We start from the raw sequence: 57671 nt of genomic DNA on the forward strand, positions 1-57671 counted from the left end.
AAAAAATATTCAAGAAAAATCCAATGTCCCAGTTTTATTTTCACCAGTTCGTGGCGTTCATAGAAGATTCTTAGATGACATCAAAAAATATACAAAATTCATTGCTTCAGATGATAATGAAATCAATCCTGAAATTAAGTCGGATTTAGAAAAGAGATTTCAAAAAGTTGATTGGATGTCAACTACAAAAACAGGTGAGCTTGCAAAGATTTTAGTTGACACATCATATTATGGATGGCTTATCAATTATGCACAAATAACAAAGATGATTTGTGAAAAAGAAGGCATAGATTTTGATGAAATGTGGAAATTTGCAGATGAGATACATGAAAACTTAGGAAACAGACCAAAAATGTATCCAGGGGTTATTGGAGGTCATTGTGTGATACCAAATTTGAGTTTAATTGAATATGAAAATCTAGATGTGATTAAAAAAATTAATGAAATGTACGAGAAATTTAAAAAATAATATTGATTTCTAAAAATCTAATTTAGTTAGAAGTTTTGATGCAATAACAAATAGTATTGAAGCAATTCCAACAAGTACAAACATTTCAATAATTACAAACTCAGTAATAGTTCCAAAAATTCCTGCTCTAATTACATCAACCAGATAAGTTAACGGATTTAGATAAAACGCAGTACGTAATGGTTCAGGGACGTTTTCTGCAGGATAAAATGCTGAACTAACAAATGCAAAAAATAGAAAAACAGTGTTAATTATTACATTGAATCCTTCACTAGAGCGTAATCTAGTTGAAATTATAGATGCTAGTGAACCAAATAAAACAGAGCCAGTAATGGCACCAAAAATAATCACAGGGATTGTAACTATTGAAAATTCTACAGACTCAAAAAAGACAGGATAGCCTACCAAAGCGATCAAAGAAGCACTAACTAAACCAATTATTCCTATAGTGCAAATATTACTAAGAATGTAATGACTTCTTGTAAATGGACCAGACATTATTTGTTCAAACATCCCATGTCTTCTATCATTCCAAATTATGATTCCTGAGACAAGCGTACTGTTCATTATGTTAAATCCAATCATACCAGATGCTAGAAATGCAGGATAATCAAGTTCCTTTGTACCAAAAGGTACATGTTGAATTAATGGAGCATAAGCAAAACCTGCAACAAAAATATAGATCAGAGGAAAAATTACTTGCCAAATTAAGAATCCCGGATTCAAAGAAATGGTAATGTTTCTATTTACAAGTCTAATTATTGGATGCATTTTCTCTCACCATTTTTAAGAATATTTCTTCAAGATTCGTAGGAACAGCAGATAAATCTTCTATCTCAATATTATTATCATTTAATATTTTCAAAACTTTTAACAAAACTAATTCAGATTGTTCAGAATGAATAACAATATTTGTACCAGATTCAAAATTTATTTTACAATCATCAATTCCATTGAGTAAATTAGAAATTTTAGAATTTTTTTCTAATAAATGAATTTTAATAGTTTTTTCTTTTCCAAATTTACTTTTTAATGCTTCAGGGGAATCAACAGTAACAATTTTCCCTTTATCAATAATTGCAATCTCATCACAAAGATATTCAGCTTCTGTTAAAATGTGAGTGGTGTAAAAAATTGTCAAACCTGTATTGACTTTATTTTTTAAATAATCTAACAGTTTTCTTCGAGCAGTAGGATCTAATCCTACTGTAGGTTCATCTAAAAATAGCAAGTCCATATCATGCATGAATTCTCGTGCAACTTGTACTCTTCTTCGTTGACCAATAGAAAGATCTTCATTTCTTTTTTTTCTAATTTCAACTAGATCAAAATCTTTCAAAAGTTGCTCCATTCTTTTTTTGCGTTCACTTTTTGTAACATTCCACATCATCCCGTACTTGTCAAGTGATTTTTCAACTGACAAAGTAGGTTCATAGCTTGGCTGTTGTAAAACTACCCCAATTTTGTGACGTACATCTAATGGGTTTTTGATTGCATCAATCCCCAATATTGTCAGAGAACCATTTGAAGGAGGAATGAGAGTGGTAAGTAATTTGATAGTAGTTGATTTTCCTGCTCCATTTGGGCCTAAAAATCCAAAAACCTGGCCAGGTTTTACGGATAAAACAATATCATCTACTGCTTTGATTGAACCATATGATTTTGATAAATGGCGAACCTCAATACAAGACATATTGAAACTGCGATCATACTACTAATTTAGTTAACCAGTTGTTTCATCAGAGACTTTGTTGTAGTTTAGCAAATTATGAAGCAATATCTTCAAAACAAGAAAAATTGAGAATTGATAATTTGAAATTGATAATAAAGCGATCTAAATTAGTGGAAAATGAATGTGATGACATAATGAAATTTTTATTAATAGAATAAAGGTAGCAATTATGAATTGTCTGAATTTGATAGTCTAATTGAAAAATTAATTGAACAAAAACCAGAACTAACTAGAGAAATCATTGAGGAGCAAATAAAACTAAAAAAAGAAAAAATTGGTGCAGGATATCTAACTGATCAAGGGGCATTATTCTTAATTGCATCAGATTATGGGGTAACATTATCAGGACCACTAAAAGTTGAAATGAGTCTAAAAGATCTCTATGCAGGAGCAAAAGAAATTTCATTAGAAACTAGAGTTTTGAATTTATCCCCTGCAAAACAATTTTCAAGAAAAGATGGTTCTCCATTTTATCTTAGAACAATGACAGTGTATGATGATGTAAACTCTACAGCAAGTGTAAAATTATGGGATGAAAAAGCAAACCTTCCAGGAATTGAAAATCTAAAACCAGGAGATTTGATTAAAATCATCAAGGCTTATGTTAAATCAGATCTTGATGGTTCACCAACAATCAATATCGGTTCAGGTTCTAATTTGGAAACTACTGATTCAGCAAGCGAGATTCCAACCATTGACACAATTACAAAAGATGTAAGTGAATTACAAGAAGGTCAAAAAGACCTGGTTGTTTTAGGAGAAATTGATGGTGTTATTAGCAGTATGGAATTTACAAACTCTAGAGGCATGCCTGGAAAAGCATTGAGAATGAGGCTAAAAGGCAAAGACGGAAGTGGAATGAGAGTGGTTCTATGGGGAAAAGATGAATCATCAATTCCAAATATGATCTCACAGTCAGCTAAAGTAAGATTACTTGGTGTCAAAGTCAAATCAGGAAATCAAGGATTAGAAATTCATGGAAATGATGCGACAATTATCGAGATTGAAGGCGGAAAAGAAGCAGAACCAGTAATTGCAAGAGTTCTATCAATATCACCAACAGAAAATGGAAGAAACATGATTTTAGCTGTAGATAACAAAAAAAATCTATACAACATTAGTGACTCATCAAACTCAACTAGCATTTGTGTAGAAGGAGATATCATAGAATGTATGCCATCAAAAGTTTACGGAAATTCAATTACGCTTGATGAAAATTCCTTTGTAAGGAAACTAGAAAATGATGAGAATATTCCTTCATTATCTCAAATTAGAACAAAAATCAATGATGTTAAAGTTGATGGAAATTACTGCATAGAAGCAATAATTTTAAAAGTTCCAGAACGACGTGAAGTTCAAACAAAAACTGGCGAATCAATTGCACTTTCAGAAATGTTTGTCGAAGATGATACTGGACAAATTTGGGTAAAAGGATGGAGAAATCAAGCTAGATTAATTGACAAATGTGAATTAGGAGAAATTGTTTCAATCACAGGTCTCAATGCAAAAGCTGGATTAGAAGGAAGGATAGAGATGTTCTTAACAGCATTTTCTAAAATTACAAAAAAGAATTAAGAATCCCAAAAACCTCTAGTAACTACATACTGCCTTTCTGCCTCATAGATCTGTTTGAATAAGTGTTCTTCATCAACCATATTCCGAAGAATTCTTGCAGCAGTGTCTGCACCCACACCATAACCGGACATGACAATAATAGCAGTTTTACCAAAATTCTCTACTAAAGAAGACACCTTCCAGGCACGATCTGCCTTATGTTTTTCCTCACTAGTCAATTTTTTACCCTCATGTTTTTTTCTAATAATTTTTGAGAGATCATAGTCAGAGTAAAATGTTGTAGTAATTTGTCGTCCTTTACAATATGGACAAATTAAGATATTCTTTACTTCGTTTGTTTCAACAACACGTTCCCATTTTCCACATCTAGCACAAATTAAACGATGTTTTGTTTTTTCGAGTCTAGCTTTTACAAGATCTAAAATTCCTTTATCAAGATTTGCAGGAGAAGAATAGTATTTTGACGTATGATCTAAGATAGGCTCTGCCAATTTTGAAAATTGATCAACTTCTAACCATTTTACATGAATTTGATCTTCACGAATTTCTTTTAAAATTTTATCAGTATTTTTGAGATCATATTTATCATGGAATAATTCACGTAATGCTTCTTGAACAAGTGCAGTTTTTGAATATCTTTCATACAAAAATCGTGCAGATTTTCTTTCATAAACTGCGCCACGTCCTACAATACCAAACTTTTTTGCAACACACCAAGTTCTCCAATTAACATTATGGGTACCGGCAAGAGATGCACTAACCATAGAAAATAAGTCATAATCATCTTTTAAAACTTCTAGAAATAATTTTTCAGATATTCTTGAACGTGAAGATAGCACTATACGATAACCATCAGAACGTGAATCTACAACAGAACCCAACATGGAAGACAACATAGAAGAGAGCAATGTAGAAAGTGTAGAATTAATTTTTGTACCAAAACAAGAGTGAAGCACAATTGATCCTTGAGATCTATTTGATTCAATCACTATGGTATTCTCATCAGAAATTTCATTAAAATTTAATTTTTCAATTGTTTTGTTTGTTAATTGAAGTAAGCCTGAACGCACTTTACTTCTAAAATTACCCACTTTTCTAGCAGTCTTATAATCAATAGGAATATTTTCACCTTCCCAATATGGAACAGTAATTCCTCCACCTCTAAACGGCTCAACATTTACAGTAAATGATTTCTCATCAACATTTAGAATTCTCCATTGTGAGCCTTTTAGAACAAAAATATTTCCAGAATCACCATAATCACCTACAAATCTCTGATCTAAACTTCCGATGATTTTTTTCCCTACACTATCAAACACTTTGAATTTGAGAATGTCGGGGATGGTAGAAAGATTTTCAAAATAATATTTGAAAGAACGACCTTTCTTCCAAAAAGTCATCTTTGTTCTATCAAAAAATATCAAATAATTTGAATCAAGTAAATCTAGAACACCTACAAGTTCTTCTAATTTTAGATTTCTAAATGGATAAGCTTGAGTAATCAAATCAAATGCTTTTTCAATTGAAATTTCTCCAATTTGCATTGCAAGCCCAACAAGATGATGAGCCAGAACGTCAAGTGAACCATCATGAATTTTTTGCTCCTCAATAGAACCCTCTTGAATTCTTTGAAGTATTGCTTGCGCTTCGTATTCATCATCAGAGTTATTTGTAATGATTAATCCTTTAGCAGAGGCATTACGATTATGTCTGCTTCTACCTATTCTTTGAACCAATTTAGACACTTGTCGAGGCGAGCCATAATGAATAACTAATTCAACAGAACCAATATCCAACCCTAATTCAAGAGAAGAAGTACAAACAACAATTCCTCGTTTTCCTTCACGTAAATTTTGTTCAGTCTCTTCTCTGACTTCTTTTGAAAGAGAACCATGATGCAACTCAATTGGAATAGTAGATTTTTCTTTAAGTATTGAGGCTAGAAACTCAGATTCTCCTCTGGTGTTTGTAAATAAGAGAATAGGAGAATCTAAATTTAATTCAGACACATGTTCAATGATTTTTTCTGCAACATCAGAAATTGTTCCATCTACATATTTTATGTCTACATCATATTTTCTTACAGAAGTATCTCTAATTATTTCACATTTTCTTTTGGTACCTACAACAAATTTTCCTGCTTCCTCAAAATTCCCAACAGTAGCAGATAAGCCTATTTTTGTAAGTGGGAATTTGGAATTATATTCCAATCGCTCAATACTTAGAGAGAGTTGAGTGCCTCGTTCACTAGACAATAATTCATGTACCTCATCAATTACAATCCATTCTAAATCAGATAGTGCCTCAAGATATTTGACTTGAGTTAAAAGAATAACCAAAGTTTCAGGAGTTGTAATTAGAACATCAGGAGGATTTTCAGTAATTTTTTTTCTATCTTTTTGTGTTGTGTCACCATGTCTGATTTCAATACTCAATTCACTTTGATGCGCATATTTTGTAATTCTTCGAAAAACATCTCGATTTAATGCACGCAAAGGAGTAATGTAGAGAGCTTTTATTTTTCCTGTTTTTTTGGAATTTTTTAATAAAGAGAAAATTGGAATGACAGAGCATTCTGTCTTTCCAGAACCAGTAGGGGCAATAACTAAGCAATCTTTTTTTTTCAGAATTATAGGAGAAGCCTTTTTTTGAATTTCAGTTAGATTGGAAAAACCAAAATTCTCAAACAGAGATTCAGGAATCAGATTCATCTGGTGTTTTAGATCGTGATCTTTCATAAACAATTACACCAACTAGTCCTATTGCAAACATCACTATAGTAATAGTTGGAAGATAATCAAAAATATCTGCCATTGTTTACCTTCTTACAGGAGTGTTAAATATCTTCAGGAACACATGATAATCCTGATTTGTTAATTGTATATGAAAATGAATTTTCTACAAAAGGTGAATAGATTTTTCCATTGAATTTTGAGGAATTTTTTGTAAGATGTATTTTGATATGAGTAAATGGATCGATTGCACTTTTCATATTTTCAATTTCTTTTCCATCCAAATTTCTTATCATATTAGTGATGACGACAGGGATTTTGTTAGATATTGCAAAATTAGACAAATCATGCATATATTTCATAAACAAAGAATTTTTTTCAAAAACAGCTTCATTTTTTTGATATTCATACGAAAACAAATCAGTTACATTATCAATTACAATTAATGAGAAATTTTTGTCAATATTTTTTATTGAGTTAATTTGTTCAGAGGTGTTAGTTAATCTGGAAACAGTAATTTTGTTAAGAAAATTAAATTGAGGTTCAGATGTTTTTTGGATATCCAATATTCTTTCAGGTCTAAAACCCCCTGTTGTATCAAAATACAGGACATGGCCCCCATTTTTGATAGAATTTATTGTCAATTGTAATAATAGTTGGGTTTTTCCCGTTCCATTTTTTCCAAAAATATCTACAATTATTCCATCTGGAATTCCTCCAGATAGAGATTTATCTAATTTTTGTAATCCAGTTGAGATCATTTGTGTTATTATTAGAAAAGGAAGAAAAAATTTAAGGAATTTCTGTTTTCTCAAAGGAGGTAAGGCTTTTATTCTAGAGAACAAAGTTGCAAAACAAGTGAACAATTAGTGTCTCAATCAAATAGCGCAAAAAGACCTCTAACAACTCTTCAAAAAAGCACAAAGAAGAAAGTTACTGTAAGACTGAAAAATGAAGTCGAATACAAAGGTAAAATGGATAATGTTGATTCATACATGAATTTGATAATGACAGATGCTGAAGAACTACATGAAGGCAAAACTATCGCAAACTATGGCAGAGTTATCGTAAGAGGTAACAATGTATTATTCATCAAACTAGAAAATGAACTCTAGTGGGTAGTGAGTTTTATGACAAATAATTTTCTATTTACGTCTGAATCAGTAACAGAAGGACATCCAGACAAAATTTGTGATAATATTTCTGATGCGTTTTTAGATGAATTTCTTAAGCAAGATCCAGAATCAAGAGTTGCAGTTGAAACAATGGTTACTACAGATTTTGTTGCGGTTGCAGGAGAAGTAACATCTAAAGCAAATTTTGATAAAAAAGCTCAAGAAGAACTTGTCAGAAAAACCATACGAGAAATTGGATATGATAATAAAGATTTGATGTTCGATACAGAATCTTGTGAAGTGACTTTACGTCTTCATTCACAAAGTCCAGATATCAGTCAAGGGGTTACAGCTACTGAAGAAAAGGAACAAGGTGCAGGAGATCAAGGATTGATGTTTGGGTATGCTACAAATGAAACAGAAGAACTTATGCCAATGCCCATATTGCTCTCACAAAAACTTGCACAAAAATTATCCGAAGTAAGAAAAAATAATACACTACCATGGGCAAGACCAGATGGAAAAACTCAAGTTTCTGTAAGATATGAAGATGACAAACCAACTAAAATTGAAACAGTAGTTGTTTCCACTCAACATGCACCAGAAATTTCCCAAGAAGAGATTTCAAAAGAAGTTATTGATAAGGTGATTAAACCAGTATTAGGAAATCTATGGAATGATGATATCAAAATTCACATCAATCCAACTGGAAAATTTGTAATTGGAGGACCACATGGAGATGCAGGTCTTACTGGAAGAAAGATTATTGTGGATACTTATGGGGGATTTGGAAGACATGGAGGAGGAGCTTTCTCTGGTAAAGATCCGTCAAAAGTTGACAGATCAGCTTGTTACATGTGTAGGTATATTGCAAAAAATTTGGTTGCAGCAGGTCTTGCAGATAGATGTGAAGTTCAACTTGCATACGCAATTGGAGTTGCAGAACCAGTATCATTATACGTCAACACATTTGGAACAAACAAGATTCCTGAAAATCAAATCGAAGATTTAGTTAGAAAGAATTTTGATATGAAACCATCTGGAATTATTTCACAATTAGACTTGAAAAGGCCAATTTACAAAAAAACAGCATCATATGGTCATTTTGGAAGAAACGAGCCAGAGTTTGGTTGGGAAAAAACAAACAAAGTTGATGTGCTAAAGCAAGGCGCCGGTCTTTAACAATTCTTTAACTGATTGAAAATTTATTTTTGATAAATTTCTGAGTTTTTCGTGATCTCCAACGAAATTTCCAACCAGAATATTGAGATCATCTACCCCATAATCAAATTTTGAGTCAGTTATTGCAAGATTGTATGCTTTTTCAATATCAACATAACATAGTTTGATTTTTTTCTTTTGTAGGAATAATTGAATGTATTTTTCAAATGAAATTATTTCAGGACCAACAAGATCTATTATTTTATTTTTAAATTTCTTATCAACAATAGATTGAAAAATTATTTTTGTAACATCATTTATTGAAATTGGTTGGATGGAATATTTTCCAGAACCAGGAATAATGATTTCATCTTTTTTAATAGATTTCTTCAAGTATTTAGTGAAAAGATCATCTTTGCCTACAATATATGAAGGTCGAAAAATTGTATAATCAATTTTTGAATTAATAATAGATTTTTCAGACTTGTATTTTGATATAAAATATCCAACACAGGTATCAGAAGATACACCTAATCCACTTGCATAAACAAATTTTTTGATTTTTGCTTTTTTAGATAAGCTAACAATTTTTCGTGTCAGTTGAAAATTAATTGATTCATAATCAGTGTTTACAGATTGCTTCCCAATTCCTATAAGATGAATTAAAGCATCAGATTTTTTTATTTTGGGAAGAAGTGATTTTTGATCATAGTTTTTAGAGACAATTTTTGTTTCATTTTTGAAGGATTTAAAATTTTTTCTAGATATTGAAATAAGATGAATGTTTTTTTCAGACAAATACTTTCTAAGATTTTTTGCCACAAACCCATTAGCACCAGTAATCACTATTTGAAGAGGTTTATCCATAAGAATTTCAAGTAGTTTTTATTTTAAATCTATTTGGAAAATAAAAAATGCTAAACAAGAGTTAATACAGCAAAATGAATACACCAGTTGTGGCAGAAGAAAAAAAGCTAAGAACAGGGTATACAACAGGAAGTTCTGCTACTGCAGCATCGAAAGCAGCATTGTTATCAATTATCAAACAACAAAATATTGAAGAAGTTGGAATTACCTTACCTAAAAAATCTACAATTAAGATTCCCGTTAATTCATGTAAATTTGAAAAAAATAAGGCAAAATGTTCTGTGATAAAGGATGGAGGAGATGATCCAGATGTCACACATGGTGCTGAAATCATAGTTGAAGTAACACTCAATGATAACAAAAATCAAATTGAAATCGATGGTGGAGAAGGAGTAGGCATAGTAACTAAACCAGGTTTAGGTTTAGAAATCAACAAACCGGCTATTAACCCAGTTCCAAAAAAAATGATTACAGAAAATCTTCAAGAAATAGGAGAAAACATCCTAAAAGAAAAAGGAATTAGAGTTGTAATATCAGTTCCAAAAGGTAAAGAATTAGGACCAAAAACAGACAATCCTAGATTAGGTATCAAAGATGGAATTTCGATTTTAGGTACAAGTGGTATAGTAATTCCATTTTCAACTGCATCATATGCTGCATCAATTAGACAAAATTTGGATGTTTCAATTGCTATGGGAAATGATACAGTAGTGTTAACAACTGGAGGACGAAGTGAAGATTTTGCAAAAAAGATCATAGATCTACCAGAACATTGTTTTGTACAGATGGGAGACTTTTCTGGATATACAATTCAACAATGTGGTAAAAAGAATATCAAAAAAGCATATGTTGTTGGATTTATTGGAAAACTTGCAAAGATGGCAGCAGGAGTTAAACAAACTCATGTCAAAGGTTCAAAAGTGGATATGAATTTTCTAGCAGAATTAGCAAAAAAAGTCAATGCAGATGAAAAAATTATTGATATTATTAAAAAAGCAAATACAGCAAGACATGTATCAGAAATTATTCAAGAAAATAACATAGAGGGATTTTTTGAATTAATATGTGCTGAAGTGTATAGGCATATGAGAAAACACAGTGAAGAAAAAGTTCCAATCGATGTAATATTGTTTGATTTTGAAGGAAATATCTTGGCAAGAGAACCAAGAGGGTAAGGTATTTTATTAAATCAACAAAGTTTTGAGTATGGAAAGAATTTCAGTTCTTGCAATTACCAAAAATGGCATAAATATTGGTCAAAACATCAAAAAATTTTTTCCAAAATGGACTATTTTTGCGCCATCTAAGTTTTCTAACCGAGATGATTCTATAACATGGTATTCAGAGCCTACATCAGAGAAAATTGTTGAACTTTTCAAGAAAAATGATGCCTTAATCTGTCTATTTTCTCTAGGAGCAGTAATTCGATTAATTGCACCTTATCTTAAAGACAAAAAGACAGATCCTGCAGTAATTGTAATTGATGATAAAACAAATTTTGTAATTAGTGTATTATCAGGACACATAGGTGGCGCAAATGAGCTTACTGAAAAAATTGCAGAAAAATTACAAGCGCAACCAGTAATCACTACAGCTGCAGATGTAAACAAGACTATTGCTGTAGATTTACTTGGAAAAAATTTTGGGTGGGAGATTGAAGATGATTCAAGTGTTACTAGAATTAGTGCACATATGGTAAATGAAGAACCAATAGGGGTTTTTCAAGATGCAGGAGAAAAAAATTGGTATAAACAATTACCAAAAAATGTTTCATTATACAATACGATAGAAGAATTAAAAAATTCAAAATCGAAATCAAATTTAATAATTTCAGATAAAATTATTGAAAATGATTTAGTATCTGAATCAATTATTTACAGGCCTCTTAGTTTAGTGATTGGGATTGGTCTACACTGGGATACTTCAAAAGAAACGATCATGGATGGCATCAATGATTGTCTGAAAAAATTCAAACTTAGTTCAAAATCAATAGCAAAACTGGTTTCTATAAAAAAACCTGAAGACGTACAAGGTTTGATAGACGCAGGAAAACAAATGGGAATTCCAGTTGAATATGTAGAAAGAGAAGATTTAGCTAAAGTTACAGCCCCCAATCCTTCGGATACTGTAAAAGCATTTGAGGGAACATCTAGTGTTTCAGAAGCAGCAGCAATTCTAGTATCAAAGGGTAAATTAATTGTAGAAAAGCAGAAATTCCCGCCAAATTTGACTATAGCCATAGCGAGGATTGAAAATTGAAACGAGGGTTATTGATTATCGATAGAGGAAGTAGAGAAAGAGAAGCTTCTGAGGAATTAGAGACTATTTGTGTAGGCATCAAGGCTAAAGGAGACTACGTTTTTACAGATTATTGCTTTTTAGAGGTAGAACCACCATTTATTGAAGATGGTATTTCAAAATGCCTCAAAGAGGATATTGATTCTTTAACAATAGTTCCATATTTTCTGTATCCAGGAAAAAAAGTAAAAATTGCAGTTACTGATGTAATGAAATTACAGAAAGATACTGAAGTAAAATTCTTAGTAACAAAACCAATGAGCATGCACAAAACTTTGGTAGATATTGTTGAGAGCAGAATTGCAACTACTCTTAAAGAAAATAATATTACATTACCTAACAAAGATGTTGATGTAATGATAATTGGTCATGGTAGTAAAGATCCAAATGCTCAAAGATCATTAAGTTACATTGTAGACGAGTTACAAAATTCTTACAGAAATGTAAGTCGTTGTTGGTTAGAGATTGAACAACCAGATATTTTTGAAGGAATTAAAAAATGCAAAAAAGATCAACCAAAGGTATTGATAATTGTATTTTATTTCTTACATGAAGGTGCACATGTTAAAACTGACATCAATAATGATTTAATTCCAGCACTAAAAGATTCAAATCTTAAAGATACTTTTATTACAAAACATATTGGAACTGATGAAAAAATTATTGATTTAATTATTGAGAGGGCAAAAGAGGTAGAAGATGCAAACTAAGAAAGGTCAATCAATTGAAGATGCAAGTATGCAAATGATTGAAGATGAAATTGGTTCTCATTCATATAATGAAAAAGAATGGCCTATTGTAAGAAGAATCATTCACTCTACAGCGGATTTTGATTTTGCAGATAAAAATAAAATAATTTTTCATAAAGATGCAATTGAAAGTGGAATGAAAGCTTTGAAGAATGGTTGCAGTATTGTTGTTGATGTTAATGGAGTAATTGGGGGCTAAACAAACAAAATCCTAAAGATTTTGGGAATGAAATTGTTTGTAATATATCAAAGCCTGAAATTATGGAATTGGCAAAGAGAGAGAGAGAAACACGATCTCAGGTATCAATGAGGGCTGCAAAATCAGAAATTGATGGAGGAATTGTAGCCATAGGAAATGCACCTACAGCCCTACAAGAGGTGATAAAAATGGTAAAAGAAGGGGTTGTCAAGCCTGCACTCATCATAGGGATTCCAGTAGGTTTCATTTGTGCTGCAGAATCAAAGGAAGAATTATCTAAATTAGAGGAAGTTCCATTTATCACAAATTTAGGAAGAAAAGGTGGTAGTTCTTCAGCTTCTGCAATAATTAATGCAATTTTCAAGTTAATTCGAGCAGAATCAGCTTCTTGAGTACTTTATACAGTTTTTAACAAAGTCTCTTGCATAATTAGAACTATCAAAATAAAGATGGCCATATGAGGCAAGAGAATTGTATTGAATTAATCCATCTTTGTGATTCTTTATTCCGTCACCAATTTCTAACTCATAAGCAAACTTTGAGTCAGAAGATACAGAATCTAATTTAGAATAATGAAATTCATGACCTTGAATACCATGTGGTTTTTCAGAAATTATTGAATGATTAATTTTTCCTTTAGTATAATTTAGTTTCATCCGTTTTGTCATAGAAGTTTCTGCATCAAAGATACCAACCATTTTATGTTTTTTATTTTCTGATGAAATGGATTTTGTAAGATACATTAATCCTCCACATTCTGCATAAATTGGATGATTGTCTTCAGCAAGATTTTTGATAAGTTTTTTCATAGTTTGATTTTTTGCTAATTTTGATCCTAAAATTTCTGGGAATCCACCACCAATGTATAATCCATCACATTTGGGAATTCTTTTGTCATTTACAGGACTAAAAAACTTCAAGGATGCGCCTTCTCTTCGAAGAGATTCTAAATTATCTTGATAATAGAAATTAAATGATGTATCTAATGCTACTGCAATTGTTGTTTTTTGTTTTTTGTAAGTAGGTTTTGAGATTCTTTGAAGTTCAGAAGTATTTTTTGAGATTTTTATAATTTGTTGAATGTCTAAATTTTTTGAAATTATTTTTGAGATTTTTTGAATTTTAGCATATAGTGTTTTGCTATCTAAAGTAGAGAACAATCCCAAATGTCTTGAGTCTAGGCTAAGAAGAGGGTCTTTTGGTATTATGCCTACTATTGGAAGTTTTGTTTTTAGTAGAGCTTGCCTACATAAATTTTCATGTTTTTTACTTCCTATTTTATTAAGAATAATGGCTGAAATTCTAGAATTTCTATGAAATTTTTGAAATCCTAATGCAGTTGCAGCAATAGAGCGAGCAGTTTTACTGGCATCAAGAATCAAAATTACAGGTGATTTTGTTATAGAAGATACATGATGTGTACTAGCATAGTTTGAGTCACCGCCAAACCCATCATAGAATCCCATTACACCTTCAATTACAGATACATTGGATTTTGAGTTTGAAATAAAACTAGACAACAAATGATTTTTTCCCATTAACCAAACATCCAAGTTGAATGTTTCATTTTTAGAAATACTTGAAAGATAACTTGGATCTATATAATCAGGACCTACTTTGAATGGTTGAACAGAAAGTCCTTGTTTTTGAAGTGCATGTATTATTGAACATGTTATGGATGTTTTTCCAACTCCACTACTGGCACCTGCTAAAACAATTCTTGGAATTTTCAATTGCATGAATACCATTATTTTTTTATTTAAATCGATGTATTTAGAAAATACTCAATGTTTTTAGTTAGATAATCAAATTGAATATCATGAGCGGGGGTTTAACAATTGTTTACACTGGAAAGGGTAAAGGTAAAACAACTGCAGCGTTGGGACTAGCATTAAGAGCATCAGGTTATGATAAAAAGATCTGCATGATCCAATTTATCAAAGGTTCATGGCATTATGGGGAAATGGATTCAACAAAAAAACTCGAACCAGGATTTGAGATGGTTGCAGTTGGAAAAGGATTTGTAGGAATTATTGATGACAAAAGCCCAAAAGAAGATCATGAAAAAGTTGCCAAAGAAGCAATTAAAATCAGTAATGAAAAAATTCAATCAGGAAAATATGATATTGTGATTTTAGATGAAATCAACTATGCAGTAAATTTGAACTTGATTGCTGTAGATGATGTGTTAAAATTGATAAAATCAAAGCCGGAGAACATAGATTTGGTTCTAACAGGAAATTATGCAAAAGAAGAAGTAATAGAAATTGCAGATCTAGTCACAGAAATGAAGGAGGTTAAGCATCCATTTCAGAAAGGAATCAAAGCAAAGAAAGGGATAGATTTCTAGCCAGCAACATTAATTTACACAGTTAGGAGTTTTAGAAGAAATGTCTACAGAAGTTCAAGAGATGCCTGAACAGGGAGAAATTGTTCTTGCCACAGTAACTAAAGTCATGGATCATGGCGCATATGTTACACTAGATGAATATGATAATTTACAAGGATTTTTACATATTTCAGAGATTGCTCCAGGTTGGATAAGATCAGTTAATAGATTTGTAAAAGATGGAGAGAAGAAAGTCCTTCTTGTAAAAAAAGTAAATCCACAAAGAGGTGATATTGATCTTTCATTGAAACAAGTTTCAAAAGATCAGAAAAAACAAAAACTAAAAGAAGTTAAAAAATTTGAGAAAGGAAAAACTCTATTACAGAATGTTCAAGAAAAAGCAAAATTATCCGATGAGGATGTTGAAAAACTAGAAGACAGTATTTATTCAAAATATGATTCAGTATATGATGCATTCATTGATATTGGAAGAAATGGAATTAATTCAGTCAAGGAGTTAAAGATTCCAAAGAAAACTGCAACTGTTATTGAAGAAATTTGTTCAAAAATCAAACTTCCATCTGTAGAAATTAGAGGAATTATGGAGATTACAAATTCAAAATCAGATGGGATTGAAATTATTAAGAAAACTCTTTTAGATGAATTAAAAAAAGACTCTACGATAGATATAACATATTTGGGTGCACCAAAATACAGGTTATCAATAACTTCAGAAGATTTTAAATCTGCAGAAAAGTCATTAAAACCAATAATTGCAGATATCCAATCTAACATAGAAAAGAAAAAAGGATCATTCAAATTCACTAGAGAAGAGTCAAAGAAAACTCGAGAGAATTAAAATGCGATTTCAATTAAGAAAATGTACCAAATGTTTTCAATATACACTTAAAGAAAAATGTCCCAAATGTAATGAACAAACAGTTTCTGCACATCCAGCAAAGTTTTCACCTGATGATAAATACATGAGATATAGATTAGCTGAAAGATACAATTAAAAAATTAATCTAATGGGACATAATCTTTGTTAATTTCATAAATGAAAATGCCTATAACAGCTTCACCCTTTGATGCATCGTAACTTGGTGAAGAGTAAACTAGTCTTAATGGACCATCACCATCCTGAGGAAATTTTATATCTTTTTCATAAATTGCAGTAAAACCAGGTTGATATGATAATGATTGTTGGTTTGTTTGGAAATTAACATAGCCTAGTAAATTAAATGGAATCATTTTTCCTAGTAAGGTGTTATTCCAAAAATGATCGGTTCCACTAATACCGTCATTCTGAAGGTGTTTATCCAAAGGTTCACCTGCTATTCTCATAAACCATTGTTTCTTTGATTCATCACCACCTCCATCCAAAATATAGAGGGGTTGATTTTCATTTCCATCAAGAGTCAACCTTTGTCCAGCTACAAAAATTACAAAATAATCTGCTTCCATCTCTTGTAACATTCTCCAACTCTCATTAGGGGAAGAAAGGAAAATCTTTGCAATTTTCTCAATTATCCAAGTATGAATTGTTGAATTATCAGCCAAAGTAGCTCTGTCAGATTTTGTTTGAATCCAATATCCATAATCCCACCACGATGCAACAACAGAATTTGTAGGAGTATTATTTTTGATCCAGTCTAAAGAATCATTCCAGTCATTAGTAGTTACAGCATAAGTTGTTCCACCATTAAGCATGGTGAATGGATTATCACCAACTTGAAATACATTTAGAGGTGAGGCAGAAGTTAGTGGAAGAATTAATAATATTATGACTCCAATTCCAAAAGATAGTTGTAAAACTATATTTTTTAAATTATTAAATTTAGTTGTATTTGAAAAGAATAATTTACATAGAATTGATATTCCTAATGAAGCCAATATTATAACAGATAATGAAGCAAATACTTCTAATCTAAGAAATGCAGATGCAATATAAACACCAGTAATTCCTAGAATTAATGAAAAAGATTTCATGTCATTTTGAATAGTCAAGTATTTAGAATTTTTTAACAACATCCAAATTCCAATAGCAGAAAAAATCATCAGAACTGAATGGAATAAGAAGGAATTTTGAAGCGTAGTAGTGGCATGTTCAGAAACTGAATCGACTAATGCATCATCTGTTGTCAAAAATGGATTTATTGCATTAAGATATCTATGAGATGGTAGTTGAATGAATTCTTCTGATGAGTTCATCACAAGAAAAGTTGAGGCAACGATTAGAAAAGATGCAAGAAAGATCAAGCCATTCCGCATTTTATGTTTTTCATTACTTTTAATTTGAATAATTATGCACAATACAAGAAAAATTGTTGGTAGAAGTAATGCAAATCCACCCAACCCCACTAAGAAATTAGATGTAATTCTTTCAAAGCCTAGAGAGGTAGCAGTTGCAGATAAACTGAAAATTGGAATAGCCCATATCAAAAATTTATGATCTTTTCGTAAGAAAGGTAAAGTTAGGAAAAAAATACCCAGAGGAATTATGAAAAATTGGTTTCCACCCCATGCAGATAAACTCAATATTATAAAAAATCCACTAGAAATAAGTTTAGGTATAGCAATCTTTTGATTTTTTGAATTAATTCCACTTAAGAGAAGGTACAGAGATAAAATAGCAAAAAACAAACCAAGTGGTTCAGATTTAAACCATCCAATAGCACCCCTTGTTAAAATCGGAATAGATATTGAGAATAATAATGCAGATAATAATCCAGCAGAAGTTCCAGCGATTACTCTAACTAATGCAAAAATGACTATAGTTGTCAAAGAACCAAAAATTGCAGGAAAAATGATTGTGAAATCATATAGATTTCCTCCACCGCCAAAAATCCAATAAGTTATAGCAGCAGTAAGATGTAATGCTACTTGTGAAGTTTCAGATACATCTCTACCAATTGGATGCCAACTTAATTCATCATTCCATTCAAAATATGCATCAATTCCATTGTTAACTAAATATTCAGTAGATCTATAATTGAAAAAAGGATCAAATTCATGCAGTTCCCAACCCCATTCTGCAGGTTGAGAACGTACCAAAAAAGAGATTGAAAAAGATAATGAAAGAATGCCAATTACTAATAGATGATTCAATTTAAAATCAAAATTTCCAATCGATATTAAAGTAGAATTAGAATTCAACATTTTTCAACATAAAACTAGGCTTATTACTCTTTATATGAAAATATTATTTATTAGAAATTTTTCTTATTGAGGAGAATATCTTCCCGTTAATTTTGTTTCAGCAATAATATGATCTTTTATAGAATTTTCAAGATCTGATTTGGTTGAACCTTTACTTAGTTCAAGCATAATATCAAGTGCATATAATTTGAAGACGTAAGTATGTTCTTTGTCAGGAGGAGCTGGACCACCATAACCAATTTCTCCAAAGTCAGTTTTTCCTTCAATGGAATTTTCAGGTATAGAGTTTTCGTCAATTTTTTTGATATCGCTAGGAATATTCCATAAGACCCAGTGTACCCAAACTTTTCCAACTGCTCCCATCGCATCAGGATCATCCATAATTAAAGCCAGAGATTTAGTTGATTCTGGAACGTCACTAATAATTAAGGAGGGGCTAACATTTCCATTTTTGTAACCAAATTTTTTTGGTATTGTTTCACCATTTTTAAAAGATGAGCTTTCTAATTTCATATTTTTAATGAGTTTAAAGCTTCAAGTTAAATTTTTCTAAGATTCTAAAATTATTTTATCGTTAGAAAAAGACAGTATTGAACCTCCAACATGTTTAATTTGCTTTTTTAGTTCTTTATCCATTGTACCAATAATAGATTTTTTGGATTTTGTAAATTCTATTAATTCTTTATCTGCAAAGGAACCTGATAGTGGAATTGTTTTAAAATTTTTGATAAAATCTAATGTTTTTTCAATATCATATTTTTTTTCAGGAATTTTTTGTAATTTCAATAGTTCCGTTTTTACAACTTCAGGAACAACAAAAGAAATAATACCTATTTCCACATCAAGGTTATCAATATTTTTTATTCTTCTAGTAGCAAGATTAATGAGAAAACTAGTATCACAGATAACTTCAACCAACTATTCCTGCACCAATTAGTCTCCATCGTTCATCAATTCTTCTACTTAGTGCAACATTTCCACCTTCAAAAATGCATGCAGGTCTTCTTAATTCAATCTCTACATTTTTTGATTTCACTTTAGATACTTTACCTAATAATGGAGCAGTACCAATGTTTACTCTTAGTAGCTCACCTGGTTGTATTGGTTGAACTTTAATATCTTCAGTAGTTCCTACTGCTGAATCAAACAATGTCACATCTAGTTTCAACTGTGTAGAATTTTCAGGTAGTGTTCCGGGTTTTCCAATAACTGAGCCAATGAATGAATCACTACGAGTCATTGAAGGATCTAGTTTAGTACCAATAGCAACCAATCCACCAGGTTTTACTGATTCAACAATTCCTGCAGCAGTTCCCAAAGAAGTAATTTCTGTAATTAATGGTTCATAGATTTTTTTCTTTTCATTTAAGATTCCAGGCTTGATTTCAATTTCATCACCTATGTTAAAAACACCTTGAGTTAAGCTGCCGCCAATAACACCTCCTTTGATATTTTTTAATTTAGTTCCTGGTTTGTTAACATCAAATGAACGTAAAACATGCATGACTGTATCTTGTTTCTCATCTCTTTCAGGAGTTTTGATATTAGATTCTATTGAACCAATTAATGCATCAATGTTTAAGCCAGATTGAGCGGAGATTGGAATGATTGGTGCTTTTGCAGCATGAGTTCCTTTGACAAATTTTGTAATATCTTGATAATTTGTAAGTGCTTCTTTGTAAGACAACAGATCAACTTTATTTTGAACAACTACAATTTGTTGAATTCCAAGTGTTTGTAATGCTAGAAGATGTTCTTTTGTTTGGGGTTTTGGAACTTTTTCGTTTGCTGCAACCAATAATAATGCACCATCCATTAATGCAGAACCAGATAACATGTTTGCCATCAAACTTTCGTGTCCTGGACTATCAACAAAGCTAACAACTCGAGATAATTCACTTTCTCCTCCACAATTGTTACATTTTGGTGTTGTAGAATATCCTAATGGTTCTTCACAGTTTTTACATTTGTAAAATGCTGCATCAGAATAACCAACTCTAATTGTAATTCCACGTTTTAGTTCTTGACTATGAACACTTGTCCACGAACCAGTTAATGCTTGGATGAGAGTAGTTTTTCCATGATCTACATGACCTGCGGTTCCAATGTTAACACATGGTTGATATCCATATTTTTCAATATACCAATCAGGAAGTGTATCTCTCCAATGCATGAGTCAAAATGTAGAATCGGTATATGTTAAGTTATTCTTTTTTATCTTCAGATTTTTCTTCTGTAGACTCTGCTGCATCTTCTGCAGGAGTTTCAACAGGTAATTCACCATCAAATTTACAATTAATTTGATAAATTTCTTCAGAGATAGTATTTCCGCGCATTAATTTTCTTACTCTTTGTCCTTTCTCTGCATCTTGCAAACCTACACCTTTAGAAAGTAGAACATATTTTCTTGCAGCCCCATGAATGTCGTTTCTCATTGGAACACCAGATTTGTCACTGCCTCCAGTAAGTTTTAGTTTTCCATTTAGACCAACAACAGAAGCATCAGTTTCATGTCCTAATTCAAGACCCAAAAGTGGATTGGCATCGCTATCTTTGAGTTCTTTTGACATTGATTTTCCTTTAATGTCGGAAATGGTTATCTTGAAGTTTGCCAAGTATTCGAAAAAAATCTAAAACGACTAATTAACCTTTGGACATTATTTTTAAATTAATAATAACAAAGATGTGCATGGCTGAAGATATACGATGTCCTAAATGCGATAATAAGATGGTGGACATGCAAGCCTGTCACATGTTTTGCCCAAATTGTGGATCACATCTAGATTGCTCAGATAAAGGAAATTTTTGGTAGATTACAGTCCAGGTCTATCAGGAATATATTCAGAAGACATGTTAATTGCTTGATCTTTCATGATTTCAAGATATGTATCATAATCTGCTTCAAAATTACAATGAGGGCATTTTACATTTGTTACATTATCATCCAAAACTGCAACTTTTTCACATTCAGGACATCTTGCATCCATATACCAACTTGTGAATCAAGATATTTAATTATAATTAATGAAGATGGTTCAAGCGGAGTTAGTTTAGTCCGGTATGACGTCAGCTTCCCAAGCTGAAGGCCGCGGGTTCAAATCCCGCACTCCGCATCATAATTCACGAATTGCTTGTTCGATAATTCCTCTATCAGGAGCCTTTGGAAAATATTTCAGATAATTTTTGAGATCATCTTTTGCATCATTGTTCTTGTTTTGTTGTTCTCTAAGATAAGCACGATTTTTGTAAATTTTTGCAGAACGTTTGGGATTAATTTCAATTGCTTTTGTGTAACAATCTTCTGCCTTTTCAAAATCATTTGTTTTAAGATAAAAATTCCCAAGGCCATTATAGGTCAAATAAGAACGATTATTGAGTTCTAAACATTGTTCATAAAAATTAATGCATTCAGAAGATTTTTGTTCATTCATCACAGTACCTAAAAGATGAAGTGCAGTTGAATTTTTTGGATTCAATTCTATTGCTTGCTTCAATAAATTAACTGCTTCAGAGTGATTTTTAAGAATACTTTGTCTTTCAGATTCAAAGCATAGTCGATTTGATTTGTTAAAAGAATCATTTTCAAGTGTGATAGAAGATGCAACATCTTCAGGTGCAAGTATTATCAGTAATTTGCCTTCTTCAGACCACTCTTTTTCAAATATTTCTTCAGGAATTGCACCTTCTTGCATTTCACCTTCTTTATTTCCTGTTTGAATATAATGCAGAATTGTTTTTTCTTCATCATTGTAACCTGTAATAATTGAGGCATGTTGAGTAACTTCAGGGATTCCTGGAAGAATTACTATTGGAGGAATTCCTGAATCAATAATTTTTTTTAATTCATTCAAAGAGGAATGTACGATTTTGCACACTAATCCATGTCTTTCTGCAGATTCGATACCTTCAATGAGTATACTTCCGTTAAATCCTGCATATTTTTTTGCAGTTTCCACAGCTTCAGCCATAGGTAAATCAATATTCCAATATTTTGAAACCACATTAACGGGTAATGGAAGACAAATATTTTCTTCCTCAACTAATGGTAAAAGTAATTCATGATCCTCTTGTTCCATGATTTAAGTAATTTTTCCAGAGTAATTAAAATGATTCAGAGCATACAGAATTTTTCAATCATATTGTTTCCATCCAAACTCATTTCTGGATGAAATTGGGTTCCAAAAATGGGCTTGTTCACATGCTTAACAATTTCATATTTGCAATTAACAGATTCACCAATAGAGATCAAATCAGAGGGCAATTTAGATATCTCAAAATTATGACTTTCAAAAACCAATAAAAAATTATTTTTAATTAGATTATTTTCAAAAACCTTTACAGTTTCATTCCCTTTTTGAAGGGAAAAACTTTTTTTGATTGTGCCTCCCAAAGTAAGGGCTAAAATTTCAGCACCATAACAAATACCAAGTAATTTAGAATTATTTTTAATAGAATATTTTACAATTTTTGAATTTATTTCATTAATTTTTTTTTCATTCTTTCTTCTACCAGATAAAATAAAAGAATCATAATCAGATAATGAATCAATATCTAAATTGTTTGGAGTTTGAATTTCAAATGAAATATTTTTTTCAGTAAGAAAATTAGTTAGGTTTTTTGTGTAAACAGATCCATTATCTACAACTAAGAGCAATTAGTTGCCTACCTCAATTGAGACATAGTGAATCTCAGATATACCATCTTTGACAAATATTGTTCCAATGTTGAGGTTATTCTCTTCTTGCCACATGAATACCCTATCACTTCTTGGCTGTACAAAGTCATCAATGAATTGTGATAGGAACTCTACAGTGTCCTCACGATCATTTTCAGTAAAGAAGAATAATTCTCCTTCATTAAATGATAATGGAATTTGTATTGATGTGGGTTCTGATACGGTAATGTCATTTTCTTCAAAGACTTTTTTGATAATTTCTATTCTATCATCTCTGTCTAATTCAACATAATCTTCATCAGCAACAGTAATTGAACCCGCAACACCTGACACTTTCTTCAAATAGGCTTCAAATGCTTTTTCTTGAGTATCACCTAGTCCTACAAAATATTCTCCATTGAATGCTGCACCTACAGCTGCAATTGTTCCTAATTGTGCAACTACACCTCCAGCACCAGCAGTATAAACAGGAATAAAGTAAACATCATGCACACCTACACGATATAAAATATTATCACCAATTCTTGGATTTCTCAATAATGTCTTTAATTGAGCAAATTCAGGATCTCTATCAAGTGCTTCTCTAACAGCAGTTGGACCAATTAATTTGGTTGTAGAATTGAGAGGAACTTCATAAAATTGTAAATTACCTAAATTAGTAAGATCATTTTCAACTACCATATATCCTGCAAGATTTCTTCCTTGAGAACCTCTCAGTTCTAATGATAGTAATCCTAGGAATTCAGTTTGATCAAATCCTGGAGGTTTTGCTTCAACATAATAGGTATCAAGACCACGAGGAATTTCATAGAATTCATTTGCTTGAATGAATGTTTCAACATTTGTCACATGATAAACATTGTACATTTCAGTTTTCCAATTAAATAATTCAACAGGATACCTAATTTGTTCTTCTAGCCATGCAGGCATTGGTTGGAATTGTTCCTCATACTGACTAGCAAACATTTCTGTAAAGAAATCATCTCCAGTCTTTAGTAATTGAATATCACCATCGTATGAATCAACAAGGGCGTATCCAACTAGACGCAAGTATGGATTTCCAACAGACCAAGGAACATCTCTTGTATCAAATCCAATGATTAGTGGAATTAACCAATAGGAGTTTTCACCATCGGTAACCGGAAGTGAATCTAATTCTTTTCCAAATAGGTCATATAGGAAATAAGGATACAAGGTTTGCATTCTATCATGTACATCTTTGTATCTCATTATGTGAACAGATTCTCCTGGAAATGAGAGCAAAAAGTTTGGCTCAAATATCCAACTCAAAGGAGGCGAAACGTCTAATCCTCCCAATCCAGAATAGGATACACCGCCAAGTTCTGCACTTTCAGAACCTCTGGAATTTGGATAAGCAGACCATGTTTGCTCAAATAAACCGCCTTCACCATAGTAAATTTCTCTTTGTTTGAAAAATTGGTCACTTTCAACAATTTGTCCATCTGTAGCTTCCAAAGTAAGGAATCCTTCTGGAACATGTGTGTATACAAGGTGTTCGTTATACCATCTATTTTCAAGACTAACAGATGTTGGAAGAATTGGTTTCATTGAGGCAGTCCAATACAAAGTGTTGTTAAATCTCAAAATATCATTATCTTCAAAATCCACATAAGGAATCAAACCAATTTCAGGCTTTAATTTAGCAAAAGCTGCTTCCCAGTCCCAAACACGAATTACATCTAAAACATCACTATTTTGAGAAACATAGTTTTTGATATTGTTTGGAGAAACAGAGGTTAATTGAACATCATGAGTATTTTCTTGGACATTATTTAGTTCACCTAGGTATCTATTTACTCCAATTTGTTGAGCAGTATATGGTCCCAAAAATTCAATCTTTTTTGCATCTGCAATGCTGTTATTGACAGAAACAACTCCTGCTATAATTATTGCAATTGTAATTATTGTAAGTATTCTAATGTATACATCTCTCTTAAACATATGAGTTAGAACACGTGCCCTAATTCGATCAACTACTGAAAATGCAATTAATGCAGAACCAATTACAAGTGTGCCACCAATTACATATCTTGTGTTATAATCAATTTGATCAGTAAAAAATAAGTTAAATCCTGCCCAAAGTATTCCAATTCCAATTATTCCTTCAATAGTTGAAACATAGTTTAGGTATCGTGGTTTGCCGTCATTAGAGTCTTGAAGGAATGAAGTGATTACATGGATTATTCTGTGTAACCCAACATACAAAACCAAACGTAATCCAATTGCTGCAAGAATTGGAGGAATCAGAATTACTAATGCAGGCACCATTGGAACTACATTTTCTGCAGCATAGTTTGGATCAGTTTCAGGAGTGACAAATGGTAATGAAAATAATTTTGGCAGATTTTCTATTCCAAGATAATTACCATCAATAAAGGACATTGCAGCAAATCCAAACATAATATTTGCAAAGAATGCACCAAAGAGGAAGATTTTGGTAATTTGCCAGATGACAAATTGAGCTGAACTTAATTTGTAATCTCTAAAACTTGGTACTACATTGGATATTGGTTGTTGTCCACTTTTGCCTAAAAATCCAATTGCAGTATTAATTGCATACCAGAAAATAGAAGAACGTCCTGAAATATTTACACGAACTAATGCAATGGCAGATAGAATAATGGTAGAAACAAGCGTGTAATAGAGAGGCTTGGTAAATTGATCGCCAAATTCTGTGAAATTCATCGATAAAATGACTGCTTGATTTCCTACAATTGCAAAAATAACAATACCAATGATTGCAATAATGCCTAATCTGATGTATTTTCCAGCATCAGTAGGAGGAGTCTGCTTATCAGTAGAGGCGCTATACAAAATCAAGTTGAGTTAGGATTTGGTAAATTAATGTCTTACCAGCAAAATTAGGCAATTGTTGCTAATTTTTTACATATCATATAGACTGCAGCAAATGTTGGAATACTTACTTTTTCGTTATTGTATGGACCAAATTTTTTATTTTTTAGTTTAAACTCAATTGGACAATTTGCTAATATTTCGACAGTATCATCACTTAGAAAAGAGGAATCTGCATATGCATCAAATTTTTCCAGGTCTTTACAATGAATTTTTGTAAGACCACTTTTACTGTTGATAGAACCAGGTAAACGAAAGATTCTATGTATATCCATTGTAACATTAGGATCAATTTTTGTTCCAATATTTTCAGAAACATCATCCAAAGTTTTTTGAAATGATGAATAACCATTTGAAAGTAATTCTGATATGATTTTTGATCTCTTTGATTTTGAACCATATACATATTTTGAGAATCTTCCTCTCCATCCAGATTCACCAAAGTCAGGGAATTGATTTCTATTTGGTTTGAATTTTTTCATCCCAAATTTTTCAGGAATTGCACCATTAAACATGATGTAATCAACAAGTTCGGATCTTTCTCGAGATCCATTTTGTTGGAATTGAGAATTATACACATAGATGTGAAACCCTTCATTGCCAGAAAAATACACTTGAATATTTTTTTTATCTATTGAAAAATCATCAGTTAAAATTTCTGATAGTTTTAAAACTTCAGTTTTTGATGAGTCAATACAATTTTTACATGGTAGAGATTTTTTTTCTAATTTTGTTGAATTGCATTTCAAACATTTTTCAGAATTCTTTGAAATTTCATTACATTCATTGCAAACAGATAATGTATGATTTGCTCTACAAGCTAAATTAAGATCCTTTGCATCAATATCAAAAATCAGATCAGCTTCCTTCCAATCTTTCTCATTCATAGGTAAATTTGGAAATGAGTAATATGCATTTGAACAATATACATCAGATGGGACATTTTGCATTAATAATAAATGCAATTCTTTGTCGTCTTTGACTGAAATATGACGGGTCATTCCAGAATTAAATTTTTGATATCCGAATTCCCTTTCAGATGTACGTTCAGGTACTCGAATTAAATCAAATTGTTCAAAATAATATTTTTTGAACGCACTTTCTAGAAATTTTATGTCAGTTTCTTTCATTATTTTTTCTTCTTTCCAAATTGTAAGGGAGTAATTATGCCATCACACTCAGATGTTGCAAAACAAAGACTTTGTGTTTTTAGTTTTTCACACGAAGGACAAGAGTATTGAGTGCCACTACCCGATGTTCCAGCTAGATGATTAAGTTGGTAAAGGGTTACACGTTCATTATAGTCTGGAGCATTTTTGAATAATGGTGCAATTTGTTGCACAGATTGTCCTTTTGAGAGAAGAAAGGTTGCCAACATGAATCTACCTGAATGTGGAAGGTTTTCGCCTTTTTCAAGTATTTCAATTGCATGTTTAATGCATGGAGGATATTCTCCAGTTGTGACGGTAAAAGTTGAGAATTTTTTTGATAACATTACAAGTTTGTTTACAGAATCTTCAAAACCAGGAATCATTGTTGGTGTTTTTGCATTTACTATTTTTGAATTGATATAAGTGCCAAGTTCTTTTCTGATTAATCTTACAGTTTCGTGAGGAGTAAGAAAGACTTGGCCATTTTCTACATGTCTGTTAACTAACTTCCATTCTCTTTCATGAAAATTAATAGAATGTTTTAGATAATCAGACACTGGAATTACAAAGTAATCATCTAGTTTTTCTATTTGAACTGAAAACAAATCATCAATTACACGAATCGCTAATTGTTTTTTTGATTCATCTGAAATATTTGCCAAGTCTTTTTCTAGATATTTTTCAGCACGTCTTGCCTCAGCAAGTGCAAATCTCTTGATTAAAGTATGCATACCGCTTAATTTTAACAAGACTATGGCAAGCAGAAATGAGAAAACCTCTCTGGGAAGTGCTGCTTCTTTTGATACCTGATCCTCAATCAGGTCAGATTTGTAGATCTTTCCATCTGCTGCAACCTGAATTCTTTCATATGCTTTAGTTATCAGTTCTTTTAGATCAGGATCAGTTCCAAATTGTTCTAAAGTGAATCCCTTGTCTTTTAGATATTGACCAGCATCTGCTAAAAAGGGATATTTTGCAATTTCATCTTGTCCAAGTGCTAGCATATTAGTAAATTACCTAGTTTACTTAAAAATCTGGTTTCAGTATATTTGATGCTAATTTAAATTATGTTTGGATGAAATTTGAAATATGCAGATTGGTTGTCATGTATCAATTTCAGGTTCCATTGACAAGGCAGTAGATAATGCAGTTGAGAGAGAATGTTCAGCATTTCAAATTTTTACTAGAAATCCAAGAGGATGGCATGCAAAGCCACTTACAAAAGAAGACATTACTAATTTTAAATCAAAATTAAAAGAAAGTAAAATTGATAGATTTGCAACCTGTGCACACATGCCATATCTTCCAAATTTAGCTACTCCCAAAGAAGACGGATTTGAAAAATCAGTAAAAACTTTGGTTGATGAAGTTGAGAGATGTGCACAGTTAGGAATTCCATATCTTGTAACCCATTTGGGAAGCCATTTAGGAACTGGTGAAGAATCTGGAATTAAGAGATTAGTCAAAGGGTTAACCCAAGCAGGTAAAACAAAAAATGATGTAATGATTCTATTAGAAAATACAGCAGGACAAAAAAATTCTGTGGGTTCAGATTTTAAACAACTAGGAGAAATATTCAAGCAGTTAAAACCTACAAAAAAATTTGGTGTTTGTTTAGATTCATGCCATGCATTTGTTTCAGGATACGATTTGAGGACTGAAAAAACAGTGAAAGAAACTTTTGCTGAATTTGATAAATATGTAGGAATAGATAACTTGAAAATTCTTCATCTAAATGATGCCAAAGGTGAAATTGGATGTAATCTTGATAGACATTATCATTTAGGAATGGGAGGGATTGGAGAAGAAGGAATTTCTGCTATTGTAAAGTATGCAAATAAAAAGAAAATACCAATAGTTTTAGAGACACCTATTGATGATGACAGAGATGACTTTGAGAACATTAGAAAAGCAAAAGAATTTGCGTAGAAATTTATTCAATGGTTTTTGTGAATAGATATGGACTATGAAACAGTAATGAAATTAGCACTTGAGCGTGGATTTTACTTTCCAAGTTGTGAGGTTTATGCAGATGCTCAAGCTGGTTTTTGGGAATATGGTCCAACAGGGGTGGGTTTAAAAAATAAATTTTTAGAATTATGGAGAAGAGAATTAATCAGAAGAGATGGAATGCTAGAGATTGATGGTTCTCAAATAATGTCAAAATCAGTGTTTGAAGCATCAGGGCATTTAGGAAATTTTGCAGATCCAATTATAAAATGTACAAAATGTAACTCAACATTTAGAGCTGATAGAACAATTGCAGAGTTAACACAAATTGAAATTCCCGAAAGTGCAGATTTGGAGGAATTTGATAATGCAATTAATCAAAATAACATAAAGTGTCCAAAGTGTAAAGGAGAATTTGATAAAACAAAGAATTTCAATATGATGTTTAAAGTAGGAATTGGTCCTGAAGAAGAAGAGGCATATCTTAGACCAGAGACATGTCAATCAATCTTTGTTGATTTTCCTAGATTATACAAAACTATGAGGGGGAAACTTCCTTTAGGGATTGCTCAGGTTGGAAAAAGTTTTAGAAACGAAATTGCGCCAAGACAAAGTCTCTTACGTTTAAGAGAATTTTATCAGGCAGAAATTGAAGTATTTTGTAACCCATCAAAACTAGATGAGATGGAAAAATTTGTAGAGATTCAAGATACGGTAATCAGAGTACAAACAGACGCTGAGCCAATTTCAATGACATGTAAGGAAGCAATAGAATCAGGAACAGTCCCGAACAAGTTTGTTGCATATTATTTAGGAATACTGACTGAGTTTTATGAGAAAACAGGAATAGATATCTCAAAGAGCAGATTTAGAAAGTTAGGAGACAAGGAAAAAGCATTCTATGCAGAAGTTGCATTTGATTTTGAAGTAGAAACGACAATCGGATGGTTAGAACTGGTTGCATGTAATTACAGATCAGACTATGACTTGTCCAGTCATGCAAACAAGAGTAAAGAGAAATTTGAAGTGATGGATAATGATGATAAAGTCTTACCACATGTTTTTGAGATTTCAATGGGAATTGATAGAAGTCTATACACAATTTTAGAGCATTCATTAAAAGATGATAAAGAACATGAAAGAGTTGTATTATCATTAAAACCATATCTCTCACCTATTCATGTAGGGATTTTATCCTTAGTAAAAAAAGACGGGTTGAAAGAAAAAACAGATGAGATTTATCTTTCCATAAAAAGAAAATTTGATGCATTTTTAGATCATTCTGGTGCAATCGGTAGAAGATATAGAAGATTAGATGAAATTGGAGCTCCGTTTGCAGTTACAGTTGATCATCAAACATTAGAAGATGACACCGTTACTATAAGAAAAAGAGATTCTATGGAACAGACAAGAATAAAAATTTCAGAAATTGATCCAATTCTTTTAGAATCAGTTGCATTCCCATAGACTAGTCTGAGTAGATGGTAATCATTTCAGAGAGTATCTTTTGTTTCACTTTAACAGTCAGGTCCTTGATTGCTTGTGCTTCTGGAATTAGTCCTTGTTCAGTTTCTAAAGTAACTGTCCAATCTCCAACAATTGGATCAATTGAAGTGATAGAGAATCTTTCTAATGCACTATCAGCACCACTATACTTTACTCTAAGTATCTGTCCATCATATTCCACACTTTGTAATCCACCTCTATTCTGTCTAGTACTATCTTGAATTGAACATTCATCAGATGCACCGATAATACATTGACCATTTGGTGCAATCACATTGAATTTGAATTCATCTTGAGAATCAGATGCATAAATCAATACGGGTTCAGACAATACTTTTCCATCAATTTTTATTGGTTGTATGGTCTTCATATCATAGGCAGACATTGAAACTGTCTTTGGATAGTTGTAAAGCACTCCTGAATCAGTAACTTTAGAAATTCCATACAAATCTACTTTAGCTTGAATATCATATGATGAGAGACCATCATTAAATGGAGTCTTCCAGTCAAATGATACTTTGGTTTGTCCGTTATCAAAGAACTGAGCTTGTTTTGATACAACTTCACCATCAACTAACAGAGATACAATACCATATGCTGGTGCTTGTTCATTTTCTATGTAGATATTTGGTCTCACTATTGAGTTGCTTGCCTGAATAGATGGAACATCTAACTCTAGAGATACATCTGGTTCTGTGATTGGTTTAACGCCCATGGTGTAATGTTTTGATTCAACTTCACTAAGTTCCTCATCAATTACATGTATCCAATAACTTACTGCTGGATCTTGCAGTAGGAAAGAAGGTATGCTTGCAGATACTTGGTATGCAGAATCAGTATAGATGAGTGGTTCAACATTCATTTTCATAGCAATGTATTCATCATCAGATTGTCCTAGTGTGATAGTTCTTAGTTCAACTCTCTTGAGTGGCGTCTTGCTATCAATAATTGCTGAAATGTTCAAGTCTTGTTCAGATACATAGAAGTATTCTGAATCAACATCGGCAATGTGTTGCGTTCCGTTCTCAATTTGGAATTTGACATCAAATATTCTAGGCACTCCAAATGAAATTTCACCTGTTTCGCCTTCTGGAATATCAGAAATTACAACAACACCATCACATGAAGGAGTGTTTATTGCAGCATTAACGGTATTTTGTACTGTGCCTTTTTCTTCAGTAACAGTAACCATCAAGAATGTTTCATTAGATGTTATTGGAATTTCATACAGATATTTGTCAACTCTGGTAATCTTGTTTAGTTCTTCATATGGCTGTTCATCAGATAGTACTGCTATGACAGTTCCAGTCTTTGTAGTATGAATTGTAACTACTGGAGGTTTTTCAGCATCACTAGAGACAAGGATCTTTGCGATATTTTCATCACATTTGTCATATGATACTTCGTTAATTGTGAGTGGAGTGCCTAAAATACCACCAAATCCACCTAAGCCTCTACCACTTGGGCCCACACCAACATTACCTCCACCTCCAGATTTACCTTCACTTGGACTAGTAGACGATGAGCTCTTTGATGCACCAAACTTTGTAAAGTGATTAGTCCACACAACAAGATCACCGCCAACATCGATTTTACATTCATTGTTTGAACCCAAACCTGCAGCAGAATCCGAAGTACATGTTTCAGTGATAAATGTAAGAGTGCCTGCAGAATTTACAAATACTGGAATAAATCCAGCGTCATTAGTAAATTCAATTCTTGCAGGTTTAGAAAGTGAAATTGACTCAGTACTAAGGCCTATCTCAAATGCTGCAATCTCAGAGTAAGAAGTAGTTGTTCTTCCAGATATTTCATCAGGTATTGATATTTCAGTGTCTCCCCAATCGAAATTACCTTTGAATACTCCTGCAGATCCAGTAGCAACAGTACCATTAGATAATCGAATATTACCTAAAGATGCTTGGGAATTATTATTTTCTACTTGATCATGAGGGACATTGAAGTTTATTATAAGATTTTCAGATCCAGATGTTGTTATTGTAGTTGATGATTTACTTCCAGTAGTAGTTAAACCTGCTGAAAAGTCAAATGTAATTGATTCTTGGACATCACTTGCTATAGTAATAGATGTAACATTTGTGGTAGATTGCATAATTACTTTTGTATTTTCTTTTGTTACATTAACTGTCTCAGTGTCAGTTGTAGTAGTAATGAACGTAGTTCCACTAGAGGAGCTAATTGTAACAGAAGTTGCAGGTGAATTTCCAGAGGTGTTATTAGATGTGTCTGTTTGTGTAGCAGTAAATGAGTAAGTACCATCAGAAAGTGTAGTTATTGTTACACTCCAATTTCCGCTACTATCAGCAGTTCCTGTTCCAATTGAATTAATACCCTCACGAACTGTAATTGATGAGCCTGGTTCAGATGTTCCTGATACGGTATATGGTGCATTATTAGTGGATATGATAAGGACTTTTGGTGGAACTACTGTAGTATCAGATGATACTGCAATTCCGGATTGAGTTTCTGCATCAACACCATCAGTACTAGTTACAGTACCAACTAGGTTGAGGGTTGGAGATATACTTGCACCAAGAGCAGGAGATACTGTTAGGGTTACAACATTATCATTTACAGATACTGAAGTGACAGTTATTCCTGATGGGCTAGTTATTGTAAAGTCAGATGTAGATACTGTTGAAGCACTTAGATCTTGTGAGAATGTTACCTTAATGGTATTTTGTGTGATTACTTCGGCAGATTCTATTGCCATTGTTATTTTAGCATTAACAGCATCAATTACAGAGATAGAATCAGAAAGCATCAAAGTTTGAGAGAATATCTTAGTAAATGGAGCAGATAGTGTAATGGAGTCAGAGAGTTGTATGGTTTGAGAGGCGGTGTTGGCAATAGTGTCAGATATTGTGATAGAGTCAGAGAGTGACTGGACAAATGTTGCTGCTGTAACTAAGGTGTCAGTGATTGTAATAGAGTCAGAGAGTTGTATGGTTTGAGAGGCGGTGTTGGCAATAGTGTCAGATACTGTGATAGAGTCAGAGAAAGTCTTGGTTATTGATGCTTCAGTTGCAAAGGTGTCAGTGATTGTAATAGAGTCAGAGAGTTGTATGGTTTGGAATGAGTTGGTTGCGACAGTGTCAGATACTGTGATAGAGTCAGAGAAAGTCTTGGTTATTGATGCTTCAGTTGCAAAGGTGTCAGTGATTGTAATAGAGTCAGAGAGTTGTATGGTTTGAGAGGCGGTGTTGGCAATAGTGTCAGATACTGTGATAGAGTCAGAGAGTGACTGGACAAATGTTGCTGCTGTAACTAAGGTGTCAGTAACTCCTACAGAGTCAGAGAGTGGTTGTGTTTGGAATGAGTTGGTTGCGACAGTGTCAGATACTGTTATTGAATCTGAAAGTGACTGGACAAATGTTGCTGCTGTAACTAAGGTGTCAGTGATTGTAATAGAGTCAGAGAGTTGTATGGTTTGAGTGGCGGTGTTGGCAATAGTGTCAGATACTGTGATAGAGTCAGAGAAAGTCTTGGTTATTGATGCTTCAGTTGCAAAGGTGTCAGTGATTGTAATAGAGTCAGAGAGTTGTATGGTTTGGAATGAGTTGGTTGCGACAGTGTCAGATACTGTGATAGAGTCAGAGAAAGTCTTGGTTATTGATGCTTCAGTTGCAAAGGTGTCAGTGATTGTAATAGAGTCAGAGAGTTGTATGGTTTGAGAGGCGGTGTTGGCAATAGTGTCAGATACTGTGATAGAGTCAGAGAGTGACTGGACAAATGTTGCTGCTGTAACTAAGGTGTCAGTAACTCCTACAGAGTCAGAGAGTGGTTGTGTTTGGAATGAGTTGGTTGCGACAGTGTCAGATACTGTTATTGAATCTGAAAGTGACTGGACAAATGTTGCTGCTGTAACTAAGGTGTCAGTGATTGTAATAGAGTCAGAGAGTTGTATGGTTTGAGAGGCGGTGTTGGCAATAGTGTCAGATACTGTGATAGAGTCAGAGAAAGTCTTGGTTATTGATGCTTCAGTTGCAAAGGTGTCAGTGATTGTAATAGAGTCAGAGAGTTGTATGGTTTGGAATGAGTTGGTTGCGACAGTGTCAGATACTGTGATAGAGTCAGAGAAAGTCTTGGTTATTGATGCTTCAGTTGCAAAGGTGTCAGTGATTGTAATAGAGTCAGAGAGTTGTATGGTTTGAGAGGCGGTGTTGGCAATAGTGTCAGATACTGTGATAGAGTCAGAGAGTGACTGGACAAATGTTGCTGCTGTAACTAAGGTGTCAGTAACTCCTACAGAGTCAGAGAGTGGTTGTGTTTGGGAAACGGTTTCGGTTACAGTATCAGATACTGTTATTGAATCTGAAAGTGTCTTGGTTATTGATGCTTCAGTTGCAAAGGTGTCAGTGATTGTAATAGAGTCAGAGAGTTGTATGGTTTGAGAGGCGGTGTTGGCAATAGTGTCAGATACTGTGATAGAGTCAGAGAGTGACTGGACAAATGTTGCTGCTGTAACTAAGGTGTCAGTAACTCCTACAGAGTCAGAGAGTGGTTGTGTTTGGGAAACGGTTTCGGTTACAGTATCAGATACTGTTATTGAATCTGAAAGTGACTGGACAAATGTTGCTGCTGTAACTAAGGTGTCAGTAACTCCTACAGAGTCAGAGAGTTGTATGGTTTGAGAGGCGGTGTTGGCAATAGTGTCAGATACTGTGATAGAGTCAGAGAGTGACTGGACAAATGTTGCTGCTGTAACTAAGGTGTCAGTAACTCCTACAGAGTCAGAGAGTGGTTGTGTTTGGGAAACGGTTTCGGTTACAGTATCAGATACTGTTATTGAATCTGAAAGTGACTGGACAAATGTTGCTGCTGTAACTAAGGTGTCAGTAACTCCTACAGAGTCAGAGAGTTGTATGGTTTGAGAGGCGGTGTTGGCAATAGTGTCAGATACTGTGATAGAGTCAGAGAGTGACTGGACAAATGTTGCTGCTGTAACTAAGGTGTCAGTAACTCCTACAGAGTCAGAGAGTGGTTGTGTTTGGGAAACGGTTTCGGTTACAGTATCAGATACTGTTATTGAATCTGAAAGTGTCTTGGTTATTGATGCTTCAGTTGCAAAGGTGTCAGTGATTGTAATAGAGTCAGAGAGTTGTATGGTTTGAGAGGCGGTGTTGGCAATAGTGTCAGATACTGTGATAGAGTCAGAGAGTGACTGGACAAATGTTGCTGCTGTAACTAAGGTGTCAGTAACTCCTACAGAGTCAGAGAGTGGTTGTGTTTGGGAAACGGTTTCGGTTACAGTATCAGATACTGTTATTGAATCTGAAAGTGACTGGACAAATGTTGCTGCTGTAACTAAGGTGTCAGTGATTGTAATAGAGTCAGAGAGTTGTATGGTTTGAGTGGCGGTGTTGGCAATAGTGTCAGATACTGTGATAGAGTCAGAGAGTGACTGGACAAATGTTGCTGCTGTAACTAAGGTGTCAGTAACTCCTACAGAGTCAGAGAGTGGTTGTGTTTGGGAAACGGTTTCGGTTACAGTATCAGATACTGTTATTGAATCTGAAAGTGTCTTGGTTATTGATGCTTCAGTTGCAAAGGTGTCAGTGATTGTAATAGAGTCAGAGAGTTGTATGGTTTGAGTGGCGGTGTTGGCAATAGTGTCAGATACTGTGATAGAGTCAGAGAGTGACTGGACAAATGTTGCTGCTGTAACTAAGGTGTCAGTAACTCCTACAGAGTCAGAGAGTGGTTGTGTTTGGGAAACGGTTTCGGTTACAGTATCAGATACTGTTATTGAATCTGAAAGTGACTGGACAAATGTTGCTGCTGTAACTAAGGTGTCAGTGATTGTAATAGAGTCAGAGAGTTGTATGGTTTGAGTGGCGGTGTTGGCAATAGTGTCAGATACTGTGATAGAGTCAGAGAGTTGTATGGTTTGAGTGGCGGTGTTGGTAATAGTGTCAGATACTGTGATAGAGTCAGAGAGTTGTATGGTTTGAGTGGCGGTGTTGGTTAGATCATCAGATACTGTGATAGAGTCAGAGAGTTGTATGGTTTGAGAGGCGGTGTTGGCAATAGTGTCAGATACTGTGATAGAGTCAGAGAGTTGTATGGTTTGAGAGGTGGTGTTGGCAATAGTGTCAGATACTGTGATAGAGTCAGAGAGTTGTATGGTTTGAGAGGCGGTGTTGGCAATAGTGTCAGATACTGTGATAGAGTCAGAGAGATATTTGAATACTTGTGATGCATAGTTTACTTCAATTGCTTTTTCAAGTGTTTTTGTACCTCCTGGTAAAGTCCAACTGTGTGTAACAGTAACGTCACCTTGATTAACAGAATATTGAGCATCATAGAAATCAGTACCTACCTGATCCATCCATGAAGTGCCTCCTAATGGTGTCGTAGGATTTTTGTTTGCAACCATTCCTGAAATCATCGCATCGCCTGCATCTACAAGAATAGCCATACTTCCATCATCACCAGCATCAGCAACGATGGCACCAACAGTATTTGCAGCATCAGATAATGCTGTGTTATCCTGTTGAACCCCACTCAAAACTATTGCACCTACAGAAATATCAGATGCAGCAGTGGTAGTGACTTGAACATCAAAAGCTTGTCCAATAGGGATATTATTTTGTTCTAGTGTGGCAGTGTAAAATCCTGATACAGCGTTTGATTGAGAATCTGAAGTAAGTGTACCAGTAACTAGTGTTGGAGTTGCTAAGGAATTGCTTGTTCCATCTGTAACAATATCTACACTAGAGATTGTAACAGTGCTTGGATCAGCGGCAACAAAAATTATCACTGCAGGGTTGATGGTATCTGCAGATATTGTAAAAGAATTGGCGGTAGTTGCAGAAGTTACAGTACCAGTAGCAATACCTACTTGAGATGCAAGAAATCCAGTTACAGGGTCATTTGCAACATACCAGGGTCTTGCTTCAACAAATACAATGTCTCCATCACTAATTTCAAGTGGGCCTAATGGGTATAATTGTGGGAATACTAGTGGAACAGAATAGGTATACTCTAGAGTTGTTCTATCATTAATCAAGTCTTTATTCCAAGTGAGAACTTTTCTATCTCCAACTGTTATGATATTTGCATCAGTATCAGATATTTCAAAGACTGAAGGTACAGTTTCTGTTATTGTGATTGTATCTTTGTCTGTAAATGACTCTATGTCAATTTTAACATTAAAGGAGTTTGGATCTGTAATTGGATCAATTTTACTTTGAGCAGTTCTGATGATGTCGTACTCTACAAATGATGCGACATCAAATGTTGTGTTAAAATTAGTATGAATTTGATATGCTTTTGCGTTTACACTAATTTGATATGTTCCTTCTATTCCTGTTGGATAAGTTGCCTCATAGAGTCCAATTTCTTTACCACTTGTAATTTCATCACCTGTTTCTAGTTCAGTTATTTCACCATTTGGACTAGTTACAGTCATGAGGATATCAGCACCGCCAATTGGATGACCTTCTGAATCCAAAACTACAATAGTAAACTCTGCATCATCACCTGGATAGTAAGTGCTCTTTGCAGTGTTAAGTGATACCAATCCCCATGCAAATTCTTCTTCAACTGTGTGAGTTTCACCATTTACGGTAAATGTTGTCTTTAGTTTGTAGAGACCAGGTGTGGTAATATCATCAGGAAGTAATGTTATAGTGAATTTACCATCTCTGTTTTTCTGAATTTCAGATTTAATGTCTACCTTGTTTCCTTTGGAATCAAAAACTTCTGTATTGATTTCGGTTTCATCATCTTGCCATTTTCCATTTTGTTTCTTGTCAAATGTATCAACATCTACAATTTTTTTTGCATTATGACTTGATTTGTCTAGTTTTACTGCTTGTGCTTTGTCATTTGCGTTTAGTTTGTTTGCAGTTGACTTGATATCATTTAGTATTGATTTTAGTTGTTTCTTTAGATCTTTGACTGATTCTTCATCGAGATTACCTGATTGTTTTAGGGATGCTGTTTGAATCTTTAGAGATTCTAGTTGTTGTTTTAGGGATTCAAGTTCTGTTTTAGTTTGTTCAACATCATTTCCATTTGCAGCATCAACACTTGGTAAGAATAATTCAATTGAAAAGATCATTCCAAGAACTGCAGCAAATGATTGCGTAGATAGTGCCGGATCATTTAATTCTGTAAGACTAGATTCTGTTTCAGTTAAGAGTATTTGTGCAGCTGATTCAATCTCTTCAATCTCAGATAGTAATGCATCATATTCATCAAAGAACTCTAACTCAAATGTTGCATCCTCAGATAGTTCGAATGTTTGTTCAGTTGAATCAAGAATTGGAGTAGAAATTATTTCTGGTTCTGAGATGGGTGTTGGTTCAGGAATCAATTCTCCAGTTGGTTCTGCAGAAATTATTTCAACTGATGTGGAGTTTGATTGTATGGCTGTGGATGTGGAGTTTTCAGAATTTGCTAGTTGTTCTGCTTCAATTTGAGCAAGAATCTCTTCTAGGCTGAGCTCAGGCACGATTTTAGCATAAGCAGCCTTTGTTTGCTCATACATTGCCAAAATTTGTTCATCTTCTAGAACATAGTCATACAAGGATACATCATCAATTTCACCTGAGAACTGATTGCTTGCTTTTGATACTTCCTTTTTAACGGTAACAGTTGCACCAATTACAATATCTTCTTCAGATGTTAGATTTTCAACAGTTGTTGTTTCTAATTTTCCATTTGTGGTAAGTGTTGGCACACCTACAACTTTTTGAGTTGCTTCTCTTGTACCATTTACAAAAATTCCTATGTTATCACCATCAAACGTTGATGATAAAAAGTTCCAGTTTTCAGTTATTACACTAGTAGATTCTACAGTAGTCCATTTTATTCCATCAAATACAGAGAACTTTGCAGTATTATCAGATAGGAAATTGTTACTAATTGTAAGGGAAAATGATTTGTCCTTGCTTACAACTGTAAATTCTGAAGAACCTGATGAATAATCTGGTTTAACCCATGCAGTTACGGTTAATCCGTCTACATCATCAGTTACAGTAGCATTTTCAATTTGAATAAAATCATCTTGTCCATTTAACTCAAGGGATGTAATTTCCGGTTCAATAGAGGTAGCATTGGTGACAATTATTCCTGTGGCTGTGGAGTTACTTTCAGATGTATCTAATTCTTCAAATTCAAAAGACAAAGATGCTTTTGGAACAACAATTTCCGGTTCAATAGAGGTAGCATTGGTGACAATTATTCCTGTGGCTGTGGAGTTTGATTGTATGGCTGTGGAGTTTGATTGTATGGCTGTGGAGTTTGATTGTATGGCTGTGGAGTTTGATTGTATGGCTGTGGAGTTTGATTGTATGGCTGTGGAGTTTGATTGTATGGCTGTGGAGTTTGATTGTATGGCTGTGGAGTTTGATTGTATGGCTTGATTGTATGGCTGTGGAGTTTGATTGTATGGCTGTGGAGTTTGATTGTATGGCTGTGGAGTTTGATTGTATGGCTGTGGAGTTTGATTGTATGGCTGTGGAGTTTGATTGTATGGCTGTGGAGTTTGATTGTATGGCTGTGGAGTTTGATTGTATGGCTGTGGAGTTTGATTGTATGGCTGTGGAGTTTGATTGTATGGCTGTGGAGTTTGATTGTATGGCTGTGGAGTTTGATTGTATGGCTGTGGAGTTTGATTGTATGGCTGTGGAGTTTGATTGTATGGCTGTGGAGTTTGATTGTATGGCTGTGGAGTTTGATTGTATGGCTGTGGAGTTTGATTGTATGGCTGTGGAGTTTGATTGTATGGCTGTGGAGTTTGATTGTATGGCTGTGGAGTTTGATTGTATGGCTGTGGAGTTTGATTGTATGGCTGTGGAGTTTGATTGTATGGCTGTGGAGTTTGATTGTATGGCTGTGGAGTTTGATTTTGTTGTTGTAGAATTTTCTAAATTAAAATTATTTTGAGAATCCTGAATTATACCATCAAAAGAAAATTCCTCACCAAAAGCAACAGGCAGTTCCCAATAATTTGTTGAAATTAAGAATGGTGTGCTTATAGTAGATAATAATATTAAAACGAATAAACTTGAACACTGAATTTGTTTAGGAAATTTAGGATTAATTTTAATTTGTTCTGATTTAATTAAGACAATTCCTGCAAGAGGAACCAACAACAATGAGATGGTAGGATTAGAGAGAATAGAAATCTCTTTTTCAAAAGATGGTGGAATGAATTGGTAGGTTTCTTCATTTAATTCAAGGGATATTATGTTATTTGGTTTGTCTTGAAAATAATTTGAAAGAACTTGTTGGATTTCTTCGTTGTGAATGTTTTCATTAAAAATCACTTTAGATGAATCTGACAAGAAGTTTTCTATAGAATTGTATGAATCAATATCATTTTCAGATAACTGAAGATTTTTTCCATCAAATTTCATTTTTTCAGAATTTGTTATTCTTGTTAATGATGCATACTTGTCAGTTTCATAATTGACATAAACCTCTGGTGGAATTTCATAAGGTTGTGTTAAAACACTAATTTTTTCATTGAAATGTATTACATTAAGTACTTTGGGGGCAACAGAATTTTTTGATGTTGGTGAATCATCTAATGCTACATTGATGTTTTCATTTAATTTTAGAATATATGCTTTCTCTGCATTTTCAAGAAATTGTTCAGAGCTCATAGAATTTTGAAATTCAAGAGAAATTTCTTTTTCACTGGTTCCATTTGCAGACGGAATTGAAAATGTAATACCGATGACAAAAAATAACATCAGTATTTTAGTAATTCCTACTTTCTCTTTCATAAAGTAATTTCAGATGTTTAGATTATCTGTTAGGAGGAAATAATCTTCAAAAAAAGAGACCAAAACGGTAAATGATCGTTATGCACATACCATTGTGGAAATCATCTATTTTAGTGGATTTTTGATTAATTCTTTGAGTTTAGGAATTAGCACCAGGTTTTTTCTTTGAAAGTAAATTTTTTGTTAAGGATAAAATTTCCAAAAGCAGCAGACAACACTGCAAGCAACAAAACAATAGGATAATCTAGTTGATAATTATCTACTAGAGAAAATACCATTCCAAGTTGTATTGCTGCACCAATAGAACTGAAAGTTAAGAATTTTGTAAATTGTGTTATAGTTTTTCGTGGTTTGAAATCTTTATCTTCAAAAGTCCAAGTTTTATTTAAAATAAAATTAGAAATTATTGAAGCTAAAATTCCAAATACATTTGCTTGAACATACCATAATTCAGGAATATTATTTGAAAGAAAAAGAGATACGATATAATTTACAATAAACCCAGAAGCTCCAACAGTGTAAAATCTTCCAGCTTTTGAAATAAATTTTATTGATTTTCTTGTTTCATTTTTTGAAAATTGTTTGCCATACCGATAAAGCTTAAAAACAGATTTTCCAAAATCGAAAATAGTTTTTGTGTCTAACTTACTAGAACCGAATTTTCTATCAGTGAAAGTATATGGCACTTCTTTGATCTTAACATCCTTAGTTTTAACAATCAATTCTAAGAGAATTTTAAATCCTAAACCATCAAAATGTAAACCATTTATAATATTTTTTTTAAAAATAAAAAATCCAGACATTGGATCATTTACAGATACTTTGAGACTAAATTTTGCAATCTTTGTTGCAAACTTGCTAATTACTTTTCTTTTCAATGTCCAGTCTTTAATCTTTCCACCAGAGACATATCTTGATGCAATTACAACATCATACTGATATTTTCTCAAGGTTTCTAACATTTTTGGAATAATTTGTGGCGGATGTGAGAAATCACTATCCATAACCACAATTGTTTCTCCAGAAGATTGTTGTATACCTTTAATGATTGCAGAAGACAATCCATTTTTTGTAGTACGATGAATTAGTTTTATAGATTGATTTGCAACATCTTTAAAAGATTTGATATAATCCTCCACAATTTTTCCAGTTCCATCAGGGGAATTATCATCAACAATTATTGTTTCATATTTAAGATATTTTGGAAGATTTTCCCTTATCGATTCGATAATTTGTATGATATTTTTTGATTCATTGTATGTAGGCAATATTATTGATATAGTATCATCATTATTTTTTGAGGTTTTAGACAATGAATACATATTCTGACTCAAAACAGTGACGATATTAATTTTTAATTAAATTTATTCACAAATACAGAAAATTTCTTTGTCAACACAGTCATGAAAAGTAATACACTAAAGATTAGAACTACATTATGAAATTCAGGCATGGATTTATCAATTGAGATTATTTCACCCCATAATGCTGGTGAAGGAATCTGACGTACATGTTCTTTTATTCCATTAGGCCATGTATAAAATGAATAAGAATTTGCATCAAAAACTTCAATATATACACCATATTTACTTGAACGTTCGAGTAAATTTAGTGGAATTTTAAATTCATAACTTACATGAGGGTTTTTATCATACCGATCGTTTTCATCTGAAATTCCCCCTATTGCAATAAACCCATTCACATTAGGGATTTTTTGTAGATTAGATAATGAAGTGTATGGATAACCTCCTTGATAAGAAAGCCCAGATTCTCTTCCAAGTGTTGCTGTAAAACAATAGTCATTTTTATCAAGGATAAAATTTTTATCATTTTTTGAATCAAAACAAATTGTTGCCCTATCTAATCCAAGATCCATTGTGCGATCAACAGTATTATCAATTAATGCGTAGATATAATCACCATAATGAGCTATTCTAAGAATAACTCCACCTTCAATAGTATCTAAAGTCGATTCTTTCCATTCATGAAAAAATGTCCATTTCCCATCAAAATTAACAAGATTCATGTCTTCTGAAAATGTAATGAAAATTTCATTATCTGCAAAAACAAATGGAAATGAAATTGGTAGAACCAATATCAAAAAAAGGATTTTCATAGTAAACATAATCCATAATAATTAATGGTATTATTAATTAAATACAGTTGAAAAATTTTAAAATAATAATTATATTTTTGTTAACCGTTTCTATTGTTGGGATTTTTGATAGTTTTGCTGTAAACATTGATTTTTTAGAAGAAAAAGTCGTTGATAATATTAAGAATCAAGATTATGATAAAGCTGTTGTTGATTTAAGAACAATTTTAGAAATTGAGCCCGATAATAAATTTGCTTTAAATAATATCACTGGAGTGCTTATTGAATTAGATAAATTTGAAGAATCTATTGAATATGCAGACATATTATTAGAAATTGATCCAAATAATACAAAAGCAATGAATAACAAAGCAATAGCAAGTTTAGAACTAGAGGACTGGATAGAAGCATTCAGAAATTTTAAAAAGGCGATAGATACCGATCCAGAAAATAAAATTGCTTTTGAAAATCTGAAAAAACTTGGTGAAGATATACCATGGGCAATTGAAACAGATGCATATGCTATAGCTAAAATATATGATAAAAATGATGCACTGATCGGATACACAACTCATAATCAGATTACTATACAAGCTCCTTTAGGATTTTGGCATCTTAAAGAATTTGGTTCAATTAATGATGTGATGTATAATGGGAAAAATGTACAATATATTACATTTATTGATTCAGCAGTATTTGATGAAAGTCAATTTTTAGGAGTTGTCAATTTAGATTTAATTTATCCTCAAGGGCGAATTCATATCCTTGAATTAGTTTTAGCAAATGGGTTTATTGTTTCAGAGGGAGATAAAGTAATTTATGAGATAATCATTTTTGACCCAAAATTTTAGGATTTGAAAATAGCATTCCAAATGAAATAGAAATCATTACTAATAGTGGAACTATTCTATAAGGCATACTTGTCATATCTATTACTCCATATGTAATTGGATTTGAGATGAATAAGAAAAATATGCCAAACAATACCAGTTCAATATTTTTGTAATTCATCCATTTCTTAGTAGCTAAAATAGTTATAGTTGGAATTGTGATTAACAGAATTAGGCTATCAAATCGTATAAAATTACTAAATGAAACAAATCCAACAATGATTTTTGTTAAATCAAAATTTATTTTTTCTTGATGTACAAAATTATTCGAAAATAAAGCAAAAATCAGGATCACAACTAAGATACCATATCCAATCAATAATTTAAGGGAAAATTGTTTTGTTCTAAATATTGCAAATAAATTGATCGGAAAATAGGTTATTGTAAGAGCTTTAGAGAGAATAGAACAAAAATATGAAATTGAAGACGGAAATGAGTTTTTTAAAATTAGATATAAAGATAGAAAATAAAAAAGGGTCCAAAAATTTTCATATGTAGCTGTAGTGTCAAAAAGGAGAAACATATTACTTTGTAAAAGGGTTACAAATGCTACGATTCCTGAAAGACGTTTTTTTGTTAGTTCTAATGTTAAAAGATATGTAATTAATAATAATCCAATACTCGCAAAAAATGGTAGAATTCGAATATTATCAAATAATAATAAAGATACGTAAAGAAGCCCATATCTTAGGTGATGGGTAATTAACGTATTAGAAAATTCTAACTCTTCCACAGATTTTTTAACTCCAGCATAATCACCTAACTCAAATTCTTCATGGTTGAATTCATCAATACTAAAAATAATATAGAATGTTAACAGTATTATTAAAACCAGAAAAGCTGTTTTTGATGAAATATCATTTTTTGTTAGATATGTTGTGATTTTATTAATAATTGAAGGTAGTTTTTTTGCTTTATTTGCAAAATATAGTGAAAAAAATATTAAATTTGTTAAAAGTAAAGGAATTGTCCAAGCTCCGATTTCAAAATAGTTTACATCTCTTACTTGAAGTAAAACTGTATTCTCAATTAGCAAAGCAGGAAAAATTAATGGTATGAAACTAAATGCTACAACAGCAAAACATGGAATAGATATTAGAATTGTAGCTTTCTGATACGTCATATTACCTCTAAAAGATAGTAAAATAAAAAATTAATAAAAAATGAATGGTCTAGCTTCCATCAACTGTAATAGTCCATTGTACAGTTAGATCATCATTAGCACCAAGGCTAATAGCACTAAACTGTTGTAATGCTAATCTATCGGCAGAAGCACTTGTTGCACTGTTTATCAATGCTGCTTCACCAATTGCTGCATTTACATCTATGAAGTTTGCAGTTAATGTAGCTGATGTTCCTGCTTGTGTGGTTGAAGATATGTTACTACCCCATGAACCACCAGTTTGTCGATGGAATGCACCTAATCCAGTAGAAGTCTCAGTAAAGGTTGCAGTAGCCGTTCCAATTTGAACAACAGAATATGCTGCAGTTGGAGAAGTACATCCTCCAAGGGATTGACCTGTCAGGTTTTCCATAATACAAACATCTGCCTGATTTACAACAGTATTATCTAGTTGTCTATAGGCAATGACATTTCCATCTTCATCAGTTGCAGTAAGAGTAACATGTCCCATCATTCCAGCAGTGCTCTTTAGAACATTACTTGAATCAGATGAATCAGTAAATGCATAATTTAGTGTTAATGCACCACCCATGATTACTGATGCCACAACTATAGCTAGCTGAAGTTTCATTAGAAGTAGTTGTTCATAAGAGTATTAGAACATATTGGTCAATGATAGCCTCAAGTTCAACCATTTTGGCAATTTTTTGTTATGGGGTTACCGCTGCGGTAACTGTATCAGATAATTCTAAAACGTATGTTTTTCCTTCAGATTCTAAATCAATTTCATCTGGTTCCATCACTTTAATTTCTCCTGTTTCAAAATTAGATAAACCAAAGACAAGAGAGATAATTACAATTCCAACAATTACTGGAATAATTATTTTTGTTTTCACTGATCTCTTTAGAGAATAATATGATTTAAGCTTACTGTAAGTAATTTGTTAAAATAAAAAGAAACGACTGACGTCTTTTCCCAACTACTCAAAGGTAGAAGTAGAGGTTCCTGACGAAAGTCCGGTTGATGAAGGTACAGATGGGAATTTATCACCAATCTGTTGTTCAGCTACTGCAGATGCTTCTTGCAAGATTTTCTCAGTTTCTTCACTAGAAACGTCTGACTCCATGTTAAACGAGTCTCCTGCTAGTGAATCCATCATTAGTCCATTGAGCGTTTGAGTCATTGTATTCAATTCTGAGTCTGCTTCTGGCATGAATCTTCCTAGCGATGACTTCAATCCCTTCATTGTAGACATTGCTGGTCCAATTGCTACCATAGCATCACCAAGATCATGAATAGTCGTGAGTCTTAGCTGGACTTGTTCTAATGACATTCTTGCGTTGCCGAGCATCTTTGTAACTTTACGAATTTCAGCTAATTCGTTAGACAAAACTCTACTTGTGCTAGTATCATGTTGCTGCATTGCAGTCACCACTCTCTGAAAGAGTTGCGCATCTCTTTCATGCAGTTTACCTAACATAGAGTCCATTTTTGAGATTTGGACTTGTAGTTTGTTTACTGCAGTTTGAATTCGTGGTTTTAATGCACCTTGAGGCTTTACTGCTTCTCGGAGTTTGCCAGTTACGCTTTGGGTCTCTTGTCGAGCCCAAGTCTTATCGAAGTTTGGCATGATTTAGATTTAGAAATTTGGTCTTAATGTCGGGTGTAAATTTAGATCAGTTTTTGGGTAAAATTAGCTAACAAACTATTATTCTGAGATTATTTTTGTAATGTTGTGGTTAGAATTGTAGTATTTGATTCAGGATTAGGCTCATTATCTGTAATCCAAGAGATGAAAAAAGTATTCAAATCTGAAATCATCTATTTTGCAGACCAAGAAAATTACCCATATGGCAAAAAGTCTCAGGCTCAATTGAAAAAAATCACGCATAAATCTATTAAGTTATTGGAAAAGTTTTCACCTGATTTCATAGTTGTTGCATCAAATACGCCTAGTCTCATGCTGAATATATCTTCATCAAAAATTTTTGATATAAAACCACCACTAAAGGAAGCAAAAAAACTTTCAAAATCAAAGCAAATTGGAATTCTTGCAACAGAGTCTGCAACAAAAAGTAAAGGATTGTCAAAATATATTCAAAAAAATATTCCAGAATTTTTTAAAATTTTTAAAATTAATGGATCAAAATTAGTGGATTTAGTTGAATCAGGAAAATTTCTAACAGAAAAAAAATATTGTGAAAAAATCATTAAAAAAGAATTACAGATATTAAATAAAAATCAAATTGATGTTGTTACACTCTCTAGTACACATTTACTATTTTTAAAAAAATATTTACAAAAAGAATTTCCAAATACACAATTTATTGATCCAGGAAAAATTGTAGCTCAAAAAATCTATTCCAAAATAAAAAACAAACAATCAAAAAGAAATTCTTTGAAAATTTTTGCTTCTGGAAACACAAAAGACTTTCAATCAAAATTATTAAAAATTGGAATTAAAAACAAAGTTAGTTCTTTGTCTTTTTAGCTTTTCTATAACCATGACTAAATTTTTTGTCATATAGTTTAGAATACTCATATGTTTCAGGATCAATTACATCACTGATTATTATAATTGCAGTTCTAGTAATTTTTTCTTCTTTGAGTTTTTTTGCAATGTCTCCAAGTGTTCCTTTAATGATTTTTTGATCTTTCCAGCTTGCTCTATACACAACAGCAACTGGTGTTTTCTTTTTGTATCCGCCTGCAATTGCTTCTTTAACTAAATTAGAAATCAAATGAACGCTAAGATAGAAAATTAGTGTTGCTTTGTGTTTTGCAAGCTCTGAAATTTTTTCTCTTTTTGGAACTTTGGTTCTAGATTCTGCTCTAGTTACAATTATTGTTTGGGTAACTCCAGGGAGAGTCAATTGTGTCCCTAATGCAGCAGCTGAGGCTAAAAATGCAGTTACTCCAGGCACAACTGTAGATTTTATTCCCTTTTTTGTGAGATTATCAATTTGCTCTTTAATTGCACCATATATTGAGGGATCACCATCATGTAGTCTTACAACAAGTTTGTCTTTTTTTGCATTTTTGTACAATACATCAAAAATTTCTTCTCTAACCATTCCAGCTGCATCATAGAGTTTTCCTTTTTTACATAATTTCAAAATAGGCTTAGGAATTAATGACCCAGAATAAACAACAACATCTGCTTTTTGAATTAGTTTTTTTGCTTTAACTGTAATTAGTTCAGGATCACCTGGTCCACAACCAACAAAAAATACATCAGACACGTTTTACCACCAATATAGAGAAATATTTTGTAGTTAATGTATCATTATTTACTTCACCCAGAGTCATCTTTCTAATTATTTCATTTTCAGTTCCCAAGTCTTGTCCTATTGCAAAAATAGAATTATCAGGAAATCCTGATTCCTTTAAAACATCAATGACTTGATCAAAATATCTACCGTCTTTTAGAAATATCATAGATTCAGAATTTTTTGCAATCTCTTTAACACTACTTAAATCATAACATGAAGGAATAATTGCAACTTTTTCTGCACCTTCTGCAATACTTACACCAACCTTTGAAGCAAAAGTAAACATAGAAACAATTCCAGGAATAACACTAATGTTCATCTCAGGATATTTTTCTGTAAGATCTTTGTGCATGTAAATCCAAGTGCTATACAAAAATGGATCACCTACTGTTAGATAGACAACGTTTTTTCCAGATTGTACAGTTTCAGCCATAATCTTTGCATTTTTTTTCCAGGTTTCTTTAAGAACATCTTGGTCTTTAGTCATAGGAAAAATCAACTTTACAATCTCTTGATTCTTTGATTTATCAATAATAGAATCAACTACAGATAATGCAATACTAGGTCTGTCTTCTTTTGAGGCAGGACACATGATAATATCAGCATCTTGAATTGCCTTTACAGCCTTGACCGTAAGAAGTTCAGGATCCCCAGGGCCAACACCAATTCCTATCAAACCAGGCATGAGATGACTGGGTTTTCTCCCAATTAAAAGCTAGATTAGGCCTTAGTTGCAGAAATTATTGTTACTGGGTTTCGTGCAAGCATCATAGTGCCAGTAGTGGTTTTTCTACTTTTAGATACGGTTACTTGAGTAATATCCACATCTTTGAACTGCAATTTGTCCATGACTTGTATTACAGAATATAGTGTTTCAATTAATATAATTCCAATTACAATTCTACCTTTAGATTTTAGTTTTTTTTCTGATAATTCAACAATTTCTTTTGTATCTCCACCAGTACCACCAACAAATATTGCATCTGCTTCTTCAAGTTCTAAAATCTTTTCTTTGGCATTACCAAAAATAACTGAAACATTAGAAAGTTCAAATTTTTGTAAATTCTTTTTTGTCAAATCTACTGCATTTTGATCATAATCAATTGCAAGTATTTTTCCAGTAGACTCAACTTGTAATGCAGCTTCAACAGAAATAGAACCAGAACCACAACCAATATCATATACAATTTGTCCAGGATTTAGCCTAGCTTTGCTAATTTGAACAGCTCTGACTTCTTCTTTAGTGATAGGAACTTTATCAGTTCTTTCAAATTCTTCATCAGGTATTCCAGGAGTTTTATAATTCCACATTAGATTATCGCCTTGAGAATCTATTAGATGTTAATTCCAGTAGAAACAGTTGCAGTATGAACTAGAGTATATGTTACAATCCATGTAAACAAATACAAGAAGATATAGCTACCAATTGCTTGCGTAACAATTTTCTTTCTATCAGATGAGGGTAATTGCATCTTCATTCCTTTTGCTACAATAATTGTCGCAAAGAATACTATAATCATAAATCCAATAGATGCCCATCGTCTTTCTTCACCTTCAATATCTTCAAAGATAAAAGTAGCAGCAGTACCTGCAATTACTGCAAGGGCAACACGTAACCAAAATAATTTATTTAATTTTCTATCTTTCTCACTTTTTTCAACCTCACTTATTGGAGGTTCTTTTGATGCCTCAGGAGTTGATTCAGTTTTTTCTGTTTCAGGAATATCAACTGGCTCTTCTTGAGGAGATTCTTTCTTAGAGTCCTCAGGCTCAGGCGTAGGTTTTGATTTTTTCTTTTTGAATTTGGCCAATTAAATTTCTAGCGTGTCTCAAGCAAACCATGTTTAATATCTTTGGTCAAAAACTAAGCATGTCATAGCAAGGGTATAATTTTAGATGTAAAATATGATAGGCATGACATTATCAGGAATTGAATTACGATATTTAGTTGATAAAATTTCAAAACAAGTTGAGGACTACTATGTCAGCAATATCTATGGAATAACAAAAGATAGCATACTCTTCAAATTACACCATACTGAGAAAAGTGATCTCTTTATGATGATCTCGACTTCAGGAGTTTGGTTAACTGAAGTAAAAATTGATCAAGTTGAACCAAATAAATTACTCAAAAGATTACGTAGTGATCTTCTTAGATTAAAATTAAAAAAAATAGAACAAATTGGTGCTGAAAGAATTGCATATTTTATCTTTGAAGGGTTTGGAAAAGAATTTGTTTTAGTTGGTGAATTTTTTGGAGATGGAAATATTTTACTTTGTAATAATGAGATGAAGATTCTTGCACTACAGCATTCAATTGATGTAAGACATAGAAAACTAAGTGTAGGATTAGAATATACTCAACCGCCACAAAGCGGATTAGATATTTTCAATTTATCTGAAAATGATTTTCAAAGTATTAAAACAACAGAATTGGTTGCTGCAAAATGGTTTGGACGTACTTTGGGGTTACCAAAAAAATATGTAGAGGGTATTTTTGAAATTGCAAAGGTTGATCCAAAAAAAATTGGAAATCTTTTAACTAATGAAGAAATTATGAAAATTTTTGAGACTACAAAGAAAATTGTTTCAGATATTGTTTCAGAAAATCATGATCCCATAATTGTAAGAAATGAAAAAACAGAAGTTCTTCCAATTCAACTTGGAAAAATCGAAGGAGAAATTATCAAAGTAAAAAGCTTCATAGAAGGACTTGATACTGTTTTTACACAAAACATTGTAGAAAGAGGAAAGTCAATTCAAACTAGTGGTTCAGATAAAAAAATAAAAGAACTTCAAACCCAAATTTCTGAGCAAGAAAAGGCAATTCAGACAGTAAAAGATAGGTCAAAAAACATCACAAATGTTGCAAATTCTCTTTTTGAAATGATTTCAAAAGGAATCATATCAATTGAAGATAAAACTGCGCAAGAAATTTTGGCAAATAACAATGCAAAATTGATTACTGAAAAAGGAATTCCATTAATTGTTATTCAAGATGAAAAAATAAAGATAGACACAAAAGCATCTTTACAGTCAATTGCATCTACATTATTTAATGAAGCAAAGAAACAGTCAGGTGCAATTAGTTCGATTGAAAATATCAAAGATAAAACTTTGAAGAAATTAGAAAAACTACAAAACAAAACAGAATCTGAAAAAGATTCGATCCTAGTTTCTGAGATCAGAAAGAAGAATTGGTATGAAAGATACAGATGGTTCTATACTACTGACGGATTTTTAGTAATTGGGGGCAGAGATGCTGCATCAAACTCTGCTGTTGTAAGAAAGCATTTGGATAAAAATGATAAAATTTTTCATGGTGATATTTTTGGTTCTCCGTTTTTTATCATCAAAGATGCACAAAACGTACCAGATACTAGTATGAACGAAGTTGCACATGCAACAGTTTGTTTTAGTCGTGCATGGAGAGAAGGAATGTACGGTGTTAGTGCGTATTGGGTAAATCCCGATCAAGTTAAAAAATCAGCTCCCAGTGGAGAATTTCTTCCAAAAGGATCATTTACAATTGAAGGACAGAGGAATTTCATTAAAAGTGGGAATCTCAAATTAGCTGTTGGAATAATTCCACAAGAAGATGGTTATGCATTAACTTGTGGTCCTCCTGAAACAATCAAGAAAAATTCTATCTGTTATGCAATAATTGAGCCTCAGGGAATTGAAATGGTAGATGCTGCAAAGAAAATTAGAATAGAATTTTCAAAAATTCATGAAGAAATTACTAAAAAAATCAGTATTGATGAATTTGTTCGTGTGATGCCTGCCGGAAAAAGTCAGGTAAAAGATGTTAACAGAGGAGAAGCAGATATTCAAAAATTCATTGATACTGAAGAGGACGACTAGAACCAGTATCAAGTGATAATTTCATTCCATTTTTTATTGAAGAAAATTCTTCATTAGATAAAATTATCAAAGGAATATTTGCTAGTGCACATCCAGTCGCTACTGTAAGATCAGCTTTTTGACAAATCATTGCAAGTGGCGCCGTTCCATTTGATTTTATAGAATAAATTGTGTATGCACCAACACTACTTCCAACACCTGAAGGAAAAACTAGAATTGTGTCTTTAATTGATTTTTTATATAGTTCATGATTTTTGTCACTAATTATTCCAGTTTTTTTATCAACTGTTCCTAAAAAATTAATTGCGTCTTTTGATTTTAGAACTGTACCTTCAACTTTTCCTGAAACTAGAATTTTCATCTTGTCTCATCTTCTATAATTTGTGATAATGATTTTAAATTCACTCCAACACCATTAGAGTTTTTTAAATAAAATGCACCCTTGATGCTATTAGTGGTTACTGCATCGACATTATCTTTGTTAATCAATGGAGTAAGACAAGTACAACAATCTGAAAGAATTTCACATCCTGCTCGTTCTAATTCATTTGTATAGCCAATTTTGTTTGCTTGTTCTTTTACAGTTCTAGGGGTAAATATCATACATCTCTTCTCAAATATTCTTCCCTTTAGTTTTCCGGCAAGTTCTGAAATTTCTTCCAATCCCAATTGAGGACTACCAAGAGTAATGATGTCACCTTTTTCAGATGTGTTTAATTCATCATGAACATTTTGCATTGCTTTTTCATCAAAATCAATTTTTTCAGAGTTTGAATCTCCCTCTCCAAAAATAAATTTGGCACATGTTCCAGAAGTTCCCATTCCTCCACACATTGCCTTACATTGACGATTATCCATTTCGCCTAAACCAGAAACATTTACAGAAATATCTCCAACTTTTCCTGCAAAAAATCCCAACATCCCATATGTTAGTTCATTTGGATTATTGACTTTCATTCTAATTGTTACATTTGGGGAATCTTCTTTTCGTAATGAAGAGTAAGGGCTTTTTCCAGTTAATGCGCTAGCTAAAGCACTAAATGCACTTTCCTTGTTTGTTTTCAAATTATCATAAGAATTTGCATGAATTGCAGCATTACTCTCTGCAAATGCAACTTGGGTTCCATCTTTTGGGATATCAAAAATTTCGTAAGGAATACACGAAAAAGATGGAATAACACCCATTGTTTCATATGAATTTCTAATAGAGAGTTGTTTTGAGATAAAATTCTCATCTAAGCCATAGTTTGATACATTATCAATGTCAAATCCCATTGGATTAAGAGTGGTCTTTACCTTAACTCGAGCATCTTTGCTAATGCTAGAAAGAAATTCTTCACCTGCATCACCTATAGTGTTATAATTTACTCCTGAAAGATGTGCCCATTCAATTGGAACTAGTTTTTCTGCATCTGTTGCCTCACCGGTTGCAACAAGAATTCTGTATGCCATCTGCATGATTTCGCCTTGTTCGCCCTTTAGTGCAGATTCTTCTTCTCTAGTTAGTTCCAATGTGATTGATTTGGATTTACAGTTATAATACTTGTACGTAGTTTTTCATATGAAAATGGAAAAAATTCTAAGCAAAATGATGGATACAATGAATTCTGTAAAGACACCACGAATAACTGCACTACGAGATCTTCATGATGCTGAGACAGGTCCATTTAGTATTTTGATTGGAACCATACTTTCTGCTAGAACAAAAGATGAGAGTACAACGAAGGTAGTTAAGGTGTTATTCTCAAAATACAAAAACCCAAAACAACTTGCAAATGCAAAACTAAAAGATGTTGAAAAAATCATCAAACCAATTGGATTCTATCATGTAAAATCCAAAAGAATTATCGAAGTTGCAAAGATAATTGATTCAAAATACAAGGGTAAAGTACCTGAAGATCTGGATACTTTAGTAGAATTGCCAGGAGTGGGAAGAAAAACTGCAAATTGTGTTTTAGTTTATGCATTTGAAAAACCTGCAATTCCAGTTGATATTCACGTTCATAGAATTTCAAATAGATTAGGATTAGTTGAAACAAAGAATCCTGAAGAGACAGAACAAGAATTAATGAAAAAAGTAGACAAGAAATTTTGGATTGACATTAATGATACTTTTGTTATGTATGGACAAAACATTTGCAAACCAATATCTCCAATGTGTGATGTATGCAAGATTAAGAGAAGCTGCAAGTTTTACAAATCTAAGAACGTTTCTTAGTTAGAAACAACACTCCAACTATAACACCAATTCCTGCTGCAACATAAAATGGAAACAATGCAAATGCATTCTTTGAAGGATCACCTGAAAGAAATTCTAAAAGAAGACTGCCCGAATTAACTGCAGGAGGATCAGTAGAACCTTCCATTCCATGTACAGAGTAAGAAGCAATTGCAAATTCACCAATATTCAAATTGCTAACTACAATTCTTGCTCCATTATTTACAGTGAGTCCGGCTCTATCAGTAAAGGATATGATTGATTTTGCTTGTGGATACCAACCTCTTTCCAAGTCACTATGAACTACAATGTATCCTTCTTTTGGAGTCTGTACTGCAACCCAGAACTTATTATCAGGAATTGAACCCATCCCAACTTCAATAAATTCATCTTCAGAATTTACATCATAGAGTCTAAAGACTGCATTTCCATTAGGATTTGCATAAAGAAGATTGTTATCAATTGTTACTTGCCAGCTGACTGCATGAACATCATCTAGTGGAACAATAGGTGCATCACGTAGTACTCTGTTAAATTCTTCAGCAGGAATCTCTATTGAATCAATGATTAATGATGGATTTACTTCCTGAGCAAATGCAGGAGTAATGAAAAATCCAGAAAGTAAAATTATTGTAAATAGGTATCTCATTGAGCTATTCCAAGATTGATTGAATAAATATCTAATCAACAAAAGGTTTTGGGTGATTCAAGATTACTTGTGCAACTTCTGGTCTTAGAATAAATTCAGATGGTGCTTGTCCATTTTGAATCATCTCTCTTAATGCAGTTCCACTGATTTGCTCTTTGTCATCATTATCATGTGGACATGCTTTTGGAGTTGTGTATGTAAGACATTTTCTACAATAGAAGAACGGTGGGAAGAATACTGGAGCAATATCTAATTCAGGATAATCTGAAAATATCTCTTGTGCTGCAAATGGTTCATAGAACTTTCCAACACCTGCATGATCTCTACCGATAATTATGTGAGTACAACCATAGTTTTGTCTCATAATTGCATGATGAATTGCTTCTTTTGGTCCAGCGTATTTCATCTCAGTATGCAAAGTTCCAAGACGACATCTATTTTCTGGATAGTATTTTTCAATCATGGTTTCATAACATTTTACAATAACTTCATCAACAAAGTCACCAGACTTTTTCTTTCCAATAATTGGATTTACAAAAACACCATCTCTTGTAGTAATTGATGTCTTTTGTAACATCTCATGTGCCACATGTGGTGGATTTCTTGTTTGGAATGCACAGATGGTTTTCCATCCAGCTTGTGCAAATGCTTCTCTTGTTTGCTTTGGAGTTAGTCTGTATTTTCTAATCTCAGTGTCTTTAGGTCTTTGAATATAGTCAATCTTTCCTGAAACAAGGTAATCTTTCATAGACATTGTCTTTGCAACACCTGGATGAGAAGAATCAGTTGTTCCATAGATGCCTTGTGATGTTTTTTCTTTATCAAAAGTATAGACTTCTTCAACGTTTAACACTGCAACGCCTACACCTTGTGGATTTTTTAATAGAACTTTACCTGACTCTTTCATTTTAGAACCTGTTTGTTCATCGACATCTAGTACGATAGGAATAGTCCATGCCAGATCATTTGCAAGTCTTCCTCTTGATACAACACTCTCAAAGTCTTGTTGGCCTAAGAATCCCTCTAATGGACTAAAGATTCCATCTGCAATATTCTCTACATCATTTGCTAAGTCTTCTGAAATTGTAATTGAGAATAATCCAGTAGGATCAACATTTGTAATTCTGTTAACTAGTACTCCACCATGTGGTTTGATTGAATCGTTTTCTGACATACTAATCCTCATTTTTACGCTCTATATGAAGGCCACACTCTTTGTGTTCTCCTTGTTCCCACCACCATCTTCCTGCTCGAATATCCTCTCCAGGTTTTATTGGTCTGGTACAAGGTTCACATCCAATACTAGGATAGCCTTTGTCAAGAAGGCTATTGTATGGCAAGTCATGTTTTTTGATATGTTCTTGAATTTGATCCCATGTCCAATCAATTATTGGATTAATCTTTAGAATGTCACCATGTCCATGATCAATCTGAAACATTGTTACGTCTTCTCTGATTTTGGTTTGTTCTCGTCTTAGTCCAGTAATCCATCCATCAAGAGTATTCAACATTTTATTCATTGGATGTACTTTACGTATTTCACAACATAGTTTTCTATTTTCAACGCTTTCATAGAATAAGTTTAGTCCTTTTTCTTTTACCATATCTTCAACTTCTTTAGTATCAGGAAATAACACTTCAATTGTTATATTGTATTTTTTCCTCAACACATCCATGATGTCATATGTCTCTTGAGGTAATCTGCCAGTGTCCAAAGTAAAAAATCTAAACTCTGGATTAATTTTTAACATCATATCCATTACAACTGCGTCTTCAGCACCAAAGCTAGAAGCTTTTGCAACTTTAGGATGAAGATTATCTGATACCCATTGAAGAGCCTCTTCAGCTGTCTTTATCTTTGAATTAAGATCATCTACTTGTTCTTGGGTAAATCTAGTCACACATTCACTTGAAGTATTTGTTTTATATTGATTACCCGAAGTTTTGTCCTAAATTATAAACAAGTAGATTTTCAAGTAGAAAATATGGATGAGACATCATATGTTATAGTTTTTCCAACTATATTTTCAAAAAATAAGATACCACAATTAATTTCAAATGTTAAAAAAATACTCAAGATAAAAAATCAACAATTCATATCTGTAAAACGTGATGGAGATATCATCTTAGTAGATGCTAATGATCCAGTTTTTGCATCATCTGCAATCAATATGCTATTTGGAATAAAAGAAATTGCAATTGCAAGACAAATAAAAAATAATTATCAAGATATTGTTTCTGAAATTACCTCGATA

Annotated in this window: 52 protein-coding genes, 1 tRNA gene and 1 pseudogene (2 of these 54 only partly in view); 21 read left to right on the forward strand and 33 right to left on the reverse strand. The window is 32.8% G+C overall.

Annotated features, from left to right (window positions below; translation table 11 throughout):
- A protein-coding gene (locus Nisw_RS04485) for a GDP-mannose dehydrogenase (protein WP_141976875.1) crosses the window boundary here: on the forward strand, positions 1–469 show its 3' portion. Its footprint begins 269 nt before the window's first position; the window shows 469 of its 738 coding nt (coding positions 270–738); the start codon falls outside the window, past its left edge; its stop codon occupies positions 467–469.
- Positions 470–478: 9 nt separating this feature from the next.
- On the opposite strand, the gene Nisw_RS04490 is transcribed toward Nisw_RS04485, so the two are convergent.
- A complete protein-coding gene (locus tag Nisw_RS04490; RefSeq protein WP_141976877.1) occupies positions 479–1240 on the reverse strand; it encodes an ABC transporter permease in 762 nt (253 codons plus the stop codon).
- Positions 1224–2162 carry an ABC transporter ATP-binding protein gene (locus tag Nisw_RS04495; RefSeq protein ID WP_141976879.1) on the reverse strand — a complete coding sequence of 313 codons (939 nt, stop codon included), beginning with the start codon at positions 2160–2162 and terminating at the stop codon, positions 1224–1226. The genes Nisw_RS04490 and Nisw_RS04495 overlap by 17 nt, the downstream gene beginning before the upstream one ends.
- A 213-nt stretch (positions 2163–2375) precedes the next feature.
- Between Nisw_RS04495 and Nisw_RS04500 the strand changes: the two genes are divergently transcribed.
- Positions 2376–3776 carry a single-stranded DNA-binding protein gene (locus tag Nisw_RS04500; RefSeq protein ID WP_141976881.1) on the forward strand — a complete coding sequence of 467 codons (1401 nt, stop codon included), beginning with the start codon at positions 2376–2378 and terminating at the stop codon, positions 3774–3776.
- Here the strand turns inward: Nisw_RS04500 and Nisw_RS04505 are convergent.
- Both Nisw_RS04505 and Nisw_RS04510 read right to left on the reverse strand, forming a co-directional pair.
- The gene (locus Nisw_RS04505; RefSeq protein WP_141976883.1) at positions 3773–6514 is read right to left on the reverse strand and encodes a DEAD/DEAH box helicase; all 2742 of its coding nucleotides are present in this window, start codon (positions 6512–6514) and stop codon (positions 3773–3775) included. The genes Nisw_RS04500 and Nisw_RS04505 overlap by 4 nt on opposite strands.
- 98 nt (positions 6515–6612) lie before the next feature.
- Entirely contained in the window at positions 6613–7269 is a 657-nt protein-coding gene (locus Nisw_RS04510; protein ID WP_141976885.1) for an ATPase domain-containing protein, read from the reverse strand.
- Positions 7270–7377: 108 nt separating this feature from the next.
- Between Nisw_RS04510 and Nisw_RS04515 the strand changes: the two genes are divergently transcribed.
- Positions 7378–7623, forward strand: coding sequence for a U6 snRNA-associated Sm-like protein LSm6 (locus Nisw_RS04515; RefSeq protein WP_012214473.1), 246 nt, complete (start codon positions 7378–7380; stop codon positions 7621–7623).
- Between the two features lie 15 nt (positions 7624–7638).
- Positions 7639–8805, forward strand: a complete 1167-nt coding sequence (gene metK / locus Nisw_RS04520; protein ID WP_141976887.1) for a methionine adenosyltransferase — start codon at positions 7639–7641, stop codon at positions 8803–8805.
- On the opposite strand, the gene Nisw_RS04525 is transcribed toward metK, so the two are convergent.
- Positions 8782–9651 carry an NAD-dependent epimerase/dehydratase family protein gene (locus Nisw_RS04525; RefSeq protein ID WP_141976889.1) on the reverse strand — a complete coding sequence of 290 codons (870 nt, stop codon included), beginning with the start codon at positions 9649–9651 and terminating at the stop codon, positions 8782–8784. The genes metK and Nisw_RS04525 overlap by 24 nt on opposite strands.
- A gap of 74 nt (positions 9652–9725) precedes the next feature.
- Here Nisw_RS04525 and Nisw_RS04530 point away from each other — a divergent pair, with 74 nt between their 5' ends.
- From Nisw_RS04530 to Nisw_RS09505, 4 genes and pseudogenes are all read left to right on the forward strand, one after another.
- On the forward strand, positions 9726–10826 hold the full coding sequence (locus tag Nisw_RS04530; RefSeq protein WP_141976891.1) for a cobalt-precorrin-5B (C(1))-methyltransferase: 1101 nt from the start codon (positions 9726–9728) through the stop codon (positions 10824–10826).
- A 31-nt stretch (positions 10827–10857) separates the two neighbouring features.
- Complete coding sequence (locus Nisw_RS04535; protein ID WP_141976893.1) at positions 10858–11910, forward strand: cobalt-precorrin 5A hydrolase; 1053 nt, start codon at positions 10858–10860, stop codon at positions 11908–11910.
- A complete protein-coding gene (locus Nisw_RS04540; protein ID WP_141976895.1) occupies positions 11907–12659 on the forward strand; it encodes a sirohydrochlorin chelatase in 753 nt (250 codons plus the stop codon). Before Nisw_RS04535 ends, Nisw_RS04540 begins: the two co-directional genes overlap by 4 nt.
- Positions 12649–13289, forward strand: a pseudogene (locus Nisw_RS09505) (precorrin-8X methylmutase). Before Nisw_RS04540 ends, Nisw_RS09505 begins: the two are co-directional and overlap by 11 nt.
- Here Nisw_RS09505 and Nisw_RS04550 read toward each other — a convergent pair.
- Entirely contained in the window at positions 13278–14630 is a 1353-nt protein-coding gene (locus Nisw_RS04550) for a cobyrinate a,c-diamide synthase (protein ID WP_141978503.1), read from the reverse strand. The pseudogene Nisw_RS09505 and the gene Nisw_RS04550 sit on opposite strands and share 12 nt — an antisense overlap.
- Before the next feature lie 86 nt (positions 14631–14716).
- Between Nisw_RS04550 and cobO the strand changes: the two genes are divergently transcribed.
- The 3 genes from cobO to Nisw_RS04565 are packed head-to-tail and all read left to right on the forward strand — an operon-like array spanning position 14717 to position 16242.
- A complete protein-coding gene (cobO, locus tag Nisw_RS04555) occupies positions 14717–15247 on the forward strand; it encodes a cob(I)yrinic acid a,c-diamide adenosyltransferase (protein ID WP_141976897.1) in 531 nt (176 codons plus the stop codon).
- 40 nt (positions 15248–15287) lie between these two features.
- On the forward strand, positions 15288–16085 hold the full coding sequence (locus Nisw_RS04560; RefSeq protein ID WP_141976899.1) for a translation initiation factor IF-2 subunit alpha: 798 nt from the start codon (positions 15288–15290) through the stop codon (positions 16083–16085).
- Between the two features lies 1 nt (position 16086).
- Positions 16087–16242: an RNA-protein complex protein Nop10 gene (locus Nisw_RS04565; RefSeq protein WP_141976901.1), complete on the forward strand. Its 156-nt coding sequence runs from the start codon at positions 16087–16089 to the stop codon at positions 16240–16242.
- 4 nt (positions 16243–16246) lie between these two features.
- Here Nisw_RS04565 and Nisw_RS04570 read toward each other — a convergent pair whose 3' ends face one another.
- The 6 genes from Nisw_RS04570 to Nisw_RS04595 all read right to left on the reverse strand — a co-directional run bounded on the left by Nisw_RS04570 (position 16247) and on the right by Nisw_RS04595 (position 21372).
- Entirely contained in the window at positions 16247–18382 is a 2136-nt protein-coding gene (locus Nisw_RS04570) for an STT3 domain-containing protein (protein ID WP_141976903.1), read from the reverse strand.
- Between the two features lie 66 nt (positions 18383–18448).
- Positions 18449–18898 (reverse strand): YbhB/YbcL family Raf kinase inhibitor-like protein, encoded by a 450-nt coding sequence (locus Nisw_RS04575; RefSeq protein ID WP_141976905.1) that lies wholly within the window; start codon positions 18896–18898, stop codon positions 18449–18451.
- A 36-nt stretch (positions 18899–18934) separates the two neighbouring features.
- Positions 18935–19303, reverse strand: a complete 369-nt coding sequence (locus tag Nisw_RS04580) for a PIN domain-containing protein (protein WP_141976907.1) — start codon at positions 19301–19303, stop codon at positions 18935–18937.
- On the reverse strand, positions 19296–20558 hold the full coding sequence (locus Nisw_RS04585) for a translation initiation factor IF-2 subunit gamma (protein ID WP_141976909.1): 1263 nt from the start codon (positions 20556–20558) through the stop codon (positions 19296–19298). The genes Nisw_RS04580 and Nisw_RS04585 overlap by 8 nt, the downstream gene beginning before the upstream one ends.
- A 31-nt stretch (positions 20559–20589) precedes the next feature.
- Entirely contained in the window at positions 20590–21000 is a 411-nt protein-coding gene (locus Nisw_RS04590) for a S6e family ribosomal protein (RefSeq protein ID WP_141976911.1), read from the reverse strand.
- 198 nt (positions 21001–21198) lie between these two features.
- Positions 21199–21372 carry a zinc-domain-containing protein gene (locus Nisw_RS04595; RefSeq protein ID WP_141976913.1) on the reverse strand — a complete coding sequence of 58 codons (174 nt, stop codon included), beginning with the start codon at positions 21370–21372 and terminating at the stop codon, positions 21199–21201.
- Positions 21373–21424: 52 nt separating this feature from the next.
- On the opposite strand from Nisw_RS04595, the gene Nisw_RS04600 reads away from it, so the two are divergent.
- Positions 21425–21498: transfer RNA gene (locus Nisw_RS04600), tRNA-Gly, on the forward strand.
- Here the strand turns inward: Nisw_RS04600 and Nisw_RS04605 are convergent.
- From Nisw_RS04605 to Nisw_RS04625, 5 genes are read right to left on the reverse strand one after another with little or no spacing between them, the layout of a single operon-like run.
- On the reverse strand, positions 21499–22461 hold the full coding sequence (locus Nisw_RS04605) for a tetratricopeptide repeat protein (protein ID WP_141976915.1): 963 nt from the start codon (positions 22459–22461) through the stop codon (positions 21499–21501).
- Positions 22462–22496: 35 nt separating this feature from the next.
- Positions 22497–23039 (reverse strand): gamma-glutamyl-gamma-aminobutyrate hydrolase family protein, encoded by a 543-nt coding sequence (locus tag Nisw_RS04610; protein WP_141976917.1) that lies wholly within the window; start codon positions 23037–23039, stop codon positions 22497–22499.
- Positions 23040–25895: a UPF0182 family protein gene (locus Nisw_RS04615; protein ID WP_141976919.1), complete on the reverse strand. Its 2856-nt coding sequence runs from the start codon at positions 25893–25895 to the stop codon at positions 23040–23042.
- A 47-nt stretch (positions 25896–25942) separates the two neighbouring features.
- Positions 25943–27064 (reverse strand): DNA primase small subunit domain-containing protein, encoded by a 1122-nt coding sequence (locus Nisw_RS04620; protein WP_141976921.1) that lies wholly within the window; start codon positions 27062–27064, stop codon positions 25943–25945.
- On the reverse strand, positions 27064–28089 hold the full coding sequence (locus Nisw_RS04625; protein WP_141976923.1) for a DNA primase: 1026 nt from the start codon (positions 28087–28089) through the stop codon (positions 27064–27066). Before Nisw_RS04625 ends, Nisw_RS04620 begins: the two co-directional genes overlap by 1 nt.
- A gap of 85 nt (positions 28090–28174) precedes the next feature.
- On the opposite strand from Nisw_RS04625, the gene Nisw_RS04630 reads away from it, so the two are divergent.
- Together Nisw_RS04630 and glyS are read left to right on the forward strand one after the other, a co-directional pair.
- Positions 28175–29014 carry a deoxyribonuclease IV gene (locus Nisw_RS04630; protein WP_141976925.1) on the forward strand — a complete coding sequence of 280 codons (840 nt, stop codon included), beginning with the start codon at positions 28175–28177 and terminating at the stop codon, positions 29012–29014.
- A 30-nt stretch (positions 29015–29044) separates the two neighbouring features.
- Entirely contained in the window at positions 29045–30502 is a 1458-nt protein-coding gene (gene glyS / locus Nisw_RS04635) for a glycine--tRNA ligase (RefSeq protein WP_141976927.1), read from the forward strand.
- 1 nt (position 30503) lies between these two features.
- Here the strand turns inward: glyS and Nisw_RS04640 are convergent, their stop codons facing one another.
- Positions 30504–39698 (reverse strand): hypothetical protein, encoded by a 9195-nt coding sequence (locus Nisw_RS04640; RefSeq protein ID WP_141976929.1) that lies wholly within the window; start codon positions 39696–39698, stop codon positions 30504–30506.
- A gap of 46 nt (positions 39699–39744) precedes the next feature.
- On the opposite strand from Nisw_RS04640, the gene Nisw_RS04645 reads away from it, so the two are divergent.
- Positions 39745–39936, forward strand: coding sequence for a hypothetical protein (locus Nisw_RS04645; RefSeq protein ID WP_141976931.1), 192 nt, complete (start codon positions 39745–39747; stop codon positions 39934–39936).
- On the forward strand, positions 39920–40459 hold the full coding sequence (locus tag Nisw_RS04650) for a hypothetical protein (RefSeq protein ID WP_141976933.1): 540 nt from the start codon (positions 39920–39922) through the stop codon (positions 40457–40459). The genes Nisw_RS04645 and Nisw_RS04650 overlap by 17 nt, the downstream gene beginning before the upstream one ends.
- Positions 40460–41450: 991 nt before the next feature.
- On the opposite strand, the gene Nisw_RS04655 is transcribed toward Nisw_RS04650, so the two are convergent.
- Complete coding sequence (locus Nisw_RS04655; RefSeq protein ID WP_141978505.1) at positions 41451–42626, reverse strand: glycosyltransferase family 2 protein; 1176 nt, start codon at positions 42624–42626, stop codon at positions 41451–41453.
- 32 nt (positions 42627–42658) lie between these two features.
- A complete protein-coding gene (locus Nisw_RS04660) occupies positions 42659–43420 on the reverse strand; it encodes a hypothetical protein (RefSeq protein ID WP_141976935.1) in 762 nt (253 codons plus the stop codon).
- Between the two features lie 47 nt (positions 43421–43467).
- On the opposite strand from Nisw_RS04660, the gene Nisw_RS04665 reads away from it, so the two are divergent.
- A complete protein-coding gene (locus Nisw_RS04665) occupies positions 43468–44250 on the forward strand; it encodes a tetratricopeptide repeat protein (RefSeq protein ID WP_141976937.1) in 783 nt (260 codons plus the stop codon).
- Here the strand turns inward: Nisw_RS04665 and Nisw_RS04670 are convergent.
- From Nisw_RS04670 to Nisw_RS04685, 4 genes are all read right to left on the reverse strand, one after another.
- Positions 44228–45412, reverse strand: a complete 1185-nt coding sequence (locus Nisw_RS04670) for a hypothetical protein (protein WP_141976939.1) — start codon at positions 45410–45412, stop codon at positions 44228–44230. The genes Nisw_RS04665 and Nisw_RS04670 overlap by 23 nt on opposite strands.
- A gap of 49 nt (positions 45413–45461) precedes the next feature.
- On the reverse strand, positions 45462–46043 hold the full coding sequence (locus Nisw_RS04675; protein WP_141976941.1) for a hypothetical protein: 582 nt from the start codon (positions 46041–46043) through the stop codon (positions 45462–45464).
- 79 nt (positions 46044–46122) lie between these two features.
- The gene (locus tag Nisw_RS04680) at positions 46123–46308 is read right to left on the reverse strand and encodes a hypothetical protein (RefSeq protein WP_141976943.1); all 186 of its coding nucleotides are present in this window, start codon (positions 46306–46308) and stop codon (positions 46123–46125) included.
- An 84-nt stretch (positions 46309–46392) separates the two neighbouring features.
- Positions 46393–47043: a Snf7 family protein gene (locus Nisw_RS04685; protein ID WP_012214448.1), complete on the reverse strand. Its 651-nt coding sequence runs from the start codon at positions 47041–47043 to the stop codon at positions 46393–46395.
- A gap of 105 nt (positions 47044–47148) precedes the next feature.
- Here Nisw_RS04685 and Nisw_RS04690 point away from each other — a divergent pair, with 105 nt between their 5' ends.
- The gene (locus tag Nisw_RS04690; protein ID WP_141976945.1) at positions 47149–47904 is read left to right on the forward strand and encodes a glutamate racemase; all 756 of its coding nucleotides are present in this window, start codon (positions 47149–47151) and stop codon (positions 47902–47904) included.
- Here Nisw_RS04690 and cobM read toward each other — a convergent pair.
- Genes cobM through Nisw_RS04710 form a run of 4 tightly spaced genes read right to left on the reverse strand, consistent with a single transcriptional unit; the run spans position 47885 to position 50496 of the window.
- Complete coding sequence (cobM, locus tag Nisw_RS04695; RefSeq protein ID WP_141976947.1) at positions 47885–48655, reverse strand: precorrin-4 C(11)-methyltransferase; 771 nt, start codon at positions 48653–48655, stop codon at positions 47885–47887. The genes Nisw_RS04690 and cobM overlap by 20 nt on opposite strands.
- Positions 48648–49370, reverse strand: coding sequence for a precorrin-2 C(20)-methyltransferase (cobI, locus tag Nisw_RS04700; RefSeq protein WP_141976949.1), 723 nt, complete (start codon positions 49368–49370; stop codon positions 48648–48650). The genes cobM and cobI overlap by 8 nt, the downstream gene beginning before the upstream one ends.
- 35 nt (positions 49371–49405) lie before the next feature.
- Complete coding sequence (gene cbiT / locus Nisw_RS04705) at positions 49406–49996, reverse strand: precorrin-6Y C5,15-methyltransferase (decarboxylating) subunit CbiT (RefSeq protein ID WP_141976951.1); 591 nt, start codon at positions 49994–49996, stop codon at positions 49406–49408.
- Positions 49997–50019: 23 nt separating this feature from the next.
- A complete protein-coding gene (locus Nisw_RS04710; protein WP_141976953.1) occupies positions 50020–50496 on the reverse strand; it encodes a hypothetical protein in 477 nt (158 codons plus the stop codon).
- 103 nt (positions 50497–50599) lie between these two features.
- Here Nisw_RS04710 and rqcH point away from each other — a divergent pair, with 103 nt between their 5' ends.
- Positions 50600–52549, forward strand: a complete 1950-nt coding sequence (gene rqcH / locus Nisw_RS04715; RefSeq protein ID WP_185736575.1) for a ribosome rescue protein RqcH — start codon at positions 50600–50602, stop codon at positions 52547–52549.
- On the opposite strand, the gene Nisw_RS04720 is transcribed toward rqcH, so the two are convergent.
- Together Nisw_RS04720 and Nisw_RS04725 are read right to left on the reverse strand one after the other, a co-directional pair.
- Positions 52524–52910 carry an aconitase X swivel domain-containing protein gene (locus Nisw_RS04720; RefSeq protein ID WP_141976957.1) on the reverse strand — a complete coding sequence of 129 codons (387 nt, stop codon included), beginning with the start codon at positions 52908–52910 and terminating at the stop codon, positions 52524–52526. The two genes, rqcH and Nisw_RS04720, sit on opposite strands and share 26 nt — an antisense overlap.
- Positions 52907–54061: an aconitase X catalytic domain-containing protein gene (locus Nisw_RS04725; protein ID WP_141976959.1), complete on the reverse strand. Its 1155-nt coding sequence runs from the start codon at positions 54059–54061 to the stop codon at positions 52907–52909. The genes Nisw_RS04720 and Nisw_RS04725 overlap by 4 nt, the downstream gene beginning before the upstream one ends.
- Positions 54062–54116: 55 nt before the next feature.
- Between Nisw_RS04725 and nth the strand changes: the two genes are divergently transcribed.
- On the forward strand, positions 54117–54767 hold the full coding sequence (gene nth / locus Nisw_RS04730; RefSeq protein WP_141976961.1) for an endonuclease III: 651 nt from the start codon (positions 54117–54119) through the stop codon (positions 54765–54767).
- Here nth and Nisw_RS04735 read toward each other — a convergent pair.
- Genes Nisw_RS04735 through Nisw_RS04745 form a run of 3 tightly spaced genes read right to left on the reverse strand, consistent with a single transcriptional unit; the run spans position 54751 to position 57317 of the window.
- Positions 54751–55416, reverse strand: coding sequence for a hypothetical protein (locus Nisw_RS04735; RefSeq protein WP_141976963.1), 666 nt, complete (start codon positions 55414–55416; stop codon positions 54751–54753). The two genes, nth and Nisw_RS04735, sit on opposite strands and share 17 nt — an antisense overlap.
- Before the next feature lie 31 nt (positions 55417–55447).
- Positions 55448–56590, reverse strand: coding sequence for a sulfate adenylyltransferase (gene sat, locus Nisw_RS04740; protein ID WP_141976965.1), 1143 nt, complete (start codon positions 56588–56590; stop codon positions 55448–55450).
- 1 nt (position 56591) lies between these two features.
- On the reverse strand, positions 56592–57317 hold the full coding sequence (locus Nisw_RS04745) for a phosphoadenylyl-sulfate reductase (protein ID WP_141976967.1): 726 nt from the start codon (positions 57315–57317) through the stop codon (positions 56592–56594).
- Positions 57318–57401: 84 nt separating this feature from the next.
- Between Nisw_RS04745 and Nisw_RS04750 the strand changes: the two genes are divergently transcribed.
- Positions 57402–57671 carry the 5' portion of a thiamine biosynthesis protein gene (locus Nisw_RS04750; protein ID WP_141976969.1) on the forward strand. Its footprint extends 846 nt past the window's final position, so the window shows 270 of its 1116 coding nt (coding positions 1–270); its start codon is at positions 57402–57404; its stop codon lies beyond the right edge, outside the window.

This window comes from Candidatus Nitrosopumilus sp. SW (assembly GCF_006740685.1).
Taxonomy (GTDB): Archaea; Thermoproteota; Nitrososphaeria; order Nitrososphaerales; family Nitrosopumilaceae; genus Nitrosopumilus.

Excerpts from the sequence above, each read along its gene's own strand:
- cobI (WP_141976949.1), bottom strand. The coding sequence starts at position 49,370 with ATGCCTGGTTTGATAGGAATTGGTGTTGGCCCTGGGGATCCTGAACTT.
- rqcH (WP_185736575.1), top strand. The coding sequence starts at position 50,600 with ATGACATTATCAGGAATTGAATTACGATATTTAGTTGATAAAATTTCA.
- Nisw_RS04585 (WP_141976909.1), bottom strand. The coding sequence starts at position 20,558 with ATGCATTGGAGAGATACACTTCCTGATTGGTATATTGAAAAATATGGA.
- Nisw_RS04655 (WP_141978505.1), bottom strand. The coding sequence starts at position 42,626 with ATGTATTCATTGTCTAAAACCTCAAAAAATAATGATGATACTATATCA.
- cbiT (WP_141976951.1), bottom strand. The coding sequence starts at position 49,996 with ATGTGGAATTATAAAACTCCTGGAATACCTGATGAAGAATTTGAAAGA.
- Nisw_RS04530 (WP_141976891.1), top strand. The coding sequence starts at position 9,726 with ATGAATACACCAGTTGTGGCAGAAGAAAAAAAGCTAAGAACAGGGTAT.
- glyS (WP_141976927.1), top strand. The coding sequence starts at position 29,045 with ATGGACTATGAAACAGTAATGAAATTAGCACTTGAGCGTGGATTTTAC.
- Nisw_RS04625 (WP_141976923.1), bottom strand. The coding sequence starts at position 28,089 with ATGCTAGCACTTGGACAAGATGAAATTGCAAAATATCCCTTTTTAGCA.
- Nisw_RS04575 (WP_141976905.1), bottom strand. The coding sequence starts at position 18,898 with ATGAAATTAGAAAGCTCATCTTTTAAAAATGGTGAAACAATACCAAAA.
- Nisw_RS04505 (WP_141976883.1), bottom strand. The coding sequence starts at position 6,514 with ATGAAAGATCACGATCTAAAACACCAGATGAATCTGATTCCTGAATCT.
- Nisw_RS04535 (WP_141976893.1), top strand. The coding sequence starts at position 10,858 with ATGGAAAGAATTTCAGTTCTTGCAATTACCAAAAATGGCATAAATATT.
- Nisw_RS04490 (WP_141976877.1), bottom strand. The coding sequence starts at position 1,240 with ATGCATCCAATAATTAGACTTGTAAATAGAAACATTACCATTTCTTTG.
- nth (WP_141976961.1), top strand. The coding sequence starts at position 54,117 with ATGGAAAAAATTCTAAGCAAAATGATGGATACAATGAATTCTGTAAAG.
- Nisw_RS04630 (WP_141976925.1), top strand. The coding sequence starts at position 28,175 with ATGCAGATTGGTTGTCATGTATCAATTTCAGGTTCCATTGACAAGGCA.
- Nisw_RS04525 (WP_141976889.1), bottom strand. The coding sequence starts at position 9,651 with ATGGATAAACCTCTTCAAATAGTGATTACTGGTGCTAATGGGTTTGTG.
- Nisw_RS04735 (WP_141976963.1), bottom strand. The coding sequence starts at position 55,416 with ATGAGATACCTATTTACAATAATTTTACTTTCTGGATTTTTCATTACT.
- Nisw_RS04675 (WP_141976941.1), bottom strand. The coding sequence starts at position 46,043 with ATGAAACTTCAGCTAGCTATAGTTGTGGCATCAGTAATCATGGGTGGT.
- cobO (WP_141976897.1), top strand. The coding sequence starts at position 14,717 with ATGAGCGGGGGTTTAACAATTGTTTACACTGGAAAGGGTAAAGGTAAA.
- Nisw_RS04720 (WP_141976957.1), bottom strand. The coding sequence starts at position 52,910 with ATGAAAATTCTAGTTTCAGGAAAAGTTGAAGGTACAGTTCTAAAATCA.
- Nisw_RS04670 (WP_141976939.1), bottom strand. The coding sequence starts at position 45,412 with ATGACGTATCAGAAAGCTACAATTCTAATATCTATTCCATGTTTTGCT.
- Nisw_RS04565 (WP_141976901.1), top strand. The coding sequence starts at position 16,087 with ATGCGATTTCAATTAAGAAAATGTACCAAATGTTTTCAATATACACTT.
- Nisw_RS04685 (WP_012214448.1), bottom strand. The coding sequence starts at position 47,043 with ATGCCAAACTTCGATAAGACTTGGGCTCGACAAGAGACCCAAAGCGTA.
- Nisw_RS04495 (WP_141976879.1), bottom strand. The coding sequence starts at position 2,162 with ATGTCTTGTATTGAGGTTCGCCATTTATCAAAATCATATGGTTCAATC.
- Nisw_RS04510 (WP_141976885.1), bottom strand. The coding sequence starts at position 7,269 with ATGATCTCAACTGGATTACAAAAATTAGATAAATCTCTATCTGGAGGA.
- Nisw_RS04620 (WP_141976921.1), bottom strand. The coding sequence starts at position 27,064 with ATGAAAGAAACTGACATAAAATTTCTAGAAAGTGCGTTCAAAAAATAT.
- sat (WP_141976965.1), bottom strand. The coding sequence starts at position 56,590 with ATGTCAGAAAACGATTCAATCAAACCACATGGTGGAGTACTAGTTAAC.
- Nisw_RS04660 (WP_141976935.1), bottom strand. The coding sequence starts at position 43,420 with ATGAAAATCCTTTTTTTGATATTGGTTCTACCAATTTCATTTCCATTT.
- metK (WP_141976887.1), top strand. The coding sequence starts at position 7,639 with ATGACAAATAATTTTCTATTTACGTCTGAATCAGTAACAGAAGGACAT.
- Nisw_RS04560 (WP_141976899.1), top strand. The coding sequence starts at position 15,288 with ATGTCTACAGAAGTTCAAGAGATGCCTGAACAGGGAGAAATTGTTCTT.
- Nisw_RS04605 (WP_141976915.1), bottom strand. The coding sequence starts at position 22,461 with ATGGAACAAGAGGATCATGAATTACTTTTACCATTAGTTGAGGAAGAA.
- Nisw_RS04595 (WP_141976913.1), bottom strand. The coding sequence starts at position 21,372 with ATGGATGCAAGATGTCCTGAATGTGAAAAAGTTGCAGTTTTGGATGAT.